At 61.2% G+C, this 56542-nt stretch carries 52 protein-coding genes and 1 tRNA gene (2 of these 53 only partly in view); 29 read left to right on the top strand and 24 right to left on the bottom strand.

From position 1 onward, the window contains the following. Together ACN2XU_RS15590 and ACN2XU_RS15585 are read left to right on the top strand one after the other, a co-directional pair. Positions 1-325, top strand: the 3' end of a protein-coding gene (locus ACN2XU_RS15590) for an XdhC family protein (RefSeq protein WP_419411373.1). It extends 644 nt beyond the left edge of the window; 325 of the gene's 969 nt are visible here — the last part of the coding sequence; its start codon lies off the left edge, out of view; it ends in the stop codon at positions 323-325. Beyond that, the gene (locus ACN2XU_RS15585) at positions 322-1314 is read left to right on the top strand and encodes a molybdopterin-binding protein (RefSeq protein WP_419411372.1); all 993 of its coding nucleotides are present in this window, start codon (positions 322-324) and stop codon (positions 1312-1314) included. The genes ACN2XU_RS15590 and ACN2XU_RS15585 overlap by 4 nt, the downstream gene beginning before the upstream one ends. A 135-nt stretch (positions 1315-1449) precedes the next feature. Here ACN2XU_RS15585 and infC read toward each other — a convergent pair whose 3' ends face one another. Continuing rightward, entirely contained in the window at positions 1450-2064 is a 615-nt protein-coding gene (gene infC, locus ACN2XU_RS15580; RefSeq protein WP_500797240.1) for a translation initiation factor IF-3, read from the bottom strand. Between the two features lie 132 nt (positions 2065-2196). Between infC and ACN2XU_RS15575 the strand changes: the two genes are divergently transcribed. Next, positions 2197-3117 (top strand): hypothetical protein, encoded by a 921-nt coding sequence (locus ACN2XU_RS15575; RefSeq protein ID WP_419411371.1) that lies wholly within the window; start codon positions 2197-2199, stop codon positions 3115-3117. A gap of 77 nt (positions 3118-3194) precedes the next feature. Here ACN2XU_RS15575 and ACN2XU_RS15570 read toward each other — a convergent pair whose 3' ends face one another. From ACN2XU_RS15570 to cobA, 6 genes are all read right to left on the bottom strand, one after another. Then, positions 3195-4058 carry a ferredoxin--NADP reductase gene (locus tag ACN2XU_RS15570; RefSeq protein ID WP_419411370.1) on the bottom strand — a complete coding sequence of 288 codons (864 nt, stop codon included), beginning with the start codon at positions 4056-4058 and terminating at the stop codon, positions 3195-3197. A 124-nt stretch (positions 4059-4182) separates the two neighbouring features. Further along, positions 4183-4545 (bottom strand): DUF934 domain-containing protein, encoded by a 363-nt coding sequence (locus ACN2XU_RS15565; RefSeq protein ID WP_419411369.1) that lies wholly within the window; start codon positions 4543-4545, stop codon positions 4183-4185. Between the two features lie 46 nt (positions 4546-4591). Beyond that, positions 4592-5374 carry a phosphoadenylyl-sulfate reductase gene (locus ACN2XU_RS15560; RefSeq protein WP_419411368.1) on the bottom strand — a complete coding sequence of 261 codons (783 nt, stop codon included), beginning with the start codon at positions 5372-5374 and terminating at the stop codon, positions 4592-4594. 5 nt (positions 5375-5379) lie between these two features. Continuing rightward, positions 5380-7050, bottom strand: coding sequence for a nitrite/sulfite reductase (locus tag ACN2XU_RS15555; protein ID WP_419411367.1), 1671 nt, complete (start codon positions 7048-7050; stop codon positions 5380-5382). 54 nt (positions 7051-7104) lie between these two features. Next, positions 7105-7404: a DUF2849 domain-containing protein gene (locus ACN2XU_RS15550; protein ID WP_419411366.1), complete on the bottom strand. Its 300-nt coding sequence runs from the start codon at positions 7402-7404 to the stop codon at positions 7105-7107. Continuing rightward, positions 7404-8213: a uroporphyrinogen-III C-methyltransferase gene (cobA, locus tag ACN2XU_RS15545; RefSeq protein WP_419411365.1), complete on the bottom strand. Its 810-nt coding sequence runs from the start codon at positions 8211-8213 to the stop codon at positions 7404-7406. The genes ACN2XU_RS15550 and cobA overlap by 1 nt, the downstream gene beginning before the upstream one ends. Before the next feature lie 149 nt (positions 8214-8362). Between cobA and ACN2XU_RS15540 the strand changes: the two genes are divergently transcribed. After that, positions 8363-8818 (top strand): Lrp/AsnC family transcriptional regulator, encoded by a 456-nt coding sequence (locus ACN2XU_RS15540; protein ID WP_419411364.1) that lies wholly within the window; start codon positions 8363-8365, stop codon positions 8816-8818. A gap of 34 nt (positions 8819-8852) precedes the next feature. On the opposite strand, the gene ACN2XU_RS15535 is transcribed toward ACN2XU_RS15540, so the two are convergent. Then, on the bottom strand, positions 8853-10025 hold the full coding sequence (locus ACN2XU_RS15535) for a cytochrome P450 (protein WP_419411414.1): 1173 nt from the start codon (positions 10023-10025) through the stop codon (positions 8853-8855). A gap of 80 nt (positions 10026-10105) precedes the next feature. Between ACN2XU_RS15535 and ACN2XU_RS15530 the strand changes: the two genes are divergently transcribed. The 5 genes from ACN2XU_RS15530 to ACN2XU_RS15510 all read left to right on the top strand — a co-directional run bounded on the left by ACN2XU_RS15530 (position 10106) and on the right by ACN2XU_RS15510 (position 16829). Further along, positions 10106-11842, top strand: a complete 1737-nt coding sequence (locus ACN2XU_RS15530) for a sensor histidine kinase (protein WP_419411363.1) — start codon at positions 10106-10108, stop codon at positions 11840-11842. 121 nt (positions 11843-11963) lie between these two features. Next, the gene (locus ACN2XU_RS15525) at positions 11964-13199 is read left to right on the top strand and encodes a sigma-54-dependent transcriptional regulator (protein WP_419411362.1); all 1236 of its coding nucleotides are present in this window, start codon (positions 11964-11966) and stop codon (positions 13197-13199) included. 303 nt (positions 13200-13502) lie between these two features. Then, entirely contained in the window at positions 13503-14507 is a 1005-nt protein-coding gene (locus tag ACN2XU_RS15520) for a DctP family TRAP transporter solute-binding subunit (protein WP_419411361.1), read from the top strand. 152 nt (positions 14508-14659) lie between these two features. Continuing rightward, positions 14660-15349, top strand: a complete 690-nt coding sequence (locus ACN2XU_RS15515; RefSeq protein ID WP_419411360.1) for a TRAP transporter small permease — start codon at positions 14660-14662, stop codon at positions 15347-15349. A 4-nt stretch (positions 15350-15353) separates the two neighbouring features. After that, a complete protein-coding gene (locus ACN2XU_RS15510; RefSeq protein ID WP_419411359.1) occupies positions 15354-16829 on the top strand; it encodes a TRAP transporter large permease in 1476 nt (491 codons plus the stop codon). A gap of 159 nt (positions 16830-16988) precedes the next feature. Here ACN2XU_RS15510 and tpiA read toward each other — a convergent pair whose 3' ends face one another. Further along, positions 16989-17732, bottom strand: a complete 744-nt coding sequence (tpiA, locus tag ACN2XU_RS15505; RefSeq protein ID WP_419411358.1) for a triose-phosphate isomerase — start codon at positions 17730-17732, stop codon at positions 16989-16991. 116 nt (positions 17733-17848) lie between these two features. Here tpiA and ACN2XU_RS15500 point away from each other — a divergent pair, with 116 nt between their 5' ends. Both ACN2XU_RS15500 and ACN2XU_RS15495 read left to right on the top strand, forming a co-directional pair. Further along, positions 17849-18745, top strand: coding sequence for an isopenicillin N synthase family dioxygenase (locus tag ACN2XU_RS15500; protein WP_419411357.1), 897 nt, complete (start codon positions 17849-17851; stop codon positions 18743-18745). Positions 18746-18805: 60 nt separating this feature from the next. Continuing rightward, positions 18806-19414: a glutathione S-transferase family protein gene (locus tag ACN2XU_RS15495; protein ID WP_419411356.1), complete on the top strand. Its 609-nt coding sequence runs from the start codon at positions 18806-18808 to the stop codon at positions 19412-19414. 1233 nt (positions 19415-20647) lie between these two features. On the opposite strand, the gene ACN2XU_RS15490 is transcribed toward ACN2XU_RS15495, so the two are convergent. From ACN2XU_RS15490 to ACN2XU_RS15455, 8 genes are all read right to left on the bottom strand, one after another. Beyond that, positions 20648-22711 carry a hypothetical protein gene (locus ACN2XU_RS15490; RefSeq protein ID WP_419411355.1) on the bottom strand — a complete coding sequence of 688 codons (2064 nt, stop codon included), beginning with the start codon at positions 22709-22711 and terminating at the stop codon, positions 20648-20650. 1044 nt (positions 22712-23755) lie between these two features. Beyond that, positions 23756-24985 carry a phosphorylase family protein gene (locus ACN2XU_RS15485; protein WP_419411354.1) on the bottom strand — a complete coding sequence of 410 codons (1230 nt, stop codon included), beginning with the start codon at positions 24983-24985 and terminating at the stop codon, positions 23756-23758. After that, positions 24978-25454: a response regulator gene (locus ACN2XU_RS15480; protein WP_419411353.1), complete on the bottom strand. Its 477-nt coding sequence runs from the start codon at positions 25452-25454 to the stop codon at positions 24978-24980. The genes ACN2XU_RS15485 and ACN2XU_RS15480 overlap by 8 nt, the downstream gene beginning before the upstream one ends. Further along, the gene (locus ACN2XU_RS15475) at positions 25451-28915 is read right to left on the bottom strand and encodes a hypothetical protein (protein ID WP_419411352.1); all 3465 of its coding nucleotides are present in this window, start codon (positions 28913-28915) and stop codon (positions 25451-25453) included. Before ACN2XU_RS15475 ends, ACN2XU_RS15480 begins: the two co-directional genes overlap by 4 nt. Before the next feature lie 305 nt (positions 28916-29220). Then, a complete protein-coding gene (locus tag ACN2XU_RS15470) occupies positions 29221-29856 on the bottom strand; it encodes a recombinase family protein (protein ID WP_419411351.1) in 636 nt (211 codons plus the stop codon). A gap of 638 nt (positions 29857-30494) precedes the next feature. Continuing rightward, positions 30495-31001: a BRO-N domain-containing protein gene (locus ACN2XU_RS15465; protein ID WP_419411350.1), complete on the bottom strand. Its 507-nt coding sequence runs from the start codon at positions 30999-31001 to the stop codon at positions 30495-30497. 1156 nt (positions 31002-32157) lie between these two features. Further along, positions 32158-33525, bottom strand: coding sequence for a tyrosine-type recombinase/integrase (locus ACN2XU_RS15460; protein ID WP_419411349.1), 1368 nt, complete (start codon positions 33523-33525; stop codon positions 32158-32160). A 162-nt stretch (positions 33526-33687) separates the two neighbouring features. Further along, positions 33688-33777 (bottom strand) — tRNA-Ser (locus tag ACN2XU_RS15455). A gap of 155 nt (positions 33778-33932) precedes the next feature. On the opposite strand from ACN2XU_RS15455, the gene ACN2XU_RS15450 reads away from it, so the two are divergent. The 9 genes from ACN2XU_RS15450 (at position 33933) to ACN2XU_RS15410 (ending at position 42532) form a co-directional block, all read left to right on the top strand. Next, a complete protein-coding gene (locus ACN2XU_RS15450; protein WP_419411348.1) occupies positions 33933-34751 on the top strand; it encodes a hypothetical protein in 819 nt (272 codons plus the stop codon). A gap of 387 nt (positions 34752-35138) precedes the next feature. Next, entirely contained in the window at positions 35139-36206 is a 1068-nt protein-coding gene (locus ACN2XU_RS15445; RefSeq protein WP_419411347.1) for a calcium-binding protein, read from the top strand. Between the two features lie 316 nt (positions 36207-36522). Further along, positions 36523-37107: a 50S ribosomal protein L21 gene (locus ACN2XU_RS15440; RefSeq protein WP_419411346.1), complete on the top strand. Its 585-nt coding sequence runs from the start codon at positions 36523-36525 to the stop codon at positions 37105-37107. A 21-nt stretch (positions 37108-37128) separates the two neighbouring features. After that, positions 37129-37398 (top strand): 50S ribosomal protein L27, encoded by a 270-nt coding sequence (rpmA, locus tag ACN2XU_RS15435; protein ID WP_348500723.1) that lies wholly within the window; start codon positions 37129-37131, stop codon positions 37396-37398. Between the two features lie 185 nt (positions 37399-37583). Next, positions 37584-38123, top strand: a complete 540-nt coding sequence (locus ACN2XU_RS15430; RefSeq protein ID WP_419411345.1) for a GNAT family N-acetyltransferase — start codon at positions 37584-37586, stop codon at positions 38121-38123. A gap of 268 nt (positions 38124-38391) precedes the next feature. Beyond that, complete coding sequence (locus tag ACN2XU_RS15425; protein ID WP_419411344.1) at positions 38392-38781, top strand: GNAT family N-acetyltransferase; 390 nt, start codon at positions 38392-38394, stop codon at positions 38779-38781. Between the two features lie 275 nt (positions 38782-39056). Further along, positions 39057-40103: a GTPase ObgE gene (gene obgE, locus ACN2XU_RS15420; RefSeq protein ID WP_419411343.1), complete on the top strand. Its 1047-nt coding sequence runs from the start codon at positions 39057-39059 to the stop codon at positions 40101-40103. Further along, positions 40091-41200: a glutamate 5-kinase gene (gene proB, locus ACN2XU_RS15415; protein WP_419411342.1), complete on the top strand. Its 1110-nt coding sequence runs from the start codon at positions 40091-40093 to the stop codon at positions 41198-41200. The genes obgE and proB overlap by 13 nt, the downstream gene beginning before the upstream one ends. A gap of 66 nt (positions 41201-41266) precedes the next feature. Continuing rightward, positions 41267-42532: a glutamate-5-semialdehyde dehydrogenase gene (locus ACN2XU_RS15410; RefSeq protein ID WP_419411341.1), complete on the top strand. Its 1266-nt coding sequence runs from the start codon at positions 41267-41269 to the stop codon at positions 42530-42532. A gap of 84 nt (positions 42533-42616) precedes the next feature. Here the strand turns inward: ACN2XU_RS15410 and ACN2XU_RS15405 are convergent, their stop codons facing one another. Beyond that, positions 42617-43225, bottom strand: coding sequence for a histidine phosphotransferase family protein (locus ACN2XU_RS15405; RefSeq protein WP_419411340.1), 609 nt, complete (start codon positions 43223-43225; stop codon positions 42617-42619). Positions 43226-43254: 29 nt separating this feature from the next. Between ACN2XU_RS15405 and ACN2XU_RS15400 the strand changes: the two genes are divergently transcribed. The 3 genes from ACN2XU_RS15400 to olsA all read left to right on the top strand — a co-directional run bounded on the left by ACN2XU_RS15400 (position 43255) and on the right by olsA (position 45151). Continuing rightward, the gene (locus ACN2XU_RS15400; protein WP_419411339.1) at positions 43255-43440 is read left to right on the top strand and encodes a DUF3553 domain-containing protein; all 186 of its coding nucleotides are present in this window, start codon (positions 43255-43257) and stop codon (positions 43438-43440) included. A 128-nt stretch (positions 43441-43568) separates the two neighbouring features. Next, positions 43569-44330, top strand: coding sequence for an L-ornithine N(alpha)-acyltransferase (gene olsB, locus ACN2XU_RS15395; protein WP_419411338.1), 762 nt, complete (start codon positions 43569-43571; stop codon positions 44328-44330). Then, positions 44327-45151 carry a lyso-ornithine lipid O-acyltransferase gene (gene olsA, locus ACN2XU_RS15390; protein WP_419411337.1) on the top strand — a complete coding sequence of 275 codons (825 nt, stop codon included), beginning with the start codon at positions 44327-44329 and terminating at the stop codon, positions 45149-45151. Before olsB ends, olsA begins: the two co-directional genes overlap by 4 nt. Positions 45152-45161: 10 nt before the next feature. On the opposite strand, the gene ACN2XU_RS15385 is transcribed toward olsA, so the two are convergent. Then, on the bottom strand, positions 45162-45779 hold the full coding sequence (locus ACN2XU_RS15385) for a thiamine phosphate synthase (protein ID WP_419411336.1): 618 nt from the start codon (positions 45777-45779) through the stop codon (positions 45162-45164). A 146-nt stretch (positions 45780-45925) separates the two neighbouring features. Between ACN2XU_RS15385 and ACN2XU_RS15380 the strand changes: the two genes are divergently transcribed. Continuing rightward, positions 45926-46711, top strand: a complete 786-nt coding sequence (locus ACN2XU_RS15380) for an RNA methyltransferase (RefSeq protein ID WP_419411335.1) — start codon at positions 45926-45928, stop codon at positions 46709-46711. Positions 46712-46766: 55 nt separating this feature from the next. Here the strand turns inward: ACN2XU_RS15380 and ACN2XU_RS15375 are convergent, their stop codons facing one another. Beyond that, the gene (locus tag ACN2XU_RS15375) at positions 46767-47084 is read right to left on the bottom strand and encodes an SH3 domain-containing protein (RefSeq protein ID WP_419411334.1); all 318 of its coding nucleotides are present in this window, start codon (positions 47082-47084) and stop codon (positions 46767-46769) included. A gap of 208 nt (positions 47085-47292) precedes the next feature. Between ACN2XU_RS15375 and ctaA the strand changes: the two genes are divergently transcribed. After that, positions 47293-48441 (top strand): heme A synthase, encoded by a 1149-nt coding sequence (ctaA, locus tag ACN2XU_RS15370; protein WP_419411333.1) that lies wholly within the window; start codon positions 47293-47295, stop codon positions 48439-48441. A gap of 3 nt (positions 48442-48444) precedes the next feature. Next, positions 48445-49923 carry a carboxypeptidase M32 gene (locus tag ACN2XU_RS15365; RefSeq protein WP_419411332.1) on the top strand — a complete coding sequence of 493 codons (1479 nt, stop codon included), beginning with the start codon at positions 48445-48447 and terminating at the stop codon, positions 49921-49923. Between the two features lie 42 nt (positions 49924-49965). Here the strand turns inward: ACN2XU_RS15365 and ACN2XU_RS15360 are convergent, their stop codons facing one another. Further along, positions 49966-50316 (bottom strand): DUF6614 family protein, encoded by a 351-nt coding sequence (locus ACN2XU_RS15360; RefSeq protein ID WP_419411331.1) that lies wholly within the window; start codon positions 50314-50316, stop codon positions 49966-49968. 156 nt (positions 50317-50472) lie between these two features. Then, positions 50473-53208 (bottom strand): DNA gyrase subunit A, encoded by a 2736-nt coding sequence (gyrA, locus tag ACN2XU_RS15355; RefSeq protein WP_419411330.1) that lies wholly within the window; start codon positions 53206-53208, stop codon positions 50473-50475. Between the two features lie 197 nt (positions 53209-53405). On the opposite strand from gyrA, the gene ACN2XU_RS15350 reads away from it, so the two are divergent. Next, complete coding sequence (locus ACN2XU_RS15350) at positions 53406-53690, top strand: usg protein (RefSeq protein ID WP_419411329.1); 285 nt, start codon at positions 53406-53408, stop codon at positions 53688-53690. A 58-nt stretch (positions 53691-53748) separates the two neighbouring features. On the opposite strand, the gene ACN2XU_RS15345 is transcribed toward ACN2XU_RS15350, so the two are convergent. Further along, complete coding sequence (locus ACN2XU_RS15345) at positions 53749-54303, bottom strand: lipid-binding SYLF domain-containing protein (RefSeq protein WP_419411328.1); 555 nt, start codon at positions 54301-54303, stop codon at positions 53749-53751. A 185-nt stretch (positions 54304-54488) separates the two neighbouring features. Beyond that, a complete protein-coding gene (gene hemB, locus ACN2XU_RS15340; protein WP_419411327.1) occupies positions 54489-55487 on the bottom strand; it encodes a porphobilinogen synthase in 999 nt (332 codons plus the stop codon). A 110-nt stretch (positions 55488-55597) separates the two neighbouring features. Between hemB and ACN2XU_RS15335 the strand changes: the two genes are divergently transcribed. Both ACN2XU_RS15335 and mfd read left to right on the top strand, forming a co-directional pair. Next, positions 55598-56122: a component of SufBCD complex gene (locus ACN2XU_RS15335; RefSeq protein ID WP_419411326.1), complete on the top strand. Its 525-nt coding sequence runs from the start codon at positions 55598-55600 to the stop codon at positions 56120-56122. Between the two features lie 47 nt (positions 56123-56169). Then, positions 56170-56542, top strand: the start of a protein-coding gene (gene mfd / locus ACN2XU_RS15330; protein WP_419411325.1) for a transcription-repair coupling factor. 3098 nt of this gene lie beyond the right edge of the window; the window shows 373 of its 3471 coding nt (coding positions 1-373); the start codon lies at positions 56170-56172; the stop codon falls past the right edge of the window.

Here is a 56542-nt window from a genome sequence, read left to right as displayed (position 1 = left end):
GCTGATGCACGACTGGCCGGATGAGGCGATGGATGCGCTTGGGCTGGATACACGCACGGCACTGGTTCTGCTGACCCATGATCCGAAACTGGACGATCCGGCGCTGTTCAAGGCGCTGAAATCGGAGTGTTTTTATATCGGCGCCCTGGGATCGACCCGGACCCATGCCAAGCGCGTGGCACGACTTGAGGAGGCGGGATTTTCAGCGGCGGAGATCGCGCGCATTCACGGCCCCATTGGCCTCGATATTGGTGCGGCAGGACCGTCGGAGATTGCGGTTTCGGTGCTGGCCGAGATGACACAGACCCTGCGGAAGGGCGCATGAAATTCGGCGATATTTCCCTCGATGCGGCGCTTGGCAGCGTGCTGGCGCATTCCGTGGCGCTGCCCAAGGGGCGGCTGAAGAAAGGCCGGGTTCTGTCGCTGGACGACATCGCGACGTTGCGGGAGGCCGGGCTGAGGTCGGTGACGGCGGCGACGCTTGAGCCGGGCGATGTGGGCGAAGATGCCGCCGCCGAACGGTTGGCCGCTGCGCTGGTGCCGGATGCGGAGCGGGCCGGACTGCGGCTTGGCCGGGCAGCCACTGGCCGTGTGAACATTCACGCGCAAGGCTCTGGAATCGTTGAGGTTATTTCGGATCGCATTCATGCGCTCAACGCGCTTCACCCGATGATAACCGTGGCCACAGTGCCGCAATGGCAGCGCATCGACGCGGGTGGCATGGTCGCCACGGTCAAGATTATCGCCTATGCGGTGCCCGATGCGGCGCTGGAGGCGGCCTGTCTCGCCGGGCAAGCGGCGCTGCGCCTGCGTCCGGCGGTGTGCCAGACCGTGGACCTGATCCAGACCGCTCTGGAGCCCGGCGAGAGCGGAGAGAAGGGGCAGGCGGTGACCGGCGCGCGGCTGGCGCGGCTTGGCGTGGCGCTTGCGCCCAAGCAGGTGGTGCCGCATGAGTGTGCGCCCTTGGCGGCGGCGATCCGGGCCAGCACCGCCGACGCGATCCTGATCCTGACGGCCTCGGCCACCTCCGATCTGCATGACACAGCCCCCGAGGCGTTGCGACAAGCGGGCGGGACGGTGACCCATTTCGGTATGCCAGTCGATCCCGGCAACCTGCTGTTTTTCGGAGAGCTAGACGCACGGCCCGTGATCGGATTGCCGGGGTGCGCGCGCTCTCCGGCGCTCAATGGGGCGGATTGGGTGATGGAACGGCTGCTCTGCGGCGTACCGTTGCATCCGCGAGACATCGCGGCCATGGGGGTTGGTGGGCTGCTCAAGGAGATTCCCCAACGCGGCCGTTTGCGCGAGGCCTGATTGGTGCGGTGATTCCATCGCGGGCGCGATGTCCCCGGGCGCATGGGGCGTTGCGTGCGGCGATGCGCGGGCAACAAAAAACCCGCCGGATTGCGGCGGGTTCCTGTCGTGTGTCGTGTGACTGGCGCGGCGCGATTATTTCGCCGACGGTCCGATCATCATGACCATCTGGCGGCCTTCCATCTTCGGCATGTTCTCAACCTTGCCGATTTCCTTGACGTCTTCGGCCACCCGTTCGAGCAGCTCACGGCCAAGGTTCTGGTGCGCCATTTCGCGGCCCCGGAAGCGCAGCGTGATCTTCACCTTGTCGCCAGCTTCCAAGAATTTGAAAACGTTACGCATTTTCACTTCGTAGTCGTGGGTGTCCGTATTCGGCCGGAACTTCACCTCTTTGACTTCGATGATCTTCTGCTTTTTGCGGGCCTCGGATTCACGCTTTTGTTGTTCGTATTTGAACTTGCCGAAATCCATGATCTTGCAGACCGGCGGATTCGCGTTGGGCGATATTTCAACCAGGTCCAGACCGGCTTCTTCCGCCATATCCATCGCGCGGGCCGGGGTGACAACGCCGACGTTCTCGCCTTCGGCGCCAATGAGACGGATTTCGGGCGCCCGGATACGTCCGTTGACGCGGGGGCCGGTGTCGCGCGTGGGGGGCGCGTTGTGGGGTCTGCGGGCTATGGGATTGCTCCTGATAATTTCCGTTGGTCGGTAGATGCGCAAGGTAGACTTGCCACGGGCGTGATTCAAGCGGGATTTCGCTGTTTTGCGTCGGGAATGGCCTGTATTCCCCTTGTCGTTGTGCGAGGATTGCCGCACATCAAATTCCGTCAAGGCCTTCGTTGTGAAACGGCGGCTCCCCAAGGGTAAGGAAGAAGAGCCATGAGAAACATAGCAATCGCAGCGATCGTGGCGATCGCGGGAATCGGGGGCTACGTCCTTTATTCGAACCAGCAGGAGGCGGCGCGGGTCGCGGCCGAGCGCGCAGCGGCGGTCGAAGCGCAGGCAGAGGCGGCAGAAGAGGCAGCTGCGGCAGAAGCCGCCGAGGCCGAAGCGAAAGCGGCGGAAGCCGAAGCCGAAGCCGAAGCCGCGGCAGAAGCAGCCCAGGCCGAAGCGGAAGCGGCGGCAGAAGCAGCCCAGGCCGAAGCGGAAGCGGCGGAAGCCGAGCTTGCCGAAGCGGCAGCAGAGGCAGCGGCCGAAGCAGAAGCCGCTGCGCAGGCTGCGGAAGAAACTGCCGCCGAGGTCGCCGCGGCTGTGGAGACCGCCGCAGAAGAGGCCGCTCAGCAGGCAGCACAAGCGGCGGACAGCGTTGCTGAAGGCGCGGAATCTGCGGCGGCGGCGGCGACCGAGGCCGGTCAGGATGCCCTGAATAACGCAGCGGAGACCGCCGGTATGATCACCGAGGGCGCGCAACAAATGCTGACCGACGCTGTCGAGGCCGGGTCCGACACAGCGGATACGGCCAGCGAAACCGCCGGTGCGGCGGCGGAGACGGCGGCAGAAGCGTCCGGTGAGGCCGCTGGCACGGCAGCTGAGGGCGCCGCAGAGGCAACAGCCGAGGCGGCCGAAGCCACGCAGATGGCCACAGACGAGAGCGTGCCGATGGTTGACGGCGTCAAGCTGACCGAGCTGCTGACCGTTGAGGGCTTCGATTACGAGAAGGTCGCGACCTATATCGACGAATCGGACATGACCGCGCTCAAGAAGATCAGTGCCCAGGCCGCGCTTCAGGCGGTTCGGGACTCCGAAGTGACGCAGACGGCGCTGGATCAGGTCAAGGTCTTGCTCGGCCTTGAAGAATAAGGCTTCGATGCCTTGAAACGCAGAAGGGCCGCCCCACCCGGGCGGCCCTTTTTTTTATGTTGGCTCAGGCGGTTGCCTCAGTCGAGGAAGGCCTTTTCGACCACGTAATGCTTGGGGTCGGAGTTGGCACCCTCTTCGAGACCGTAGCCTTCGAGCATCTCCTTGAGTTCAAGGTTGAAGGCGAGGTTTCCGCAGATCATGGCGCGGTCGGTTTCGGCGTTCAGCGGCGCGACGCCGAGATCGGCAAAGGCCTCGCCCGAGCGCATCAGATCGGTGATGCGGCCCATCTTGGCGCTCTCTTCGCGGGTCGTGGTGGGATAATACTTGATCTTCTTCCAGAAACCTTCGCCGATGACCTCACCCAGCAGCTCATCGGTCTTGAGCCCCTCGATCAGGTCGCGACCATAGGTCAGCTCCCCGGCTTCGCGGCAGGTGTGAGTGATGATGATCTCGTCGTAATCCTCATAGGTCTGCGGCTCGCGCAGGAGCGATGCGAAGGGCGCAAAGCCTGTGCCGGTGGCAAAGAACCAAAGACGTTTGCCGGGCAGCAGCGCGTCATGCACCAGCGTGCCGACGGGTTTGGGGCGCAGGATGATCTCGTCCCCCACCTTGATGTGCTGCAGTTTGGAGGTCAGCGGGCCGTCCTGCACCTTGATCGAGTAGAACTCCAGTTCCTCGTCCCACGATGGGGAGGCGATGGAATAGGCGCGCAGCAGCGGCTTGACCTTGCCGGTCTTGGGATCGGGATCGCCCATCAGGCCGATCATCACGAACTCGCCAGAGCGAAAGCGCATGGTCGCAGGGCGGGTGCAGCGGAAGCTGAACAGCCGGTCGGTGTAATGCTTGACCTCGGTCACGGTCTGCGTGTCCGGCATGGCCATTTTCTTCGGCGCGTCGGCCTTGATTGCGGTGGATTCGGTCACGGGCTTCAACTCTGTCATATTGTCCTTTGCCGATATGTCTTAACCGGCACCTCAGATTTAGCTTTGATCCATGTCAGATGAAAGGCGGCATGCGGCCACGGGGGCAGGGTGCCCCATAAATGGCCTGCAGCGCCGCAGCGGTTCAGCCGCGCAGGCGGGATTGGTAGTCGTTTTTCTCCCAATCGGCGCGGAAGACCCACTGGTCCTCCGGCTGGCGCGCGGCGAGGGCTTCGTCGATCTCGACCTCGTCAAAACCGGCGCGGCGGGCCATGGCGTATTGATCAGCAATCACATGCCCACGGGCGCGCAGACGGCCCTGGAAGCCGCGCAGACGCAGCAGGCGGGCGAGTGTGAAGCCGCGCCCGTCCGCAAAGCTTGGAAAATCGATGCGGATCATTTCGGCATTGGAGGCGGTCAGGGTCACCGGATCGGTGTCAGAGGGCAGATCGACGATCTCGCCTGTGTAGGTGTCTTCGGCAAAGCCGCTGTCGGTCACGATGGGCATGTCATGCTCCTGTTTTCTGTCGGGGGGGCGGGGCAACAGCCCCGCCCTACATACTGCTGCGCGCGGCCGCACCGTTCACGAAGTGGATGCCGCATTCGGTCTTGTCCTGATCGCGCCAGCGTCCCGCGCGGGGATCCTCGCCCGGGGCGACCTTCGAGGTGCAGGGCGCGCAGCCGATGGAGGGGTAGCCCTGGGCCACAAGCGGATGCTTGGGCAGGCGGTTTTCCTCCATGTAGGCGCGGGTGTCGTCCGAGCCCCAATGGGCCAGCGGATTGACCTTGATCCGGCCCGTAGCCTCTTCGAGTTCGAAGAAATCCATCCCGGCGCGGGTGCTGGACTGGTAGCGCTTGCGCCCGGTGATCCAGCCGTCATAGCCCTTCAAAGCGTCTTGCAGCGGCTCGGTCTTGCGCAGCGCGCAGCAGGCGTCGGTGTCGGAAAAGCGCAGGGCGCCGTAGGGGTCGCGCCGCTCCAGCGTTTCGGGCGCGGTGCGGATAACCTGTACGTTCTCCAGATGCAGCCGCTCCGCGATCTCCTGCTGATAGGCCAGCGTCTCGGCAAAGAGCAGCCGGGTGTCGATGAACAGCACCGGCGTCTTGCGGTCGACCATGGCGACAAGGTGCAGGAGCGCCACGGATTCCGCCCCGAAGGACGACACCATGGCGATCTGGCCAGCCTCGGGATCGCCAAGTGCGCCTTCCAGAACGGCGGTTGCGCCGTGGTGCCGGTAGCGCGCGTTCAGCGCCGCGACCCGCGCGCGCAGCGCTTCGTGATCCTTGGGGATCGACTCCGCGCCCTCGGCAAGCGTGGTCTGATCGACAGGCAGCGTCATGGCGCTCACTCGGCCGCGACGCGCGCTGGATCACGCTCGTAGAGTGCGGTCTTGAACGGAGCCATGCCGAGGCGGCGATAGGTTTGCAGGAAGGTCTCCGAGGGGTCCTCGCGGTGCTCCATGTAGGCTTCGATCAGCCGCTCGATCGCCGGGACGATTTCGTCATAGCCAAAGCCGGGGCCGGTGCGCTGACCCAGCGCGGCATTTTCGGTGTGATCGCCGCCCAGCGTGATCTGATAGGTTTCCACCCCGGCGCGGTCGAGGCCAAGGATACCGATATGGCCGACATGGTGATGACCGCAGGCGTTGATGCAGCCGGAGATCTTGATCTTCAGATCGCCAATGTCGTTCTCGATTTTCAGCTCGTCAAACCGGGTCGCGATCTGCTGCGCGACCGGGATCGAGCGGGCCGTGGCCAGCGCGCAGTAGTCCATGCCGGGGCAGGCGATTATGTCGGAGATCTTGCCGATATTGGCCGTGGCCAGCCCGTGGGATTTCAGGCGCGCATGAATTTCCGGCAGGTCCGACTTGTGGACATGCGGCAGGATCACGTTCTGCTCGTGGCTGATGCGTAGCTCGTCAAAGCCAAACTCGGAGGCGATATCGGCCATCACGCGCATCTGCGCGGCGGTGGCATCGCCGGGTGTTTGCCCGTGCGCCTTGATCGAGATCTGGGCGATGGCATAGCCCTCGGCCTGATGCTCGGCCAGGTTCGTGTCGGCCCATGCGCGGAAGACCGGGTCGGATTCGTAGGCGCGCTCAAAGGACGAAATTGGGCGTTTCAAGAACGATGGGGCCGAAAACTGGGCTTTGATAGTTTCAAAAAGGTCCAGATCGGCACCATTGAAAGCCTTTTTGGTTTCGGCGAACCGATCTTCGACCAAGGCGCGGATTTCGTCGATGCCGTGTTCGTGAACGGTGATCTTGATCCGGGCCTTGTACTTGTTGTCGCGGCGGCCAAGCAGGTTCCAGACCGAGACCACGGCCTCGACATACGGCAGCAGGTCTTCTTGGCTGACGAAATCATTGACCACCTTGCCGATCATCGGCGTGCGGCCGAGGCCACCGCCGATCAGCACGGCGTAGCCGATCTCGCCGTCCTTTTCGACGATGCGGATGGCAAGGTCATGGGCGGCGGTCACGGCACGGTCGTTCGGGGAGCCGGTTACGGCGATCTTGAACTTGCGCGGCAGGAACTGGAATTCCGGGTGATCAGTGGACCACTGGCGCAGCAATTCGGCCACCGGGCGCGGATCGGCCAGCTCATCGGCGGCGGCCCCGGCAAAGTGGTCGGCGGTCACGTTGCGGATGGTGTTGCCGGAGGTCTGGATCGCGTGCATCTGCACCTCGGCCAGCGCGTCAAGCATGTCCGGGATGTCGGAGAGTTTCGGCCAGTTGTACTGGATGTTCTGGCGCGTGGTGAAGTGGCCATAGCCCTTGTCCCAACGCTCGGCGATGTAGGCGAGCTGCCGCATCTGGGCGCTGTTCAGCGTGCCATAGGGGATGGCAACGCGCAGCATGTAGGCGTGCAGCTGCAGGTAGAGGCCGTTCATCAGGCGCAGCGGCTTGAACTCGTCCTCGGTGAGCGAGCCGTCGAGGCGGCGCGCGACCTGGGCGCGGAACTGGCGGTTGCGGTTGGCGACGAACTCGGCGTCGAATTCGGAATAGCTGTACATGGCGTGTCCTTTCGGAGGGGCGAGGGGGGACGGAATTTCAGTGCGAAATTCGTCTCAGCCTTCGGCTTGCTTGCCGTGGAAGTAGTTGGACGGGCCGGTGCGGCGGAATTCCTCACGGAAATGCGTCGGCTCCGGGCCTGACGCGCCTTTCGCAACATCGGCGAGGTAGACGCCGACCGCCTCCGCATGACGCTGGCTGGCTTCGACAAGGCGCAATTGTGCGTGGGCCTCGTCGGTGAGCACTTCTGCGTTCGACAGATCGCGGGTCCAGGTGTCATTGGCGGCGAGGTAGATCACATCGCCTTCGATCAGTGCGTTGGCGGTGATGACTTTGGGCGTGAAGTCGCGGGGCATCAGGAGACCTCCTGTTTGCGGATTTCAGTCAGGGCGGGTGCGGCAGCGCGCGGCGCGATGCCGAAAAGGGTAAGGGCGGGGCCGGTGAGGTTTGCCTCCGCCAAGTCCTGCGACAGTGTGGCAAGGCTGGAGGCGAGCACCTGCTGATCGGCGCGCGAGGCATTGGCGACCAGCGTGACCGGCGTGTCTGGTGCGGCCCCGTGCATCATCAGGCGGCCCTGAATGTAGCGCGCGGCCTTCTTGCCCATATAGATCGCGGCGACCTCGCCGGGGCGGGCCAGCGCGCGCCAGTCGTGATCGGCGAATCCCTCCATGACGTGGCCGGTGAGGATGCGCAGGCTGGCATTGCGCCCGCGTGAGGTCAGCGACTGGCCGACAGCAGCCACGGCGGCGGAGGCGGCGGTGATGCCGGGCACCACCGACCAGGCAATGCCTTCCAGTTCCAGCGCTTCGACTTCCTCGTCGAGGCGGCCAAAGATCGCCGGATCGCCGCCTTTGAGTCGCACGACGCGCACCCCGGCGTAGGCGTAGAGCACGATCAGGCGGTTGATCTCCTCCTGGGTCATGGAAGGGCCGAAGCCCTCCTTGCCGACGGAAACAAGGCGGGCCTGCGGTCCGGCGAGCGCGAGGATTTCATCACTGACCAGACGGTCGTGCAGGATGACCTCGGCGGACTGGATCGCGCGCAGCGCCTTGATGGTCAGCAACTCCGCATCCCCGGGGCCGGCGCCGACAAAACAGACCGCGCCACAGCGGATCAGGCTGTCGGTGCGGCTCGGGACGGTCTGTGTGCGGATGTCGGTCGACATGGGTGGGCCTTTCAGTGGCGTGTTGCTGTGTAGTATATAGGAAATTATCCCGCATCTGGGCCATAGGCTTGCAAACATAAGAACTCTTGTTCTAATGGCTTCAGAAATGGATGGATTTGTCCCGGTTTGCCGGGAAGATTGGAACAAAGATGAAAATCGACGAAACCGACCGGAAAATTCTTCGTGCGCTGCAACGCGATGCGAGCCAATCGCTGGATGAAATCGCCAAGGATGTGGGCTCGTCGAAGACGCCGGTGTGGAATCGAATCCGCAAGATGCGCGAGGCCGGGGTGATCGGTCAGCAGACGGTGCTGCTCGATGCCGAAGCGCTTGGATTCGAGGCGACTTTCTTTGTTCTGATCCGCACGTCAGAGCATGATGCGAACTGGCAGCAGGCCTTCCTGAAGGCGCTGCGCGAACGGCCGGAAGTGCAGGAGGCGCACCGGCTGGCGGGGGACATTGATTACATCCTGAAGGTGCGGGTGCGCAATGCGCGTGCCTATGATGTCTTCTACCAGGCGCTGATTTCAGAGGTGAAGGTGCACAACGTCACCGCCTTGCTCTCCATGGAAGAGATCAAGGCGACGACCGAGCTACCGCTGTGACGGTCGGGGTATTTTACCAATAAAAAGCAAAAGGTTACGTGCCGACTTTCAAGTGGGTCAGCCCATGGAAGTGGTATAGGTTCGCGTATCGCGTCGGCTCCGCAAGCCGCAGGTCCGGCAGGCGGGCGAAGAGGATCGGCATGGCGATTTGCAGCTCCAACCGGGCGAGCGGCGCGCCGACGCAGAAGTGCAGCCCGCCGCCAAAGGCGGTGTGGCTTGTCGCGGGACGCGCCGGGTCGAAGCTGTTCGGATCGGACCAGACGGCGGGATCGCGGTTCGCCGCGCCAAGCATCAGGGCAACCTGATCGCCGCGCCGGAAGGTATGGCCGAAAACCTCAATCTCCTCATAGGCATAGCGGGTGAACATGTGCAGCGGCGGATCGAAGCGCATAATCTCTTCGGTGACGGCCTCGGCGGTTTCCCCGGTGATCGGCGTGCCGGTTTCCAGCAGCGTCTTGATGCCGTTGCCCATGGTGTGCACCGTCGCCTCGTGCCCGGCATTCAGCAGCAGGATGCAGGTGGTGATCAACTCGTCGGTGGAGAGCTTTTCGCCGTCTTCTTCGGCGGCGATCAGATGGGTGATCAGGTCATCGGCGGGACGCGAGCGACGCTCTTCGACATAACCGCGCATGAAGTCGGAAAAGGCCTGCGCGGCGGCCGCGGCGCGGGTTTCGATGCCGTGGTCACGGCGGGCCTGATAGAGCGCGACCATGTCGTTCGACCACGCCAGAAGCTGCGGCGCCATGTCTTCGGGCACACCGAGCAGGCGGCAAATGACAATGACCGGAAGCGGCTGACAGAAACTGGTGAGCAGGTCGGTCTCGCCCGCTGGCAGGGCGTCAATCAGCGTATGGCTGAGCGCGGCAATCTCGGGGGCGAGGGCCTTGATCCGGCGCGAGGTGAAAGCGCGCAGCACAAGCCCGCGCAGACGGGTGTGACGGGGCGGTTCAAGCTCCAGCATGGAATGCGCCTCGACCGCGTAGAAGGGGCGCAGGTGCGGCGGGATCCGGGGCGCCTGCGCCGGCGGGACCTCGCGACCAAAGCGGCGATCGCGCAGCAGCGCCTGAACGGCGCGAAAGCTGACAGCACAGGGCATGTCGTAATCGGTCCAGAACGCAAGATCGCCAGTCGCGCGCATGCGGTCGTAGAACGGATAGGGGCTCTGGACAAAGTCCGGGTCGGTCGGGGATTGCTGGAAGCTCTGCATGGCTGCATCCATGAAACCGGCGCGCGCGATTGGCAAGAGGGGTATCGCCTCGGGCGTGGTTTCGCCGTAAAAACCGGTGCATGTGGAACGATCCGATCAAACGCGGGGCGGCCTTGTTGCTATCCGGAGCGGCCGTGGCGGGGCTGAGCCTCGGCGTGTGGCATTATGGCTATGGTCAGGCGCTGGATCAGTTGGCGGGCCGGGCGGCATCGGATCTGGCGCTGGCGTCGGACCGGCTGGTGACGGAGTTGCGCCGCTACCAGATGGCGGCGGTGCTTCTGGCGGATCATCCGGCGCTGGCGGCGGTGCATGCGGGCGGTTCGCGCAGCGCGGCGCAGGCGCGGCTTCTGGAGATGGCGGACAAGACCGGGGCGTTGACGGCGGTGTATCTCGATCCGGCGGGCCGGGTGCTGGCCTCGGCTTTTGGCGAGGCGCCCGAGGGGTTGTCGCGCAGTGGCTATTTCCAGCGTGCTTTGCACGGGGCGCTAGGCAGTGCCTACGGCAGCGATCTCGGCTTTGGCCGTCGGGCCTATGTTTATGCGGCGCCCTCGTTTGCGCCGGGCGGGCGGGTGCGCGGCGTTCTTGTCGTGGTGGTCGATATCGACGATCTGGAAGCGGATTGGGGCGGCAGCAATCCGGCGGTTTTCTTCCGCGATCGGGCCGGTGCGGTGTTCATCACCAACCGCTCCGAATTTCTTGGCTGGCGGGTCGAGGCCCAGGGGTTGGCGCCGCCGGGCGAGCCGCCGCGCCCGATCCTGCGCGATTGGACGGCAGGGCATGAAATCTGGCATCAGCGGCTCAGCCCCTATGTGCCGCCGGTGGCGTTGCATCTGGAGCAGGATATTCCGGTGATCGACATGACCGGCGAGGTGTTGCTCGATGCGGCGCCAGCACGGCGTGTGGCGACCTTGCAGGCGGCCTCTGTTGCGGCTCTGTGCCTGTTTTTCGGGGCTTTGCTGAGTTGGGCGACAGCGCGGCGGCGGGCGCTGGCGGAGGCGAATGTGGTTCTGGAGGACAGGGTGCGGGCGCGCACGCAGGATCTGACGCAGGCCAATGCGCTGCTGCGCCGCGAGGTGGCAGAGCGCGAGGAGGCGGAGGCCGCGCTGAAACGGGCGCAGGACGAATTGGTGCAGGCGGGCAAGCTCAGCGCGCTGGGACAGATGTCGGCGGGCATCAGTCACGAGCTGAACCAGCCGCTGATGGCGATCCGGCAGTTCGCGGAGAACGGCGAGGCGTTCCTGGCGCGCGGCAAGCCGGAGAAGGCCAGCGAGAACCTGTCGCGCATCGCGGCGCTGGCGGGACGCGCGGCACGGATCATCCGCAATCTGCGGGCCTTTGCACGGAATGAAAGCGAGCCGATGGGGCGGGTCGACCTCGGCGCGGTGATCGACACGGCGGTGGAATTGACCGAGGCGCGGCTTCAGGCGGATGGCGTTGTGCTCGATTGGCAGCGGCCCGAAACACCGGTTTTTGCGCTTGGCGGGGAGGTTCGGCTTGGGCAGGTGTTCGTGAACCTGATCAACAATGCGGCGGATGCGATGATTGGTCAGGAGAACAAGCTGATCCGGATTGTCGTCAATAGCGGGCCACGGCTGGCGGTGACGGTGCGCGACACCGGGCCGGGCATTGCCGATCCCGAAAAGGTCTTCGAGCCATTTTATTCGACCAAGGAAGTGGGCGGCGGCATGGGGCTTGGCTTGTCGATTTCCTACGGTCTGGTGCAGAGTTTCGGCGGCAATATTCGCGGCACGAACACGGCGAACGGGGCGATCTTCACCGTTGAGTTGGAGTATTGGCGCGAGGAGGCGGTTGCGTGAGGGGGCATTCGCGTGAAAGGGAGGGCAGGATGTCTGAGCGGGGGCGCGCGGCGCGCCATGCCGCGTTTCGCGGCTGCGCCGGTTTGAGTATTTGGAAAGAGAAGAAGCAGGGACGTTGGGCATGATCCGCGAGGTTTTGCTTGTCGATGACGATGCAGCGGTGCGTGAGGCGCTGGGGCAGACGCTTGAATTGGCAGACCACGAGGTGATCACTGCTGGCTCCTTTGTGGAGGCAAAGGACCGGATCGGGCCGGAGTTTGCCGGTGTCATCCTGTCGGACGTGCGCATGCCGGGGCGCGACGGGTTTCATCTGTTGCAATACGCACAGGGGCAGGATGCCGATTTGCCAGTCATTCTGCTGACCGGGGAGGGCGATATTCCCATGGCGGTGCGGGCCATGGGAGAGGGCGCCTTCGGGTTTCTGGAAAAACCCTGTTCGGCGGCGGATTTGACCGCGATCGTCGGCCGGGCGATGGCGGCGCGGGCGCTGGTTCTGGAGGACCGGGCGTTGCGGGCGGCGCGCGAGACCGGCGACCCGGCGGCGCGGATGATTTTCGGGGCATCGCTGGCGGTGGAGGAGCTGCGAGGGCGCGTGCGCGCAGCGGCGCAGGCGGGCACCGATGTGTTGATCCGGGGCGGTCCTGGCTCCGGCGTGTCGAAGGTCGCCGAGGTCATCCATTTGTCCAGTGTCCGGGCCAAGGCACCGTTCGAGAAGCGCGCGGCCTCTGGCTTGACGCGCGAGGCGCTGGAGCCGCTCTGGGAGGCGAGCCATGGCGGCACGCTGTTCCTCGATGAGATCGGCGCGGCATCCGATGATGTGCAACTGGCGCTGCTCGACCGGATGGAGCAGGGCGGGGTCGTGCTCATTGGCGGTGCGACCGAGGATCTGGCCGGACGGGTGGCGGAGGGCAGCTTCCACGCCGATCTCTATTACCGGTTGGAGGTTTGCCGGGTGCGTATCCCGACGGTGGATGAGCGGCCGGAGGATATTCCGGTGCTCTTTACCCATTACGTGGCGCAGGCGGCGGAGCAGGCGGGTGTGCCGGTGCCGGTGGTCACGCCCGATCACATGGCGGCGCTGATGTCGCAGCGCTGGCCTGGCAATGCGCGTTCTCTGATGTCGGCGGCGATGCGCTTTGTGCTCGGCATGCCGGAGGACTTGGCGATTTCGCGCGATCTTGGGCTTGCCGAGCAATTGGCGCAGGTCGAGAAAATGTTGCTGGCCGCGGCACTGGGGCGGCACAACGGCAAGGCGTCCGAGGCGGCCAAGGCGCTGAAACTGCCGCGCAAGACGCTCTATGACAAGCTGGCGAAATATGGGCTGAGACCGGAGGACTACCGCCGGGAACGGGCCTGATCCGTCATGTACGCGGCGCGCAGCTTGTGGCGCTATGCGCGTGGCGAGTCTGTTGCGGGCAGTTGTGCGGATTTTCGCACAATGGGCGCTAACGGATGTGCGGGATTTCGCACACACATTGGGGGGAGGATCGGGCCGCAAAGCCAGGTGATCGTTTCAAATCATTGAAATAAAAGTGCTTTACGAGTATTTTGCGAATCCCCGCAGCACGCTCTTGAACCGAATCCCGGCTCACGGTCTGGTGAGGTCACCCGGGCTCCCGAGGAGGGGTGCCCCAAACTGACCGTATCTGGGAGGATACCCATGAAGAATTTCCTTATGTCCGCCGTGGCGGCAGCCGCGCTGATGACCGGTGCCAATGGCGCAATGGCCGCCTGCGACGATGGTGAGATCGTCATCAAGCTCAGCCACGTGACCAACACCGATCGCCACCCCAAAGGCATCGCCGCTTCCCTGCTTCAGCAGCGCGTCAACGACGAGATGAACGGCAAGGCCTGCATGGAGGTTTTCCCGAACTCCACGCTGTATAACGACGATCAGGTTCTTGAAGCGATGCTGAATGGCGATGTGCAGATGGCCGCGCCGTCGCTGTCGAAGTTCGAGCAGTTCACCAAGGTGTTCCGCATTTTCGACCTGCCGTTCATGTTCAAGAACATCGAGGCCGTGGACGAATTCCAGGCGTCCGAAACCGGTCAGGCAATGAAGGAATCCATGGTGCGTCGCGGTCTGCTCGGCCTTGGGTTCTGGCACAATGGCATGAAGCAGATGTCGGCCAACAAGCCGCTGATGTTGCCCGAGGATGCCAATGGCCTGAAGTTCCGCGTGCAACCGTCCGAAGTGCTCAAGGCACAGTTCGAGGCGCTTGGCGCAAGCCCGCAGCCGATGGCCTTCTCCGAAGTCTATGGCGCGCTGCAAACCGGCGTTGTCGACGGGCAGGAGAACACCTGGTCCAACGTGTACGGCCAGAAGTTCTTTGAAGTGCAGGACGGCACCACCGAGACCAACCACGGGGCGCTCGACTATATGCTCGTGACCTCGATCGACTGGTGGGAGAGCCTGCCGGAGGATGTGCGCACGCAGCTGACGACGATCGTCGATGAGGTGACGCAAGAGCGCAACGCGGCGGTCAGCCAGGTTGACCAGGAAGCGCGTCAAGCGGTTCTGGATGCGGGCGGCGTGATCCGTGAGCTGACCCCGGAGCAGCGTCAGGCATGGCTCGACAAGATGAAGCCGGTCTGGGAGCAGTTCGTGGGCGACGTCGGTCAGGAGAACATCGACGCGGCACAGGCGATCAACGCCAAGCACTAAACTCTTTTCGGCCCGGCCCCGGCGATCCGCGCGGGGCCGGGCCATTCGCTGCGCCGCTGCGCGGCCACACCCATCGGATTTGACCAACCTCGTCACGCCGGGATCTGCCCGGCCCTGTGGCGTTCGATCCGGTGACCTGCGGGAGAGGGGACATGTCTAAAACCGACCACGATCGCTCGCCGTTCGGCCTTTTCATGGACGAACTGGAAGAGAGTGTCATCGCGCTGATCCTGGGTCTGATGACCCTGATCACCTTCGCCAACGTTGTCTTGCGGTACGGATTCAACACCGGCCTGATCTGGGGCTTCGAGGCGACGAATTTCCTGTTTGCCTGGCTGGTGCTGTTCGGGCTTGGCTACACGATCAAGAAGACCGCCAACCTCGGGGTGGATGCGGTGCTCAACATCGTCTCGCCGGGGCTGCGCCGGACGTTTGGCCTGATCGCGGCGGCGGTGTGCATTGCCTATGCCATCTTGCTTTTCAAGGGGGCGTGGGATTACTGGGCGAATTTCGCCAACCTGCCGCAGACCTCAGGGCGCTGGTTTCCGACCGGCTTCGAGGAGATGACACGCACGTCCTACCGGTCGTGGTACGAAGTGGTGGACATTCCGATGCCGCAGTGGCTGCGCTTTATCGAGCCGATGATCAACGAAGGCGAGACCTATGAGAAGATCCCGCGCTTCATCCCGTATTTCATGCTGCCCTTCGGCATGCTGCTTGTCCTCGTGCGTTTCATCCAGGCGGCGATCCGCATCTGGAAGGGCACCGAGGACAGCCTGATCGTCAGCCACGAAGCCGAGGACGAAATTGAAAACGTCGCTCATCTGAACAAGGGGGATTGAGGAAATGGACGTTGTTCTCCTCTTTGTCATGATCATCGGACTGATGCTGATCGGTGTGCCGATTGCCGTCTCACTCGGCTTTTCGTCGATCGTGTTTCTGCTGGTGCTCTCGGATGCCTCGCTGGCTTCCGTCGCACAGAGCTTCTTTCAGGCGATGGCGGGGCACTACACGCTGCTGGCCATTCCGTTCTTCATCCTTGCGTCAAGCTTCATGTCGACGGGCGGCGTGGCCAAGCGGATCATCCGTTTTTCCGTGGCCTGCGTCGGACATCTGCGCGGCGGCCTGGCGATCGCGGGGGTTTTTGCCTGCATGATCTTTGCCGCGCTGTCTGGCTCGTCCCCGGCGACCGTGGTGGCGATCGGCTCGATCGTCATCGCGGCGATGCGGCAGGTCGGCTATACCAAGGACTTCGCCGCAGGGGTCATCGCCAATGCCGGCACGCTCGGCATCCTCATTCCGCCGTCCATCGTGATGGTGGTCTATGCCTCCGCCACGGATGTCTCCGTGGGTCGGATGTTCCTCGCCGGGGTCATTCCGGGGTTGATGGCAGGCAGCATGCTGATGATCACCATCTACATCATGGCGCGGATCAAGAACATGCCCGCAGGCGAATGGCAGGGATGGGGCGAGGTTTGGCACAGCTTTGCAGACGCGTTCTGGGGCCTGATGCTTATCGCGATCATCATGGTCGGGATCTACGGCATTCCCGGTATCACCAGCGCAGTCTTCACGCCGACCGAAGCGGCCGCCGTCGCGTCGATCTATGCCTTCCTCGTGGCGACCTTCGTCTACCGCGACATGGGGCCGCTCAATGAAGAGCGCAATGGGCGCAAGCTGACGCTGATGGACAAACCCGTTGCGCTGATCACCGGCTTCTTCCACCGCGACACGCGCAAGACGCTGTTCGAGGCGGGCAAGCTGACGATCACGCTGATGTTCATCATAGGCAATGCGCTGATCCTGAAGCACGTGCTGACTGATGAGCAGATCCCGCAACAGATCGCGGCGGCCATGCTCGATGCGGGCTTCGGGCCGATCATGTTCCTGATCATCGTCAACGTGATCCTGCTGATCGGAGGGCAGTTCATGGAGCCGTCCGGCTTGCTGGTGATCGTGGCGCCGCTGGTCTTCCCGATTGCGCTGCAGCTCGGGATCGATCCGATCCACCTTGGCATCATCATGGTGGTGAACATGGAAATCGGCATGATCACCCCGCCGGTGGGCCTCAACCTCTTTGTCACGTCCGGCGTGGCCGGGATGCCTATGATGCGCGTGGTCAAGGCGGCGCTGCCCTTCCTTGCCGTGCTCTTCGTCTTCCTGATCATGGTCACCTATATCCCGAAAATCTCGACAGTGCTTCCGAACGCAGTGATGGGAGCGCAGGTGCGCTGTGAAGGGGTCGTGCCCTCCGAGCCTCTTGAGAAAGCCTATTGCGAGGCGGTCATGGGCACGCCGGCACCGGAAGCCGCCTCCGAGTAAGCTTCCGACCATGCAACATAACAGGCGGCGCTCCATCCCGGGCGCCGCCTTTTTCTCTTATGGAGGATGCCTCCGGCGGGGATATTTTTCCAGAGAAGAAGATCAATGCACGGCGCCCTGTTTCTTCTCTGTTCAAATATCCAAAATGCTGACGGTGCCTCAGGCGCTGGCGTTCAGGGCTTCAATGATCGGCACGAAATCTGCGGCCTTCAGCGAGGCACCGCCGACAAGCGCGCCGTCGACGTTGGAGACGGCGAAGATCTCCGTGGCGTTGGCGGGTTTGACCGAGCCGCCATAAAGCAGGCGGACCGAACGGCCGACGCCTTCGCCAAAGCGTTTTTCGAGGCGGGCGCGGATGAAGTCATGGACTTCGCCGATCTGGTCGGTGGTGGGGACCTTGCCGGTGCCGATGGCCCAGATCGGCTCATAGGCGACCACGAGATTGTGGCCGGTGGCGCCGTCCGGGATGGAGCCGGCCAGCTGTCCGCCGATAATGTCGAGCGTGTTTTGTGCCTCGCGTTCAGCCAGGGTTTCGCCGCAGCACAGCACCACCACGAGGCCCGCCTCCCAGGCGGCGCGGGTCTTGGCGCGCACATGGTCGTCGTGTTCATCGTGATCCTCGCGGCGTTCGGAATGGCCGAGGATCACATGGCTCGCGCCCGCGTCCTTGAGCATATCGGCGGAGAGGTCGCCGGTGTGTGCGCCCTTGGCCTCCGCATGGCAGTCCTGTCCGCCGATGGCGACGCCGGTGTTGGCTCCAGCGGCCTCTGCGATCAGGGTGGCGGGCGGGCAGATCAGCACCTCGGCTGCGCCTTTGGCAGCCTCTGCCATTGCTGCGATCTCGCTCAGCGCGGCGCGCGTTCCGTTCATTTTCCAGTTGCCTGCGGCGAGTTTGCGTCTCATGTCGTTTTCCTTTCAAAGGTTTGCCTGCATCATCGCGCGGCGGGACGCGGCGTCAAGGCCGCTTGCGCCCGGCGCGGCGAGATGACAAGGAAAAGCAGAGGTCGAGAGGTGCCGAGATGATACCGAGACTGGATGCCGCCAAGATTGCGATGCGTGATCCGCAGACCCTTGCCGCGTTGCGCGAAGGGGTCGAGGAGATCGGCTTTCTGACCGTTCACAACACCGGCATTGGCGCGGCGCGCATGCGGTTTGTGCTTGCGGCCTATCGTGCATTTTTCGCGCTGCCGCTGGCGGAAAAACAGGCGGTGGACATGGCGCGGACCGGGTCGAACCGGGGATGGGGTGCGGCCGGCTCTGAGCAGGTCGATCCTGAGGCCAACCCCGATTACAAGCAGGTTTTCGACTGCGGGTTCGCGGTGCCGGGGTCGGATCGCGCTGTCTATGCGCCCAACCTCTGGCCGTTGCGGCCCGAGGGGTTTCGCTCCGTGATCGAGGCCTATTACCGCGATGCGTTGGGGGTGGCGATGGGGCTGCTGCGTGGAATTTCCGAGGCGATTGGCGAGGAGCGCGGGTTTTTCGACGATCGTTTTGACCGGCCGATGGCGCTGCTACGGGGGAATTATTACCCGCCGCGTCCGGATTGGGCCGGGGAGAAGGATTTCGGCATTGCCGCCCATACCGACTACGGCTGTCTGACGCTCCTTGGGACCGATGGCGTGGCCGGGTTGGAGGTTTTGGGCCGCGACGGCGCATGGATCGGCATCGAGGCCGGGCCCGGCGAGTTCGTCATCAATTTCGGAGAAATGCTGGAGATGTGGACGGGCGGTCGGGTAAAGGCGACGCTGCACCGGGTGCGTGGCACGGCTGAGGAGCGTATCTCGGTGCCGCTGTTCTTCAATCCCAATTGGGAAACCAATGTCGCGCCGATGGGATCGGGCCGGGTGATCCACGCGGGCGAGCATCTGGAGAAGCGGTTCAACGAGACGTATCTGCACCTCAAGAAACCCTCCTGACGAAAACTGACAGGAGAGCCGGGGTAGGAACAGGTGAACACACCATAAGGAATCCCTCCAATGCTTACCCTGTACCACGCCCCCGCAAGCCGCTCGACACGGATCATTCAACTGCTGGAAGCGCTTGATGCCCGCGACGCGGTCGAGGTCCGCGCTGTCGACGTCAAGCGCGCCGATGGCAGTGGCCGGATCGACCCGGAAAACCCGCATCCGGAGGGCAAGGTGCCCCTTCTGGTGCATGATGGTGTGCCGATCCGCGAGAGTAACGCGATCATGATCCATCTGTGCATGCTGTTTCCGGAGGCGGGCATGGCGCCGGTGCAGGGGACGCCGGATTATGGGCGGTTCCTGTCATGGATGGCCTATTACGGCAACGTGATGGAGCCGGTGATCGTGGCAGCCGTCTCCGGCGATCCGGGGCCGATGCACCAGGTGTCGTTTCGTGGACCGACCGAAATGGCGGCAGTGCTGATTACGGCTTTGGAGGATCAACCCTACCTGATGGGCGAGCGTTTTTCGGCTGCGGATCTGTTGCTGGCGTCGCCGTTCGTGTGGATGCGGCACTTTGCACCAAAGCAGGCCTGTGTTCAGGCGTGGATCGACCGCTGCATGGCGCATCCGTCCTGGCAGGCAGCCGCAGCCTATGACGAAGGGTTGGTCGCGGCCTAAGGGAAGGCGCTTGGCCTTGTGTGGCCATGAAGTCGCTGTGTCGCGGAGCGGGGCGCGTTGTTTCCCTGCGCAAAGACAATGTGGTTTGCGATGAGGCCTCGGATCAGGTCCGGGGCTGCGTCACGCCGCGCGGGGCCGTCCGCGGCACTCACAAATGCCGCAATGCTCCGTGCGCCAGAGCCATGGAGCCTTCGGGATCGCTTAGGATGCGTGGCTTTTCACGGGAGCCACTGGCGGACGGATGTCCGATTCGCTGTCCCCAGGCAGGCGACCATGATGGCACGGTTCGATTTGTCGGATGTTGAACGGGGGCTGATCCAGCCCTTTTGCCGAAGACGCGGCGCGGTGTGGAAAGGGCGGCGTCTGAACGCGATTTTCCGGCTGCACAGGACCGCGTCCCCGTGGCGGGTCCTGCCGGGCGCTACGGTCCCTGCACAACGGTCTGCAAGTGGGCCAAGACGAGCGCTTGAGACCAGACCTTTCAAACGCTTACCAGAAAATCCCGCGACAGGATGGCGTTCATCGACGGTCCGATATCCGGGCACAGCGTAAGGTCACTCCAAAAGGGGGCGGTCCACACCATTGGCCGATCTCGTCGCGGACTGGGCGCCAAGATCAACGCTCGCGGAGTGCCTCTGACGAACACGCAGTCGCCGGGGAAGGCCGCGGTCGCGACACTGCTCGCGGCGAATTCCGCTCCCGGTGATGGCGTCGCGCACCGGGAATATGACGCCCGCGCGATCCTCGATTTGATCGCGGCGGGCGGCGCAGGGTGCCATGTCCCGACGCGGCGAGACGGGAAGGGTCAGCACCCGGTCGATCCCGCCATCGACCGCCAGCGCAACCTGAATGAGCGTTCCTCACACAATATCAAACACTTCTGGAATATCACGACGCGGCAGGAGAAATCCGGCCGACCCGGACTCACCGCCGCTCTGCTCACTTGCGTGCACCTCTGGATGCGGCATTACGCCTGGACAACGGCCCAAGGGCGGCGCTGTTGCGGTCTTGGTGATGTCGGCGTGCGCCCCGGCGTTCTGTGCCGCCGGTCTTGGTTTGCGCACGGCAGCTGTGGAACCACCGATCCTTCGGTTCCGGTTCTGGCCGATGCCCGCGCGGCGCTGCGCGAGGGGACATGCGGACGCTGTGAGCCGGGGAGGGCCGAGCGCTGCCCCCGCAAGTATCTGCCCGGCGCGCCTCGGATGCGCCGGACAGGCTCTGCGCTTTGTGACCTCACTCGCGCGTCACGTAGACCTCGGTCGGCGCGATCCCGGTGAAGAACCGGTATCTCGTGGCATCGAAGCCCGACGTGGCGATTTCAAAGTTGACGCGGCTTGCCAGTTTGACGCGGAGTTCTTCGCCGTCCGAGACTTGAAAGCTCCGGGTTTCCACCGGCGCCATCGTCACCGCACCCGCAGTCGGGCTTGTCGGCTCCTTGCTCACATCCCAGTAGAACCCGTTATATCCCCGGTCGCGGATAAACAGCAGCGAAGTGTGAAGAGAAAACCGGCTTGAGGCAAGTTTGAACACATCCTGTTTGTAGTCGGTGAAGTAATTCAGCGCGCCATTCAGCGGAGCATCCGCGTTGATCTCATCTTCCTGCGCGCCGGGATAGAGCATCCCCGGCGGGGTCGATTTCATATGCACCGTAACCGTGCCCCCGTCCGCGAAAGTCACGTTTCGGATGCGTTTGATCTCACGGTTGCGCTCGACCGAATCTACGCGCGCCGAGGTGTCGCGGACGGACTTCGACGCGTAGACCACCATGCCATCGTGTAGCTGGCTCAACTGCGGGGCTGTGTTGGTGCCTTTTGCATAGGCGGGCGAGTCCTGGCGGCCTACATCCCAGGCTTCGTGCATCATGGCATAAGCGCCGCCGGCGCGCGCAATGGCGAGGAAACTGCCGAACTCGACGACATTTTCCGCCAGCGAGTCGTCTGTCGCGACCCGCCCGGTCGACAGGTCGATACGGCGCACCTCCACCGGACCGTTGACCCAGGGCAGAGCGGTCGTGACCGCATGGCTGCCGAGGGAAAAACTGCTGTCGGCGATGTCATACGTTGTCCAGCTGTCGGTGAAATGCACGGTGTCATATACCACCGCGTTGGCCGGTTTGGTCCACCAGTCGATCTGCTGTGTGGAGCCATTGAGGCGCGGTGGCATGACCGGCTTGCGCGGGTCCTGCTGGCGTGTGGGCTTGCCGGCAGACAGCACCCGGCCACCGATGGTCACCGTGCCGTCAAAGGCGGAGCCAGCGGAAATCACCCGGCCACGAATGCCGAAGCCTTCGCGCAGCTGGATCGCGGTAAACAGATCGGCCGATGCAAACAGAAGCTCGGCGTCATGATGCAGGAAGTTGGCCTCCAGGCTATGCAGATCGCTGCGCGCCAGCACCATGCGCTCGACGAGGCGGTTGAACATCGTCAGCTGTTCCACCCGGTGCCGCAGTGCCGTAACCCGGAATTCTTCGGTCGTGTGGGGCAGATCCCGCGCAGCGGCGCAATCGCCGGTTTCGGCGCAATGTGCCTCCAGGATCGCGGCGGCCCAGGCATACATGATCTCGCCGCGCGCCTGCTCCAGCTGCAGCGACTCCATGATCGAGCTGAACAGAAGATAGGCCGTATCGAGATCCACATCCTCCTTCAGCGCCAGCTTGGCCATCAGGTGGTTGAATTGCTGTTCGATCAGCGGTGGCTTGTCCCCCGCCGCACGCCCGACCAGCGTTTCATTGAGCAACGACAGGCTCTGTGCGATCCGCGATGCAAAGACCAACTCCCTGGCAAAGGCCACCGAGCGCTCGGCATTGAAATCGCGCGAGCCGTTCAGAAACCCTTTGAACTGGTCGCGCCAGGCGGCCCGGATTTTAACCAGATTGCGATGGGCCTCGGTTTCCGCCGGGATTAGGTCCACGGCCATCGCCACCACGCCAATCGCGTCCTGCAAGGCGGCCTGCCCGGCTTTCAGCTCATCGAGCCGTTCTTCGATACGGGCGATCCCGGCATTGAGATTTTCCAGCCCGGCCCGCATGTCGCGGCGGAATTCCTCCTCGCTCTTTCCAAGCGCTGAGCCGACCGCCATGCAGATCAGATCGCCGCCGGCATCCTCGGCCGGTCGGGTGGAGGCGCCATTCCGGCACGAGGAATCGTAGGCGGCGGAGGCCAGCTGCTTGATGCCGAACACGACAACAGCCTTGCCGGCCTCGAGCAGGAATTCTTCCTGTGCATGCGCCGGGGCGGACGCGCCGTTCGTCAAGAGCAGCCCGCATAGGAACGCCGCGAGTCGAGAGGTTTTCTTCATGAATGTCAGAGCCTTTGTAAGTCCCGGTTGTCAAAGGGCCGAAAGACCGTCGACAGCCGCTGTCAGTAAGATGCGCCAACCAAACAATTTATCGGCGCCGCTTATCAACCCGAACGTGTAGCCCGACGTCAAGACTTTCGCCGTATGAAAACTGTCCGCACCGCAGAACCGGACCCACAACCGCCGGTCCAAGGTCCGATCAAACCGCTCGGGTATCGGTTACAAACCGGGCAGCTCAAGCCGCGGAAACAGCACCGACATGCGCTTTGCGAAAGACAGGCGGCGCGATACGCGAAGTCTTCAGAAGGACGCAGGAAATCCCGCGCCTGTAGCTGCGTTTGCACTTGGTGGCTTGATATTTGTGGCGGAGAGACAGGGATTCGATCTCAATTTCATTTTTTCATTCTTTATCATGCGCTTAAGGTGATATTGTGGTCCGTTTTTGTTTGTAGGTCAACATGTACCACAGGATCCCATGGCCGAGCAGGCCGCAGTTGCCGGTTGAAATTGAGACAGAAACTTGCTCGTTTGCTTTTCCGAAGCAAAAACGCATGTTAAATTTTGACTTGCATGGGGTAGGTTGTTGTGGCTGCGGACATCGAACGAGAACAGATTGCATCCAGAAGCGGCTTTTACAGCGCGGTTTCGCTTTCGCATTCACTCTGTTGGTAAAGCAGCAGGTTTTGGACAGGCAAATTAAGTTTTGAGGATTTTGGTAGCTTATGGCCCATAGTTGCCGTTCACCGACACATGTCGCCGCTGCGGTGCGGCCGTCGAACTAGACTTTCGATACAACCAAAGATTTTGACTCAGATGAGCGGTGTGTCAGTTGGATAAAATCCGCAGTTGTCACAGAAAGCTGAATGCCCGTTTCTCCAATTCGCCCAGTTCTCGGGATATTGCTAAAACCACATTGAGTCGCTAGTGAGGGAGACGCCTCCACACCACGGAGATTGTGTGGGAGCGAGATACCGGCGGAAGTCCTTTTATCAAGATTCGCCAAGCAGAAAGGTTTAGGACGGCCTTCCCGAGCCGCCACAAGATTCAGAACAAATCTTCAGCGTAGCTTTCCACATATCGCTTCAAAACTTGCGCACTTGCAAACGATGCAAAGCGCTGCGCTCCATCATGTTTGTCTGGGTCAGCGAAGTCGCAAACACCCTTTATTGCCAAAAATCTTGGCTGCGGCGATGAGGCCTGTTGGGCCGCCGCATATAAACCGTAGATTTCCATCTCAAGCCCAACAACATCACGATTCTGAAATTGTCTTATCTCTTCTATCACGTGGCCGTCAGCCAAAACAGCAGCCCCTGATGCGACAGGACCAATGCGCAGCTTAAAACCGGGAGGCGCATCGGAGCCAAATTCGCCAACAATGTCAGCAACCATTGAAACATCCCCAGTCATCTGCTCCATTCTACCGCGCAAAAAAGCAGAGAGCGGAATGTGGTGCGGGCTGAACTCCATTACTGGCTTTTTCTTCTCAATCTTGAGCTTCCCACTCTGAAAGTCCCAAGCTGGATCGGCGACAATGACGTCTCCTAAGTTGGCCTTTCTTTTGTGAGTTGCACAGATGCCCGTCATAGCCAAGACCCTAGGACGTAGTCTGTCGATCACTTTGCTCGCAAGAACTGCAGAAGATACCATTCCCATTCGAGATGCATGGACGGCAGCCACACTGTATTGCCTCTTCTCAAGCTTGATGGTGCCCTTCCGATAAAATGTGACATCGTCCAGCGGTTGAGAAGCTTCCCAATTCCATGGAAGTCGGACAACTTGTTCGAGTTCCGGTTCTTTAAGGGCGCATACTATTGCGAGGTCACATCCGTATTCACGGCTTAAGCCGCTGTTTCCTTCCGAGCGTTTCAGCAAGTACTTTACGCAGTTATGGATCTTCTTGATCCAAGCATCATCTGTGGGGGAGTATTGTATTACGGTCCATGTGTTCTTTTCGAATTCTTGAAGTGAACCGTCTGCGGCACTGAGGTCCGCCGTTATGCCGACTATATAATCAGGTCTGTGCATTTCAGTTTGGTTTTGGATGGCGAATAAAAGATCGGATGAATTATCTTTGTCCGCGTCTAAGTCTGGCCACTTGGGAATTAGAATATCTAGGACCAGAAGATCATACTTGTTAGATGTCAGCTCGTCCAAAGCTTCACCCGAAGACGAAAGGAACTTTATGTCACTTCGTTCGACACCAATCTCAATAAGACCACTGGTGACCGCTTTGTATCTAGTCGGGTGATCGTCGACGATTAGGATTTTAACCATATTTTCTGCTTCCAAGAATTGAGGAGATACCGTCTCTGAGCGAAACTTTCCAACCTTCAAGTGAAGAACTAAAATGGACTACTTGTCGGACTGTAAGAGGAAATTCGTCCATCATTCGGTTTCGCAAAGTCTCCAGCCCGATAAGTTCGCCAGTTTCATCAGGAAACGCCTCGTATCCAGTCAAGACTATTGTTTGAAGGTTGGTTCCGGACATCTCCAAATGTCGCAAAATCTCAATTCCACCAAATCCCTGCGGGCGTCCCCCTTGTTCTCCCTGTCCAACATCAAACGTGGGCAAAGACATGTCGAGAAGCATGAAGTCAAAGTCTTCGGTTTCGATGGCTTCAAGTGCAGAAGAAACAGAACGCGCATCGACAACGCTAATGTTGGAGAAGCTCTCGCGAACGAACTTCCTTATATGGGCAAGCTTTGGACTTTCATCCTCGACCAACAAAGCAAGAGGGTTCATGTCGCAACCTCCATCACCAAAGAGTACTGCACCTCTAAGAAGAAACGATCTTCCAAGGAAACACCGAAATCAATCTTCCCTCTGCTTGATTGTGCAGCCACGGCAGCCAGCTTGAAAAAGCCAGAGCCTCCCTCCCTGCGAGTTTGAAGCGAAGACTGGCCTTCAGCAATCATTTCTTTGCGCTCATCTGCATCCTGTCGCGCCTTTTCGACGAGGCTTGGCTTGATCTCACTTTCCACTCTAATAGACAGTACACCTTCGCTTGCGTCCGCATATGCGAACATCGAGATTCTGGGCTTCCGCAACCCGGAGTGGTCTTTTGCATTCTGAAGGGCGATCAATATCTGATCGTGCAGATGAACGAGGGAAGGCGCACGTAACCGTGTGTTCGCCTCAATGCTCGGTTGGTCTATTTCTGGCTCGAACCCTGGTAAACAGGACAATGCGAAACTTTGCGCCATCCCGACCGCCTCTTCCAACTCGAAAGACGATTCTGTGAAGTCGAGATTGGTTCGTGCAAACCAACCTGCGCATTCATCCAGCTTTACCTGTACTTCTCTTGAACGCTGCCCAATGTTCGCATCAAACTCAAGAAACTCAGTTGTGGGTCCGATGGCTTCCTTTACCTCCCTGCGAAGCTTATCGATCAGGGCAATAATTTTTTCCTTGAGTTCATCTTTGATATAGCCTCGGATTATTGCCAAAGACGGCTCAAGGCCGATCCAAATGAAAGCGATCGCAGTATCAAGAAAATCCTCGAAATTATAGTCAATTGGGGTTAGAGATTTTGTTAAAGAGACTATGTTTGATGTTAACGGCAAAAACACTAATCCGCCGGGAAACTCTTTGCTGTTGATTTGGAAATATTTGTCTTTTGCCGAAATAAGTTCCGCGTCAAAATCCTCTGAAAATCTCTCGAATGATTTCAGAAGCGCGCTTCTAGATTCGTTATTATGAACCGATAGTCGATTCACCCACTGATAATTTGGCTTGTATTCGCTCTCCTCGTCTGAGCGGTTTGTGATTAGTTCCTCGTGCTCAAGTGGTGCGCGGATTGATCCGATGAACGATTGATGTCGGATTCTTTTGCTCAAAAAGAAATCAAGACCAAACGATGAGTTGGTTAAGAACTCATCACGCAGTCTAGTTAAGATCCCAAACAGTATTATATCTGCTTCACTCTTAGCTGTGAAAGAGGCGCTAACGTCTCTTCTCCCAGTTCGAATTTCTCGCAACAGTTCGTCGAAGGGCTGCGTATCTTCGATGTCAACTCTGGCGAGATCTCGATATCTAGAATAGTCCTCTGCTAGATTAGTTTTGGCCCACTGACGAAGCTGTGGTGTTTCTACGTAGATTCTGCTGCTATCTACTATCAACTGACCTTCGGAGAATGATATTTCCTCCTGCACGGCAGCGTACTCTTCTGCGTAGTAGCGTCGATTTTCAGGATCAATGTCCTGTAGCATTAGGCATATGCCTGCACGCTCAGAGAGCACCTGCCGTGTGCCCCTAAGTTCTGTCAAAATGTCCAACACATCCGGTGTACAGACATAGGCCAAGAAATAAACAAGAATGCTATTGGGCACATCTAGATCACGCCATTCTAACTCAGACGGCAGGTTTGCGGATTCCTGTCGGAAAAAGTCCTTTATAGAGAACCTCAGAACTGACCGTATTCTTGAGTCAAAACTGGCTTCCCAAGCCAAGTGAATTGCAACTGATCGAATGATTGGGTCTGAACACTGACGAAAATCTTCCCAACCGTACCCCCTCAGTACGTTCGAAATTTTGTGTCGAAACGGAGAGTGATAGGCCTCTGAGCAAGCCGAAGCGACAACCTCGAGAACGGCCGCCTTGTCGAAGGCCTCGTCCGCATCTAGCAGAGCGATCACATCCTCAAAGAAGTACCTAGCACCAAGCGTCCTCCGATTTATGTCGGGCGGCTCGCGCCTAGGAATCTCGATTTCTCTTCGTAGAGCTCTACCGAGCGAATAAGAAAGTGACAAAACTCCCATTGGATCCCGCTCTTGCGGAGCTTGTCCAGCAAACGCTCGCCAAACATCGATTGTTGCTGGCTGCGCTTGGTTCGTGCCGCTTGACGTGCTAAGAATTTGTTCTGGGCTCAAATCTTCATAACCAACACGTGGGGAATTCAGGCCAATAATTCGGTAGTCCAAATCCCTTGGAAAGCCTGATCCATTGATGAGTTCTGAGTAGCTGGACAAAGAACGAAAGAACGGGATCTGACCGAAGTTTCGGGAAATCTTTATGATGGCGTCGTGGGGATCGAATAGATCAGTATTAGTGAAAGTGGCCGCTACAAATCGAACGCAGCGGCGGACGATCCTTTTTTCCTTAGGTTCTTTGAATTGCCCTTCCGACGCGGCCCATCCCACATAGATGAAATCCCAGGGGTTTGGCTGTGATCGGTGCTGAGTTGATCTGGTAAATTCCCTAAAAGCATCTCTGGATCGCTCTTGTAGTATCGCATCAAGGATGTTGTTTCCCTGAACTTGAACACCACTTAGAGTAAGAGCTCTGTCAAGCACGAATGCGATTTTCGGCAGGCGAAAATCTTCCAAAATACTGAAAATGCGTAAAAAATCTGCGATTGCTGCCCGGACCTCTTGGGTGACTTGATCCAAGCACAGGGCCTGCAACGTCAAAACCATATCTTCATACAAGTCAAAGAAATGATGGCTTTGTGATACTCGCAGAACTTCTGCCATCCCAGTTAGCGAAGTTGGAAATTCTCCGATAATGACGTGACGCAGGTAAGTTTTTACTTCTTTTGAAAAGCTAGGGTGTTTCGCGATCCTAGTTTCGGTGGTCGCGGTAAATCGAGAAGCCGTAGTCCTCGACTCATTTCTGACACCTATGTGATATGCAATGTATCCTAATAGACCACGATCGAAGACCGCTCGAGCTTCGGCAACCACCGTCTTCTGCGCTTCAAGCCCAGAAGCTTCGTTTGTCAGTGCAATCCGCAACTGCAAGCTCCACAGACTAACGCCCCATTCGTTTTCGATGGCGTTCAAAACGTCGATAGCTTCTGAGAACTCATCCTGAAGAACGTGTGCACCCACCTGGTCCGCTAGCCTACGAAACTCTCTTAAGGGTTCTTTGTGTCGCTCCAGAACTGCAGTTGCCCATCGAAGCTCGGTGTGCAAGTCAACCGGTTTGGAATCTGCAACACCTGCTAGTTGTTCATAACCTTTTGGCAGGCCTCTTATATCGGTTAACAAGGTCGACTCCTGAGAATCCACCCATGTCATGAACTCTTGAAACTTTTCGGAATGCAGTTTTTCCCTCGCGGCAAAGAAAAGGCTTTTCAGAGAAGTCCAGTACTGTCGCGCAAGCTCGTTGCTTTTCTTGACTTCACTGAAGCCAGTGCTCCGCAACGCAGCAACAATTCCACGATACTGATTCTGTAGCGCTGTAAGGTCAGAAGTTCTTGCCATTGAAAAATAGTACCGTATGTGTTGGAACCTACATCATCTAGAAAATACTGCTGCATACTTGAACACTTATGCAAGCTGCATCAAGGTCTAAAGAAAAAACTTCCAGTTGGACCGAATGCCATTCAAAGCCTTCAACTTTATGCTGTTTCGAATACGCTTTGGCTCGCCAAAGTTGTGCGACTGCCCCAGAAGTTACATATTATCGGTCCGAGTTTCCTCGGGAATGACTGCTTCTGACAAATTTCGCTTGTCTATCGCACCCGCAGTAAACTTCCGCTTTACGCCCTTCTTGGATACCACTTCTATTAAGAACTCCACCTTTCCAACGCCGCCTCTGCCGCGACAGGGTCGGCTTTGATCCTCAAGACAGTCTGTCTGGTCAAACCGGTTTCTCGCGCAATAACTGTGGTTCCTGCCCCTTCAGCTGCCATGGTTTGCACTCGATGCAGGGATTCAGCGTCATAGCTGGGCTTCTTCCCCCTGTACTTCTTTGGGTTGCCCTTGTTGGCCTCTATGCCCGCTCTCTGGGCCTCTTTGGTGGCTTCTGCCTGAGCCTGCGCCGTTGCCGCCATGAAGGCGATCAGCGCGTCTCTCACGGCCATCTGAGTGGGGTCTGTGGTCGCCCCGTCGAAGGTCATGTTGTTGATCACTGTGCGGATGACCACGCCTTTGCGAATGAAATGGCGGATCGTGTCGGTTACGTCCTGATAATTGCGGCCCAAGCGATCCACCCAGCGGACCACAAGGACATCTCCGCGCCGGAGTTTGTCGTCGAGCCTCTTGCCCTCGGGGCGATCAAACAAATGGGTGGAAACGCCCGAGACACCGTGATCCGCGACCACTTCGTCTATCTGGAAACCAGCGGCCTCTGCCTGCGTTCTTTGGTGGTCCAAGTTCTGGTCTGATGTGCTCACGCGGGCGTACAAGATGGTCTGGGACATGGTGCCTCCAAAGTGTCCGTTTGATTTGTGTCCGTTAGAATTGCTGTCCGTTGATATAAGTCAACCTTTTCGGACACCTCTGGCCGTGCTGTTAGCCGTGACCGTTCTGGTATACCCTTGCGGACAAACGAATAAATGTCTCGGGTGAGTCAACCTGTCGCAGCGAGATGGCCCGTTTTGCCTGCTACCCCTGAGAGCAAGGCAATCTATGCAAAGTCGCATACCTGAACGCCTTGCGTGTGCCATAGTAGAAGGACACCGCACCAATGTTCAGACACATAATTAGCCTGCGCCTGTTGGGCCGCTTCAGCGTCTTCTGGGACACTGTCACGATCAGTCAATGGAGAGTGGAGCGCTTGACCGCCCCATGTGGATCCGAGCTGCTGCTATACGCTGGGTGCCTGCGCGTCTACCTAACGCCCGCATCAACCCTTCGCCGCGAGGGTCCACCGGACTAGCAACAGGCTGAGGGCTGCTGCTATGTCGACCCTCAACCGCAAGTCCCCCTGCATCCCAAGAGCGAAGGGGGGCATCAACCGCTGCGCCCTGTAGATAGACTACTCAGATATTCGAGAAAAAATTGGTCTGGCGGTGCGGACCACCAGCTCGTCCTTGGACATATCACCGGAGGCAAATTTCTACTCGCCCATGACGTAGCCGCCGTCCTTGCGGATCCCGGGGAGGACAACGCCAGTCACCCAGTCTTGGAAGGCAAGGGCCGGTGGTTTGTTGGGGCGCATGATCAGCGCGTAGACAGCGCTTTCGTAGACGAGCTTGGGCGGCTTGCCGCGCTTGCCGGTGACGTTCCGGCGAATAAACACGTCTTCTCCAAGGTTAAAGGTGGCGCGTGAGATGTTGGCGATCCCGAGGGCCTTGCTTACGTCCACTGCTAAGAACCAAAGGGCACCGTCGATGGTGGCGACAAGCTCGTCTTGGTCGTTGAAGTCGAACACGTGGTTCACCCTGCGGGCCGAGGCATTCGGCAAGATCGATAGGGGAAAACGCTGCGGCTGCCGACATCGTTCGGCTGCTTGGAGTGCGATCTCCCATTGGCCCCACTTGGCCTTCGCTTCAAGCGGCAAGCCGACCAATACCCACGGAAACTCTGGTGACCAAACCGACAACTGACGGGCTAAATGCTCCATGGGCGATCACTTCGCCAGTGTGCGGCTGTTTTACTTTGCGCCGGACCACAGCCGCTACTCCAGCATTCCAAGGTGATGCGCGGCAGTAACGATCCAACGCCTGTGAAATTGTGGGATAAACCTTTGGGCGACGTCGATAGAACATGTGCTTTTTTCGGGGGTCGGGACGAATGAACTTCGGATTGGTCAGTATGCGCCGCAGTCGCGGCTCGTGACCGCTTCTCGCCCGTTGCAGGAGATTCTCAGCGTATCCAAGCCGTTGGTCAGGCGGAAGGCTGAATAGGATTTCGGCAAGGTACCCGGCCAAATCATAGTCTTCTGTCTGAGTGCGCTTCACTGTTGGACTCGATTGGGCATTGGCCGGATTCTCCTTTCGGTTCGATTTCGTGGACGATGCTTTACGACAGTTGGCAGAACAAAACCGTTTGTTGGACCTGAATTTGAATTCGTCGCCACAGTTGGGGCACTGGGTGAAGCTAGGTTGAATAGTCATGGTGCGTGTTCTTTCTTCCGGCATAGGCTCTATGGGGAGCCCGATATCAGGCAATGAACCCCTACCGTGGTCATCGGAAGCGGGAACGGTCGGACTGTACTGTGTGAATGGGGAATGCGACGGGCGGTTGGTCACCGCTCAAAAGCGTCATCAGTATCTTATAGAAGGACTACATGTGCTGAAGCTTGAGCTGGGTTTTGCACAGGCGGGAGCGGATGCCAGAAAGCTCAGCCCGCCATTGTGGATAGCATGAGGTGCAATGCCACCTCCTCCGCAGGAGAGGGTATCATCGCTCATGTGGATTCTGATGCGGTTTGGCAATGCAGCGAGGCCCATACCTTGGACACTAGACCATGGACCTCCACTGTTGGGGCGATCACTATGGCGGTCTGCATCGCTTGCTCAACTTACAAGGCTCCCCTCCTAGTGGTCTTCCCATCAGTGATAGGATGGCCTCCTGACGGAGGTGGCTGGATGTCCCTAATGTGGTTCCAGCTATAGTGGAGGCATTAGTGGTATGGGGCTTGAGTTGCATCCCAGATGCCCCCCCTTACCCCCCATAGCTCGGTCGATAAGGTGGTCTGGAACGCAGCTCATGTCTTGAGTTTGCAGTTGCCCAGAGAGACCCCCCACAGGTTCTACCTGCAATGGTGGAACATAATCTCAAAAGGCGTCTAGGTATCCTGCATCTCTTAGCGAAACCCATACTTCCTGTTGGGCTTTCGTTAGTTGATCTTCCGTCAGTCCATGGTCGTACACTCTCGACGTAGTCTTATCGCCTTCCCATCCCCCGAGTTCGTGGATCCGGTCTTCAGGCACACCACCGCGCCGCGCAATTGTTCGCCATGTGTGCCGGAAAGAGTGCATGACCAATCGGCCATCAGAATTAGCGCCCAAGGTTGCTCTGCGGTATCGCGTGAACCATTGAGACACCGAATTTGCCTTTTGCGTTGACGGCTTCAATGGCCACTCTGGGAACAGGCGCATGGTGTCTTCAGGAGTTCCCGCCTGCTTCGCCGTGGCCTCCCTAATCCTGTTCTTCAGTAGTCTCTGGGCTTCCTCAACAACCGGCACAAACCGGCGGGCATTGTCAGTTTTACCCTTCGCAATGTCGAACCCTGACCCGTCTGACCGGACATGGCGTAAATGGAGCGATCCAATCTCGTCAGCACGGCAGCCAGTCGCCAGTGCCAACCTGACGATGTCTCCTTCTCGTGAGCCCTGTTGGCGTGTGCCCTCGAACAATGCGGTCACTTCTTCGGGCGTAAATGCCGCTCGACTTTCTTCAGGACGAGGGCGGCTGGCTTTGGTCTTCGGTGTTCCTTTCGTGACAATGTTCCAAGGATTGCGGATTGGCCGTCCGCGTTGGCCGCGAAGGAGCTTTTTGTCCTCAATGGCCCATGCCCATAGTCCTCGAAGGAGGGTCATATGCTTGGCAATGGTCTTCGGTCCTACCTTGGCGACCAATGGCAGATACTGCGTCCGAAAGCGGAATGCGACGTCCGCTGTGATGTCGGGCAATATCGGAGTCTCGGTGTCCAGAAACTTGCTCAGGTGCCTGACGGATGTCTTGACGTCCAGGGCGGTCGTGGTCGCCAGTGGGTCAAAGCCGTACGGGTTTCCTTCGCTCCGGTCCTCCAGATACATCTTGAGAGCGTCAGAGAGGGGCACTGCGCCCTTGAAGACCATTTGTCCGAAGGCTGACGCCTCTCTCTCTTTACCTGCCTCTGCGGCGTGTTCCAGCTTGTCTATGAGGATGTGGTCCAAGCCCTCCGGGTTAGACGACTCAGCCCGCATCGCCCGCCACTCTGCGGCGTTCTCAGGCGTTAGGTCGATGATCTTGCCAACCGTCTTCTTGCCCGCTGACGCCTCTGCTTCGGCCTCTAGTTGTCTGATCTGACCAATCCTGATGTCGCGAACACGAACAGCTTCCGCGTGATTGCGGGTGTTGAGGCCAAGTTTGATTTCTTTCCCGAAAGGGCGTGACGTCCATGGGCTCTCGGTGCCGATCAACACTTCGGGAGTGGCCATTCGTAGCGCGTACCCGCGACCTCTGGGTTTTGTGAGGAACTGCATGTCAGGCGCTCGCGGGCCTGAAGGCGTGTCGTGGGGAGAAATGTGGTCCGTCATGTACCACAGGGTAGGGTGTACTACACCCATTTTCAACTAACGATATCAGTATGTTAGTTGATCTGGCGGAGAGACAGGGATTCGAACCCTGGGTCCCCGTGAAGGGACAACGGTTTTCGAGACCGCCCCGTTCGACCACTCCGGCACCTCTCCGCGGGGGTCTGGGTAGGGGGCGTTTAGCGAGGTTCGGTGCGGCGTGCAACAGGGAAATCGCAGCCCATGAGCAGGTTCTTTCTGAACCGTACGAACGGCCCTTGGATTTCCCGCATGGCGGCCATAGATTCAAGGATGAAACCAAGGGAGCCCCCATGCAGCCGATCCGACAGTCCCTGATGGCCAGTCTGGCCATTCTCTGCCTTGCCACGCCGGTCCGCTCCGCCCCCGTGGACGAGCTGATGCGCGCCGTGCACATCGAGGAGATGATCGAGATCATGCGCACCGAAGGGCTCAACTACGGTGAGGTTCTGGCCCGCGACATGCTGGGGGTGCCGGGCAACGCCGCATGGCAAGCCATGCTCACGCGGATCTACGATACCGAGAAGATGGGAAAGGTGGTGCGCGACACCTTCCGCCGCAGTTTTGGCGAGACGCAGGCCGAACCCCTGATCGATTTCTTCGACAGCGCGCGCGGCGATCAGATTGTTCAGCTTGAGCTCGACGCACGCCGGGCCATGGTCGATGAAGACGTCGAAGCCGCCGCCCGCAGCAGCTTTCAGGATCTCGAAGGCAGCGATGACGAACGGCTGGCGCAGGTCCGCGAATTCATCGCCGCAAATGACCTGATCGAAGCCAATGTGACCGGCGCGATGAATGCTTCGTTCCAGTTCTATCGCGGCCTTGTTGATGGCGGCGCTTTTGTCATGTCGGAGCAGGAGATTCTTGCCGATGTCTGGTCGCAGGAGCCGGAAACCCGCGCGGAGACGCGCGAATGGCTCTTTGCCTACATGCTGCTGGCCTATGGTCCGCTCGAAGATCGCGCCATGGAGGCCTATATCGAGATGTCTTCGACGCCAGAGGGCAAAGCCTTGAACCGCGCGCTCTTTGACGGCTTCAACACCATGTACGACGAGATTTCCTATGCGCTCGGCCTCGCCGTGGCGCAGCAGATGAAGGGCGAGGATCTCTGATCCCGTCCATTGCTGCCTGCGTTCGGCGCGCGCCTGATCCCGGACTGATCTTTTGCACGCCAAACAGGCCCGGCACGTCGGTTTTTTCTGCAAGGCGCGCCCGTTTTGTGCGGCTGCCTGCGACAGGAACAAGGATCCTGCGCCGATTCGATTGGCTCTGCGGGGTGGACTGCGGCCCTGGGAAACAATTCCGATCGAGGGGCCGGGTCGTTTCCTGAACCGTGACCAATGCACAGGATGCTTTCCTGTGAAAGCGGCAAATTTGCGGCTAAACTGGCAAAATCCTTGCACATTCCCTGTGATTGCGGCGGTTTCAAGACTTGTGGGGTTTTGCTCGTGGGCCGGGTAGCTGACCGACCATCACGAGCGTGAACAAGGGAAAAGTCCGTGAGCTATTTTTCGTATTCTTCGTGGGGCGGCTGCAACTATGGCAGCTACTCGTATTCCGGTTGGGGCGGCTCGTCCTATTCTTCTTCGTGGAGCAGCTCCTGGTCGGGCTGGGGCAGCTATTCCGGCGGACACAGCGGCTCGTCCTGGGGCAGCTGGGGCAGCAAGCTCTACAACTGGTCGAGCAAGTATTACGACTGGAAGAGCTGCAACTACAGCTGGGGCGACTCCTCGGGCGAAGACACGATCGGCGGTGAGGACACGGTCAGCCAGGACGATTACATCGAAGGCACCTCCGCCAGCGAAGTGCTCGACGGCGGCGATGGCAATGACACGCTGAAGGCGGGTGAGGGCAGTGATACGCTCTATGGCGGCGCGGGCGACGATGAACTCGTGGGCGGCGACGATCCGGATCAGGCCTACGGCGATCTAGGGTCCGACACGCTTTATGGCGAGCAGGGCAATGACACGCTCAACGGCGGCGACGGCGGCGATGCGCTCTATGGCGGCACCGGCAACGATCTCGTGCAGGGCGGTGTCGGCGACGACACGCTCTACGGCAACGAAGACGATGACACACTTATGGGCTGGGACGGCAACGACTACATGGATGGCGGCGCCGGCAACGACTCGCTGACCGGCGGTCAGGACGAGGACGAAATGTACGGCGGCACCGGCAACGACACGCTCGACGGGCAGGAAGCGGACGATCTGCTTTATGGCGGCGCGGGCAATGACGACATCGGTGGCGGCCTTGGCGACGACAGCCTCTATGGCGAGGATGGCGATGACACGCTGAATGGCGGCGAAGGCTTCGATGTGCTCGAAGGCGGCGAAGGCAACGACACCTACGTGCTGGCCAATGACGGCGGTGGCGATCAGATCGTGGGCTTCGAACAGGGCGTCGACGTGATCGACCTGCGCGACACCGGCATAACCTACGAGGACCTGATGATCAGCACCGATGACGACGGCATCGTGCACCTGTCCTATGATGGCGAGGAACTCGCCAGCTTCGACAACGCCGACGAATCCGAATTCGGCGAGGAAGACTTCCTCTTCGCCTGATCGACGCCGGATTGTCGAAGGCCGGACCGCCACATGCGCGGCCCGGCCTTTTCTTTTGCATTGTGGGCCGGAGCCGCAGGCGATAGAGCGGATCACGCGCCCGCCAGCGACGGCCACCAAGCCATCGGCCGGAGCAGGGGCTTTCCGCCTTGACTTATGCCGAACCCCGGCATAAACGCAGGGCCTCTACGACCGCCCCGACTCCGGGGCGGCTTATGTTTTTGACAACCGTCCCCAAAGGGGCGCGCTGTCCGAGGGCACCAAACGCCGGATCAAACCGGGGCCACAGGACGCGGCAACACGAAGGAAGACGCGCATGTTCGCGGTACTCAAGACCGGCGGCAAGCAATACAAGGTCCAGTCGGGCGATATGCTCCGGGTGGAAAAGCTGGCTGCAGACGCGGGTGAAACCGTTCAGTTCAACGACATCCTGATGCTCGGGGGCGACAAGGTCGTCGTCGGCGCACCGCTGATCGAAGGCGCAGGCGTTCAGGCCGAAGTCGTCGACCAGATCAAGGGTGAGAAGCTGATCCACTTCGTCAAGCGCCGCCGTAAGCACAGCTCGCAGCGCACCAAAGGCCACCGCCAGAAGCTGACCCTGATCAAGATCACCGAGATCCTTGAAGCAGGCGCAGACAAGTCCGGCGTCAAGGCCGCCGTGGGTGCAGGCTCTGTGCCCGGCGCCAAGGCAGCCCCGGCCGCGAAAGCCGCCAAGGCAGACGCCCCCGCCGCAGGCGGTGACGATCTGAGCCAGATCACCGGCGTTGGCCCTGCAGCAGTCAAGAAGCTGAACGAAGCGGGTATCACCACTTTCGCCCAGCTGGCAGCCGTGGACCCCGAGACCTTCGAGGCCACCAAGGTGAAGCCCGAGTGGGTCGACCAGGCCAAGACCCTGGCTTGATAGAGATAGGAGAGTAACTCAATGGCACATAAAAAAGCAGGCGGTTCCTCCCGCAACGGTCGCGACTCCGCAGGGCGTCGCCTCGGCGTGAAACTGTATGGCGGTCAGGCCGCGATCCCGGGCAACATCATCGTGCGTCAGCGCGGCACCAAGTTTTGGCCGGGCGCGGGCGTTGGCATGGGCAAGGATCACACGATCTTTGCAACCGTTGACGGCGCCGTGACCTTCCACAAGGGCCTCAAGGGCCGCACCTTTATTTCGGTTCTGCCAGTGGCGGAGGCCGCAGAATAAGCCGTCCTTAAGGTTTGAAAGACACAAAGGGGATCGGCGGGAAAGCCGGTCCCCTTTTTCGTTTCTGGTACTCGCGTTCTGGTGGTCCTGCCTAGGCCGGACACCGCCTTCGTGCACGGCATTGTCCGCACACGGGGCAAGGACACCGAAGCCCGGCCTGCCCATTGCACAGGAGGAGCGTGCAAATGAGTATTGATAGTTTGGAAAAACAGCCGCAGATCACCGCTGATCGGTTCGACCTGCGGCAGGTGCGCCGGTCCGACATGGGCTTGATCGACCACTACGCGGGCGATGAACGCGTGGCCCGAATGACCACGTCGATTCCGCATCCGCTGCCGCCAGGCGCGTCCGAGGCCTTCGTTACCCGCTCGACCGCCGCCGAACGCGACACCATGGTCTGGGCGCTGGATGGCACGCGGGCGGATGGGCCGGAACTGATGGGCATCATGACGCTGAAGATCATGGACAAGGCGCAATCCGAGCTGAGCTACTGGATCGCGCCGCCGTTCTGGAACACCGGCCTTGCCTCCGACGCCGCAAAGGCGCTGGTCGCGGCGAATCCGCTTGGCAACGAGACCCTGTTTGCCTGCTCGTTTCAGGACAACCCGGCCTCGGCGCGGGTTCTGGTGAATTGCGGGTTCGAGTACATCGGCGATGCCGAGGCCTATTCGGTCGCCCGCGCGGCCAAGGTGCCAACCTGGACCTATATCAACCGACTGACCTGACATCGCCTCGCCGGGGTGCGGGGCAGAGCCCCGCCCTACGGCCCCTCCGGCTCTGTGACCGCCCATCGGCACAATCCCTTCCGTGCGTAGGGCGGGGGTATACCCCCGCACCCGCGGCCAAGAGCAGATCCTGCCATGATCCTGACCACACCCCGCCTGACCCTTCGCCCGCTGCACCGTTCGGACGTGATGGCGCTGACCGACGGGCTGGATGATTTCGAGGTCTCGCGCGGGCTGGCGGTCTTTGCGCATCCCGACCGCTCCTGCCATGCGGCGCACTGCACCACGGACACCCGCGCCAACAGCCAACAGCTGCGCGCCACCACGCGCCACGGCGGCGCGGTGCCCGGCACAATCGGCATCAAACGCGGATTTCGGCTTCCGGCTCGCCCGCGCGGCCCGGCGGCAGGGCATCGCGACGGAGGCGGGCGCGGCGCTGTTTGCGCATCACTGCGGCAGCGGCCCGATGCCGCCGCCGCTGCGCACGAGCCATCACGTCGGAAACCCGCGCTCCGCCGGGGTCTTGCGCAAACGCGGCTTCGCGATCACTGGCGAGGGTGGCCCCGTCACGCCGCTGTCGACGGGCAAACCGGTGCCCCTGGTCCTGCTCACATTGAGCCGCGAGGCCTGGGAAAATGCACCGGTTTACGAAATCTGACGCGAGGTCAGCCGCAAACCGGGCGCATCCGGCAGACAGGATCCGAATTTTGTACCAAACTCGGCGAGAATCGTACCAAATGCTGGTTAATGCGTCCGGCAGAATGGTTAACATCCGGAACAGCGTTGTGGTGGCGCGGTGGCGGGCCACAAGACTTGCCCGTTGCGCGACGACCGAACGCGCCATTACCCCTGCGCGCGCCGCGTTAAACAGCGCCGCTTGAGGCCTGCGTTAATCCCGGATACACCGCGCGAAACACTGAGAAAGCCAGTCCCATGAAGTTCCTCGATCTCTGCAAGGTCTACATCCGCTCCGGCGCGGGCGGCAACGGCTGCATCTCCTTCCGCCGTGAAAAATTCATCGAATACGGCGGTCCCGACGGCGGCGACGGCGGCAAGGGCGGCAACGTCTGGGCCGAGGCGGTGGACGGGCTGAATACCCTCATCGACTTTCGCTATCAGCAGCACTGGTTTGCCAAGAACGGGCAGGGCGGCATGGGGCGCAACCGCACCGGCTCCGATGGCGATGACATCGTGCTAAGGGTTCCTGTTGGAACGGAAATCCTCGAAGAGGATGAGGATACCGTGGTCGCGGACCTGACCGAGCTGGGCCAGCGCGTGCTGCTCGCGCGCGGCGGCAATGGCGGCTGGGGCAACCTGCACTTCAAGACCTCCACCAACCAGGCCCCGCGCCGCGCCAACCCCGGTCAGGACGCGGTCGAGCGCACGCTCTGGCTGCGCCTGAAGCTGATCGCGGACGTCGGCCTCGTGGGCCTGCCCAACGCGGGAAAATCCACCTTCCTCGCCGCCACTTCCAACGCCCGGCCGAAGATCGCCGATTATCCCTTCACCACGCTGCATCCGAACCTCGGCGTCGTCGGGGTGGACAACACCGAATTCGTAGTCGCCGACATCCCCGGCCTCATCGAAGGCGCGCATGAGGGCCGTGGCCTGGGGGATATTTTCCTTGGCCATGTCGAGCGCTCGGCGGTGCTTCTGCATCTGATCGACGGCACCTCCGGGACGTTGATCGAAGACTATCAGACCATCGTGGACGAACTTGAAGCCTACGGCGCGGGGCTGGCGGACAAGCCGCGTGTCACCGTCCTCAACAAGATTGATGCGCTGGATGACGAGGAGCGGGTGTTCCTCAAAGATGAGCTTGAAAACGCTGGCGCGTCTGATGTGATGCTGATGTCCGGCGCCTCCAAGGAAGGCGTGACCGAGGTGCTCCGTGCCTTGCGTCCGCATGTCAGCGCGCTGCGCGCGGCAGAGGCCCGCGAGATGCGCGGGGAGGACGAGGACGGAACATGGACGCCCTGAGCGCGGCACGGCGCATCGTCGTCAAGATCGGCTCGGCGCTGCTTGTCGATCGCGAAACGGGCGCGCTCCGCAGTCAATGGCTGCATGCCATGGCGCAGGATGTGGCGGCCCTGAAACAGCGCGGCGCGGATGTGGTTCTGGTCTCGTCCGGCTCCATCGCGCTTGGGCGCGGGGTGCTGCAGTTGCCGCCGACCGCCTTGCCGCTTGAGCAAAGCCAGGCCGCCGCAGCCGTCGGGCAGATCCGCCTTGCCCGAGCTTACGAAGAGGCGCTCGCGCCGCACGGGCTGACTACGGCGCAGGTGCTGCTGACGCTTGAGGATACGGCGGACCGTCGCCGCTATCTCAACGCCCGCGCCACGTTCGATACGTTGCTGGGCTTTGGCGCGGTGCCGATCGTCAATGAGAACGACACCGTCGCGACGGACGAGATCCGCTATGGCGACAATGATCGCCTGGCCGCGCAGATCGCCGTCACGGTTGGGGCCGATGCGCTGATCCTGCTGTCGGATGTCGATGGCCTCTATACCGGCAACCCGTCCACCGATGCCGCCGCCACGCGGTTTGACGAAGTGACGGAAATCACGCCGGAGATCGAGGCGATGGCCGGGGATGCAGGGTCTGGCCTTTCGAAAGGCGGCATGAAGACCAAGCTGATGGCGGCCAAGACGGCCACCGCCTCCGGATGCGCCATGGCGATTTGCCATGGCTTTGAAAACCACCCGTTGAAGCGCCTCGCCGAAGGCGCGCCGGCCACCTGGTTCACCCCGCAGCTCGACCCGCATGCGGCGCGCAAACGCTGGATCGCGGCGATGAAACCGCGCGGCATCGTCGAGGTGGACGAGGGCGCGGCGCGCGCCTTGACCTCGGGCAAATCCCTGCTGCCGGCCGGGCTGCGCGCGGTGGTGGGCGATTTTGGACGTGGCGATCCGGTTTCGATCCGCATTGTCGGTGGCGGGCGCACGCTGGGGCAGGGGCTGAGCCGCTATACCAGCAAAGAGGCCCGTGCCATCGCCGGTCACCACAGCGCCGAAATCGAAGAGTTGCTCGGCTATCCGGGCCGCGCCGTTCTGATCCACCGCGACGACATGGCCCTTTAACGCTGGCCTGAAGCTGTCCGGTTCTCTAATTTACCGATACCCAAACTCGAAAAAGCGAGACACGTCATGAAAGACCTGACCGACATTCCCGCCCTCATGCAGGACATCGGGACGCGCGCCAAGGCCGCGTCACAGGAGCTTGCTTTTGCACCAGCGGCGGCCAGGCAAACGGCGCTGGAGGCGGCTGCGGAGGCCGTCTGGACCCGCCGCGCCGAGATCATCGAGGCCAATGCGAAGGACATGGAATATGGCCGGGACAAGGGGTTGTCGGACGCAATGCTGGATCGTTTGATGCTGGACGAGGCGCGTATCCAGGGCATCGTCGACGGGCTGCGCGCCGTGGCGGCGCAGGACGATCCCGTGGGCGCCATCATCGACGAATGGGACCAGCCCACTGGCCTGCACATCCAGCGCGTGCGCACGCCGCTTGGCGTCATCGGCGTAATCTATGAAAGCCGCCCCAACGTGACGGCCGACGCCGGGGCGCTGTGCCTGAAGGCGGGCAATGCGGTGATCCTGCGCGGTGGCTCTGAGAGCTTTCACAGCTCCGGGGTGATCCATGAGTGCCTCGTGGAAGGTCTGCGCGCCGCGCATCTGCCGGAGGATGCGATCCAGAGGGTGCCGACGCGGGACCGCACCGCGGTGCAGGAAATGCTCAAGATGACCGCCTATATCGACGTGATCGTGCCGCGCGGGGGCAAGGGCCTTGTCGGACTGGTGCAGCGCGAGGCGCGTGTGCCGGTCTTTGCGCACCTCGAAGGCATCGTGCATATCTATGTCGACAAGGAGGCCGACCCGGTCAAATCGCTTGCGGTGGTGATGAATGCCAAGACCCGCCGCACCGGGATCTGTGGCTCGGCGGAATGCCTGCTGATCCACCGCGACGTGCTGGACACCATAGGGCAGGGGCTGATCCGGGCGCTGCTTGAAGCGGGTGTCGAAGTCCGGGGCGACGAGGCGCTGCAAACCATCGAAGGCGTCAAACCGGCGGATGAGAGCGATTGGGGCTGCGAGTATCTCGACATGATCATCGCGGCGAAGGTGGTGGACGACATCGACGCGGCGATCGCTCACATCAACCATTACAGCTCCAGCCATACGGATTGCATCCTGACTGAGGATGACGCGGCAGCCGCCCGCTTCTTCCAGCGGCTCGACAGTGCCATCCTGATGCGCAACGTCTCGACCCAGTTCGCCGATGGGGGCGAGTTCGGCATGGGCGCGGAGATCGGCATCGCCACCGGCAAGATGCACGCGCGCGGTCCGGTCGGTGCGATGCAACTGACCAGTTTCAAGTATCAGGTCTCCGGAGACGGCACGATCCGCAAATAACCGTTTGCCCAATCAATGAAACACCCGGCGCTGCCCCTTTGCGCCGGGTGTCGTGGTGTCTGCCTGTCACCGAACTCGTAACCGTCAGTGCAGGATTTCCAGCCTCAGGCTGTTCTCGCCATGGTGCACGCGCACGGTCCGGCCGGTATCCTGCGTCAGGCAGGCCAGCATGGCGAATTGCACCTTGTCGGCGGTGATTTCCTCTGGTCCCGGTCCGCCGCTGAGATGCGCCCAGAGCGGTGCGACCACGTTCAGACGCGGTCCGGTGGCGCCAATGGACCAACCGACCTCGCCGCGTTCATGGCGCACGTTGCCGCCCTGGGGCAGGGCCGCCTCGCAGCACAGATGCGCAAGGAAGGCGAGCTGCACCTCGGTGCGCAGGATATCCTTGGTGGGGCGCCACTCGGCCTTCACCCGGGCACCGCGCGTCAGATCGTTGAAGATGGCGCGAATCTCCCGCTCTCCCATCATCTGCGTATCGGCGGCGCTGCCGAAGGCGACGCGGAAGAAGCGGATGCGCGCGGCGGCGTTGGCACAGCTGTCGCGGATCAGTTCCAGTTCGGGCATGTCGCTGCTGAACCCCGAAAGATCCAGCAGCTCCAACCCGTTCTGTATGGCCCCGACCGGGCTGATCAGGTCATGGCACAGACGCGACCCTACCAAGGAGGCAAGAGTGGCACTATCTTTGGTCATCAAGAGGCTCCGCTCGAAAGGACTGTTTTATGGACGAGCTCAATTCATTTCTTGAACCCGGCATGCTGGTCACGCACCCTGATGAACCCGACTGGGGCATTGGACAGGTGCAGTCCAATATCAGCGGGAAAGTCACGGTCAACTTCCGAGAGGAAGGCAAGGTCGTGATCGATGGTGGCCAGATCATCTTAATCCCAGTGTATAACGAAAATTAACGATCACAAGTTTAAGAAGTATTAACGTCGATATTGGTCGGTAACCATTGTGACGCGCGGTCATGGCATTGTGATCCGGGCGGACGCTGCCTAGAAGTGCGGCGAAAAGAGCCACGGGAGCCGGATTGATGGCAAACAGTGAGCAGAGCTTTGCGGTGGAACTTGCCGCTGACGAAGCCGCCGTCCGCGAGGCACAGCGCCTGCGCTACGATGTGTTCGTCGAGGAACTCGGCGGCGACGGCGCGTTGGTGGATCATGAGCAGCGGCTCGAACAGGACCGGTTCGATCCTTTTTTTGATCATCTTATGGTGCGGGATCTTGCGCGCGGCAATGCGGTTGTCGGTGTCTATCGCCTGCTGAGGGACGATCAGGCGCATGCGGCCGGACAGTTCTATTCCGAGGATGAATATGACCTGACCCCGCTGCGCGCCTCGAAGCGCAAGTTGTTGGAATTGGGTCGATCTTGCCTGCATCCGGAGTATCGCGGCGGCCCTGCGATGTTCCATCTGTGGCAAGGGCTGGCGGATTATGTCCTTCGGCACGAGATCGAGATTCTCTTTGGCGTGGCGAGCTTTCACGGCACCGATCCAGCCGCGCTCGCCGCGCCCCTATCGCTCTTGCATCACCGCCATCTTGCGCCGCCGGCCCTTCGGGTGCGCGCACGGCAGTTTCAGAACATGGACTTGATCCCCGAGGCCGACCTCGACCGGCGCGCGGCCATGCTTGATATACCGGCCCTGATCAAGGCGTATTTGCGGCTTGGGGGCACCGTGGGCGAGGGCGCGTTTGTCGACCATGCCTTCAACACCACGGACATCTGCCTTGTCATGGACACGGAGCGCATGAACGCGCGGCAGCGCGGTCTTTATGTTCGGGACGGCGGCGCATGAGCACATGGGACGGCCCGCCGCCACCGCCACAGCCGCGGTTCGGCATGAAAAACTGGGCGCTCGTCGTGCTGCGCGGCGTGCCGATGGCGTTTGTCGTGTTTGGCGGCCTGGGGTTGCTCTTGCTGGTCCGGATGATTGAGCGGCCACTTTTTGGCATGGACCGGCCAGTTACTCCCTGGATCACGCTTGGCGTCTGCCGGACTGTTCTGGCGCTCTTGGGTCTGCGCGTGGAAACCCAGGGAACCTTCCTCAGACAGCCGGGCGCAATCGTCGCCAATCATGCGTCATGGCTGGATATCTTCGTTCTGAACAGCCGAAAGTGCGTCTACTTCGTGTCCAAGGCGGAGGTCGCCGGTTGGCCGGGCATCGGCTGGCTGGCGCGGGCGACAGGCACGGTCTTCATCAAGCGCGATCGCCGCGAAGCGCGAAAGCAAACCGAGGTGTTCGAAGAGCGGCTGATGCATGGACACAAGCTGCTGTTCTTTCCCGAGGGAACCTCGACGGACGGGCGCCGGGTGCTGCCCTTCAAGACCACGCTCTTCGCGGCCTTCTTCTCGGATAAGCTGCGGCATGAAATGCACATTCAGGCGGTCAGCGTCCGTTACCGGGCGCCCGAGGGCGCGCCGGAGGCGTTTTACGGCTGGTGGGGGGAGATGGATTTCGGCGGCTCCCTGCTGACCATGCTGGGCACGCCGCGCCACGGCATGGTTCGGTTGATCTATCACACGCCGGTGCGCGTGGACGACTTCCCGAATCGCAAGAGCTTGGCGGCGCAGGTGGAATCGCAGCTACGTCAGGGGTTTGACCTGCCGGACGACTGAGCGCACTGGCTTAGGTCATCGCCGCGCAGAGGGTCTTCAACGTGGTCAGCGGGTCTTCGGTGGACCAGATTTCCTCGCCGATGGCAAAGAAGTCCGTCATCGGGGTGAGTGTGCGGATGCGCGCTTCGGTCAGGCCGCCTTCGGCGACCACGGGCACCTCGACCATCTCCGACCACCAGCCAAAGAGATCGTCATCCGCCGTCCCGCCATCGCCTAGCGTGCCGGAGACGGGCCCGAAGGAGACGTAATCCGCGCCAGCCTCGCCCGCGCTCAGCCCCTCATGCCGCGACTGGCGGCACCATGCGCCAACGATGGCATCGGGGCCAAGCGTCTTGCGGGCGGCGCGCACGGAGCGCGCGCCATCGGTCAGATGAACCCCGTCAAGACCGAGCCGCTGCGAGAGCACAACATGCGTGTCGATGACCAGCGCCACATCAAAGCGGTGCGCCACCTCGCGCACCGCGTCGGCGGCGCGGGTCAGCGTGTCTTCGTCGCGGGTGGCAAGGCTGAGACGCAGGCATGCGATCTCCTGCCCCTCGATCACGCGGGCCAGTTGCCCCGGAAAGCTGCCAAGATCGAACACCGGCGGCGTAACGAGATAGATCTGGGGGGCATCCTCGGCGCTCATGGACTGTCTCCTGTGCTTTGCGTGGTGTTTCGTTTATCGCGGGGCTTCGCCTTTGACCATGGGGTATTGCGCCTTTCCTGCCGGGTGCGGTGGCTTGCGAAATCGCGCCGCTCCGCTTAGGGGAAGCCGGAGAACAGGAGTGACCCATGCCCACCGACACGCCCCAGCCCAACTTTGTCCTTGTCCGTCCGCAGATGGGCGAAAACATCGGCGCGGCGGCGCGGGCGATGTGGAATTTCTCGCTCGACCGGATGCGGCTCGTCGCGCCGCGCGATGGCTGGCCCAACCCGAGCGCCAATGCCATGGCCAGCGGCGCGGGGCGGCTTCTGGACGAGGCGCAGCAGTTCGAGGATATCGCCGGGGCGGTCTCGGACTGCACCTATGTTTTTGCCACAACGGCGCGTTCGCGCGATCTGACCAAACCGGTTTACAGCCCCGAAGAGGCCATGCGCGAGGCCGCGCGGCGCATCGGCGATGGACAGAAAGTCGCCATCCTGTTCGGACCGGAACGAGCCGGGATGGAAAACGAGGACATCGCACAGGCCAATGCGATCATCTCCGTACCGGTCAATCCGCAGTTCGCCTCGCTTAACCTGGCGCAATGCGTGTTGCTCTGTGCCTATGAATGGCAACGGGCAAGCGCCGAGGTCGTGCCCCTGCGCGAGGAACTGGCGGGCACCGACTGGGCCGCGGTGCAGGAGGTCGATCACCTGTCGCGCCATTATGAAGAGCGGCTGGAAGAGGCGGGTTTTTTCTATCCCGCGCACAAGGCGGGCAGCATGAAGCTCAACCTGCGCAACCTGTGGAGCCGCCTGCCGCTCACCCGGGCAGACGTGCAGATGCTGCATGGCATCATGCGCCAGATGGTGCGCTGGAAAGAGCATCAGGCTGTGGCGGCAAAAGACACGTCCAACGACAAGGAGCCGGACTGAACGCAGGGGATCTGCATCCAGTCCGGCACGGCTGACCGTCAGGGAGGCAGAACGGTCAGTATGAGTTGCCGTGGCTGTGGCCGTGTTTTGGCTTCGGCTTGTAGCCCTGGCCGCAGGCGTGATCCTGCAGGTACTTCGCCGAAACCCAATAATACCTTTGGTTGTATGACACCTTCGCCCAGCCGTGTGTGTAGGCCTGTACGTGGACCCGCGTGCAGGGCTGGAACGTGCCGATCACATGGTAATTGGTGCCCGGACCGGAGCGCGCATTGAGCGTCACGCCGCTGTCGATCCAATAGGGCGTGGCAACGGCGGGTGCGGCGCAAAGCGTGGCAGAAACGGCGAGAGCGGCGGCGGTCAGGAAACGGGACATCGGGAAAATCCTTGTGTGATCCGGAGGGGGTAAATCGGGTGCGGTTATCGAAAAGCCATGACCCAAGCCTAGGCCCCGGCTTGCTGCGGCGTAAGTCCGGAATGTCTGACTGCGGTATTCCTGACTTCCCTGCCTGCGTCATGGCGTCCCGGCGCTTGCAGCGGCTCGCTGGCGGCACTACTGTCACCGGCGAATTTGGAGGCAGGACATGGCGGAAAAACGCAAGCTTTTCGAGGAAGTGGGCGGGCAAGCCCCAAAGGAGCGCGCGGCGCCCAAAGGGGGCATGATCGACGCCGGACGGCGTGGTGCCCGTGGGGCCATCCGGCTTTGGCTGATGCTGCTGTTCGCGCTTGTCGTGGTGATGATCGGGGTGGGCGGTCTGACGCGTCTGACCGACAGCGGCCTGTCGATCACCGAATGGAAACCGGTGACCGGGGCGCTGCCGCCGATGGATGCCGCGACATGGGAAGCGGAGTTCGACAAATACCGCCAGATCCCCGAATATCAGTTGCAGAACAAAGGCATGAGCCTTGCCGAGTTCAAGTTCATCTACTGGTGGGAATGGGGCCACCGACAGCTTGGGCGGACCATTGGCCTGGTCTGGGCGATCGGGTTCTTCGGCTTTCTGCTGGCACGTCAGATCCCGACCGGCTGGACCGGACGTCTGCTTGGCCTTGGTGCGCTTGGCGGCTTGCAGGGCGCGGTCGGCTGGTGGATGGTATCCTCCGGGCTTGGCGGTCAGATGCTGGATGTGGCCTCCTACCGGCTGGCCACGCACCTTGGTCTTGCCTTTGTCATCCTGGGGTTCATCGCATGGTACATCTATGCGCTGGACCGCGACGAGCGCGCCTTGATGCAGGCACGCCGCGAGGCGGAGCCAAAGCTCTTCTCGATCTCCACCGGGCTGCTGCATCTCGCGTTCGTGCAAATCCTGCTCGGCGCTTTGGTGGCGGGCATCGACGCGGGCCGCAACTATCCGAGCTGGCCGCTGATGGAAGGGGGGCTCTGGCCGTCCGACATGTTTATCGAAACGCCGGTCTGGCGCAATTTCTTCGAAAACCCTGGGCTGGTTCAGTTCATGCACCGGATGGTCGGCTATCTTCTGCTGGTCTTTGGCGTGGTGGTCTGGCTGCGCGGACGCAAGTCCCCGAATGCGGACACGCGGTTCCGGTTCAACGCGGTCTTTGCCATGCTCCTCGTTCAGGTTGCAATTGGTATCGTTACGGTTGTATACGCCGCTCCGTTGGAGATCGCGCTTCCGCATCAGGTGGGGGCAGTGATCCTCTGGGCATTGATCCTGCGGGCCCGTTTTTCGGCTCGTTATCCGAAGAAACAATCCGTACGGGGAGGCATCTGACCGATGCAGGCATTTGACGAGTTGATGGCGTTTCAGCGCGAAACCGAAGCGCTGAGCCAGGTTGCGGGACGCCTGGGGTGGGACCAGGAAACCATGATGCCCCGCGGCGCGGCCGAGCAGCGCAGCGACGAGATGGCGGCGATGGAAACCGTGCTGCACGCGCGGCGGGAGGCGCCGCAGATCGGCGAATGGCTCGCGGCGATCGACGCCGGTGCGCTTGACGCTGAAAAGCAGGCGCAACTGCGTCACATCCGCCGCGCCCATGAGCGCGCTACCAAGGTGCCCGCGCGGCTTGCGGCCGAGCTGGCACGGATGATCAGCCGTGCGCATGTGACCTGGGCCGAGGCGCGCGCCGATGATGATTACGCGGCCTTTGCGCCGGTGCTATCCGACGTGATCGCACTGCGCCGCGAAGAGGCGCAGGCGCTCGCCGGGGACGGCGACATATATGATGCCTTGCTCGACGATTACGAACCTGGCGCCAAGGGGAGCGATCTGGACTCCATGTTCGGCGCCCTGCGGCCACGGCTTGTGGCGCTGCGCGAGGCGGTGCTTGACCGTCCGGCACCCAAGGGGCTGACCGGGACGTTCGATGAGAGTGGGCAGATGAAGCTGACCCGGCAGGTGGCGCGCGCCTTTGGCTATGACTTCAAGCGCGGCCGCGTTGACAAGGCTGTGCATCCTTTCAGCTCCGGCAGCGGCGACGATGTGCGCATCACCACCCGCACAAATGCGCTTGACCCGTTTGGCTGTCTGTACTCGACGATCCACGAGGTCGGCCACGCCAGCTATGAACAGAACATCAATCCGGGCTACCGCATGACACCGCTGGGCCGGGGCGTCTCAATGGGGGTTCACGAAAGCCAGAGCCGGATTTTCGAGAACCAGATCGGGCGGTCCCGGGCGTTCACCGGATGGCTCTATGCGCGGATGCGCGACACTTTCGGTGATTTTGGCATCGCGGATGAAGATGCGTTTTATGCCGCCGTGAACGAGGTGAAGAACGGCTATATCCGGACCGAGGCGGACGAGGTGCAGTACAACCTTCACGTGCTGCTGCGGTTCGATCTGGAGCGTGCTCTGATCCGGGACGCTCTGGCCGTGGCCGACCTGGAGGCGGCGTGGAATGACCGCTTCAAGGCTGATTTCGGCTTTGCCGTGGACAAGCCGTCGGACGGGGTCTTGCAGGATGTGCATTGGTCAGCGGGGCTGTTTGGCTACTTCCCGACCTATTCACTGGGCAATGTGTATGCCGGATGCCTGAATGAATGCCTGCGCGCGGCGGTGCCGGATCTCGATGACCGGCTTGCCGAGGGCGATACCAAACCGGCGACGGATTGGCTTCGCGAGAACCTGCAGACCCATGGTGGTCTTTATGAGCCGCGCGAGGTCATCACCAAGGCCTGCGGCGGCAAGGCGCCGACCGAAGCGCCGCTTCTGGATTATCTCGAAGCGAAGTTCGGGGCGCTTTACGGCGTTTGACCCTCCGGGACGTGCGGCGCTGGTCTGCGTCGCACGCCGCCCTTACAAGAGCGCCATGCGTTCCGCGCGTTCGGGATCCGGGAAGGGCCGATAAAGGCCGAAATCCGCGTTTGATATCTGATCGTGCACGGCACGGTAGAGTTTGTCGATCTCTTCGTCCTGGCCGCCGAGCGTGCGAAACGCCTGATCCAGCATCGACATGTCCTCCACCGCGATCTGCAGCAGGAAATCGCGATGATTGTCCGACGCAAGGTTCAGTTTGCGCCGGTAAAGCTGCCAGTCGAGAATGACGCCCTTGCCCTTCAGATGACCCATCCAGTCGTCCAGCGCCTTGGCGAACTTCAGTGCGACCCCGTCATTGCGCAGGTCGATCATGCATGTGTAGAGATTCATCCGGCATCCTCCGTTTCACGCGGAGTATCGCGCAGGGAGGTTTAAGATCGGTTTAGCGACGTCTCTGACTTTCGCCAGACGGCCCTTGTCGCACCAAACGCAAACGAGGGCGCCGAAGCGCCCCCGATGACTGACCTGTAGATGTCAAACAGGCGATCATTCCTCGACCGCGCCGTCCTCTTCCTCATCGCCCTGATCGGCGATCCAGGCGACGGAGACGACCTCCTCGTTTTTGCCGGTGTTGAACACCCGTACACCGCCCGCGCTGCGCGAGCGGAAGGAGATGCCATCGACGGGCACCCGGATCGACTGGCCGGTGGAGGTGGCCAGCATGATCTGATCGTCCATTTCGACCGGGAAGGAAGCCACGATGTCGCCGCCGCGCATGGATTTCTCCCAGGCGGTCACACCGAGCCCGCCACGGCCGCGCACCGGGTAATCATGCGAGGACGACAGCTTGCCCAGACCCTTGGCGGTGATCGTCAGGATCAGGTTTTCGGCTGCGGACATCTCCGCGTAGCGCTCCTGCGCCAGCGGCGCGTCGGCGTTGCCGTCCTCGTCGCTGACGGCTTCGGCCTCGTCGGACAGTCCGGCCATGGCACGGCGCATCTTGAGATAGCTTGCCCGCTCATCGCTCTCGGCCTCGAAGTGGCGGATCACCGACATCGAAACGACCTCGTCGCCATTGTTCAGCCGCACGCCGCGCACCCCGGTTGAGTTGCGCGAGTTGAAGACACGCACGTCCGGCACTGGGAAGCGGATAGCGCGGCCCGAGTTGGTGATCAGCATCACGTCATCGTCTTCGGAGCAGATGCGCGCGTCGATCAGGCTCATACCGTCCTCATCGAACTTCATCGCGATCTTGCCGTTCGATTTCACGTTGGTGAAGTCCGACAGACGGTTGCGGCGCACCGATCCCTTGTTGGTAGCGAACACGATCTGCAGATCATCCCATTCGGTCTCGGCCCGGTCCACGGGCATGATCGCCGCCACGGAGACCCCGGTCGGGATCGGCAGGATGTTGACGATTGCCTTGCCTTTCGATGTGCGGCCACCGAGCGGCAAGCGCCAGGTCTTGAGCTTGTAGGCCATGCCATCGGTGGTGAAGAACAACAGCTGCGTATGGGTGTTGGCGACGAACAGGTTCGTCACAACATCGTCATCCTTCATGGTCCCGCCCGAGAGTCCCTTGCCGCCACGCTTCTGCGCACGGAAGTCGGCCAGAGCAGTGCGCTTGATCCAGCCGCCGGCGGTGACGGTCACCACCATGTCTTCGCGCTCGATCAGGTCTTCATCGTCCATGTCACCGGACCAGTCGATAATCTGCGTGCGGCGCGGCACGGCGAAATCATCGCGCACCTGCTTCATCTCGTTGGAGATGATCTCCATGATGCGCTCGCGGCTCGACAGGATGTCGAGGTAGTCCTTGATCTTGGCCGCCAGCTCTTCAAGCTCGTCTGTGACTTCCTTGACGCCCAGCTGCGTGAGGCGCTGCAGCCGCAGATCGAGGATGGCGCGGGCCTGCGTTTCCGACAGGTTATAGGTGCCATCGTCGTTGGCCTTGTGGGTCGGATCGTCGATCAGCGCGATATAGGGCAGGATCTCCTCGGCGGGCCAGCGACGCTCCATCAGCTTTTCGCGCGCTTCGGCGGCGTCGGCAGAGGAACGGATGGTCGCCACCACCTCGTCCACGTTTGCGACAGCCACAGCCAGACCGCACAGAACATGCGAGCGTTCCCGCGCCTTGCGCAGCAGATAAGCGGTGCGGCGGGCGATGACCTCTTCACGGAAGTCGATGAAGGCGGTGAGGAAGGCGCGCAACGTCAGCTGCTCCGGCTTGCCGCCATTCAGCGCCAGCATGTTGCAGCCAAAATAGGTCTGCATCGGGGTAAACCGGTAAAGCTGGTTCAGTACCACCTCGGCGGTGGCATCGCGCTTCAGCTCGATCACCACGCGTACGCCGTCACGGTCGGATTCGTCCTGAACGTGGGCGATCCCTTCGATCTTTTTGTCGCGCGCGGCCTCGGCGATGCGCTCAATCATCGTCGCCTTGTTCACCTGGTAGGGGATCTCGTCGATGATGATCGCCCAGCGATCCTTGCGGATCTCTTCGATCTTGGTCTTGGCCCGGACAATGACGCTGCCGCGGCCTTCAAGATAGGCTTTGCGCGCGCCGGAGCGGCCAAGGATGACGCCCCCGGTGGGGAAATCCGGTGCCGGAATGTATTCGATCAGATCCTCGGACGACAGGTCCGGGTTCTCCATCAGCGCAAGCGTCGCGTCGATCACCTCGCCTAGGTTGTGCGGTGGAATACGCGTCGCCATGCCCACGGCGATGCCCTCGGCCCCATTGACCAGAACGTTCGGATAGCGCGCCGGCAGAACCGTCGGTTCCATGCGTTCGTTGGCATAGTTCGGGACGAAATCGACGGTCTCCTTGTCGATGTCCTCAAGCAGCGCCTCGGCCGACTTTTGCAGGCGGGATTCGGTGTAACGATAGGCGGCGGGCGGATCGCCATCCATGGAGCCGAAGTTGCCCTGACCGTCGATCAGGGGCAGCGACATGGAGAAGTCCTGTGCCATCCGAACCAGAGCGTCGTAGACGGCACTGTCACCGTGGGGGTGGTAGCGGCCCATCACGTCGCCCACGGCCGTCGCGCATTTGCGATAGGGCTTGGCGCGGGTCTGGCCGTTTTCCCACAGCGTATAAAGAATGCGTCTGTGCACAGGTTTTAGCCCGTCGCGCAGATCGGGAATCGCACGGCTTACAATCACGCTCATGGCGTAATCGAGATAGCTGTTCTTCATCTCGTTTTCGATCGAGATCGAAGGTCCGCTGTGCGGAGCGATATTTTTTTCTTCGTTATCAGGGGGTTCGGGCGTGTCGCTCACGGGTGTGGCCTGTCCGTTGGAGTGCTATATCTAGTTGCCATCGGTTATAACCCAGACAAGTTGTAGGGTGCAATGGTAGCGGCCCCTGCGCCATTGGCAGCCACGAGGTTGCCCTGCTAACATCCTGTTTTTATTGAAAAGTAAAGATTCTTTGCGCAGGCTGTTCTTACAGAGCAAAAAACGTCTGAGGAACTGCAATGCAGGAAAGCGAAACCGAGCTGATGCTCAAGGGGTACGGGCTGACCACTGCGGAATTCTTCTACCATATGCCGGACTATGCCCATGTGTTGAACACTTTCGTCTGGCAGGAGTATGATCTCGCCCCGGATCATCCGCGATTGTTCAAATTCATCGAATTTTGGCAGGACGAGATCGAGGGTCCGCTGCACTCCGTCCGCTTTACCCACCGGAAGATGATCTCGCCGGGCGAGTGGCGCAACGTGGTGGGGGAATTCACCTACGGGTCCGGCAAGTTTCACTAAAGGCTGAACACCCCTGTCCGCGCGGCCGCGTGGAGGGGGAGACCCCTCCACCAGGTGGTCAGGGAATGATGCGGGTGTATTTCACGCCTTCCAGCGTCGCGCCAAGGCGCAGTCCGCTCTGGCCAAAAATCACCGCTATGACCGGGGCAAGCGAGGTGGTGGTCTCCGCCGAAAGGGTCTCGCCGCGTTCCGGCGTGGCATAAAGGATATTCGCGCCAGCCGCATAGCCGCCGGACCGTCGGAAGGTCTGCAGCGCGTCATTGGTCATGAAGAACAGCACGTGGCTGTACTGTTGTCCGCCGATCTGCAGCCCGCCGGACGCCTTGGTCAGCGAGTAGTAATCCACCGTCGCGCCGCCCACGCGCAGCGCGCCGCGGCCATAGCCGCCGCCAAAGCCCAGACCGGCCTCGGTGACCAGCGGCATCACCAACATGCCGGTCGACTTCGCCGCGAGATCGCGCGTGGCCGGATAATCCGCGTAAAGCTGGCTCAGGGTGGTGTCCACCCGGGCGTCGATCGTGGCCGGGCCGCGGCCGCCAACACCGTTGCCGCAGGCGGCCAGAAGGGGCAGGGCGCCGAGGCCCAGGATCGTGGTGCGTCTTGAGATTGTCATGTCACTGCTCGTTCTTATTGTGCGAATGGTCTTGCAAAAGCCTCAGATCCGGCTGTTCCGCCGGTTGACACTCTCTATAGGCCTAAAACACGGAGTTGTCACCATAGTGTGTTGGCTTTGGGCGGTATGGCGCCGGGGCCCGAGCCGGGACAAGGCCGCTCCGGGAGGGCCGCCCGGCCGAGTGCTCAGCCTTGCAGAACCCGTGCCGCAGCCGGGGCAAAATAGGTCAGAACGCCGTCACATCCGGCACGTTTGAAGGCCATAAGGCTTTCCATCATCACCCGCTCGCCATCGAGCCAGCCGCGCTCCCCGGCGCCCGCCAGCATCGCGTATTCGCCGGACACCTGATAGGCGAAGGTCGGTGCGCCGAACATGTCCTTGGCGCGGCGGCAGATGTCGAGATAGGGCATGCCCGGCTTGACCATGATCATGTCGGCGCCCTCGCTGAGATCACGGTGGATAAGGCGCATGGCCTCGTCGGAATTGCCGGGATCCTGTTGATAGGTCTTCTTGTCGCCTTGCAAAGCGCCGGATGCGCCGACCGCATCGCGGAAGGGGCCATAAAAGGCGCTGGCATATTTCGCGGCATAGCTCAAAAGCATGACATTTTGATGCCCCGCGCTCTCCAGCGCGCCACGCAGCGCGCCGATGCGTCCGTCCATCATATCGGATGGGCCGATAATGTCGGCTCCGGCGTCGGCCTGCGACAACGCCTGTTTCACAAGCGCCTCAACCGTGCGGTCATTGACGATCTCGCCGTCCTCGACAAATCCATCGTGGCCATTGATGTTGTAGGGATCGAGCGCCACATCGGTCATCACCGCCATGTCCGGCACCGCGGCCTTGATGGCGCGGGTGGCTTGGTTCGACAGATTCTCGGGGTTCCACGCTTCCGCGCAATCCTCTGTTTTCAAAGATGGATCGGTGTAGGGGAACAGGCAGATCGCCGGAATGCCGAGCGCATGGGCCTCCTTCGCCGCTTCCACCACCTTGTCGACCGAGAGCCGGTTCACGCCGGGCATCGAGTGGATCGGTTCGACAATCCCCTCACCGTCGCGCACGAACACCGGCCAGATGAAGTCAGCGGGGCTCAGCGTGGTCTCCTGCACCAGGGCCCGGATGGCGGGTGTGCGGCGCAGGCGCCGCAGACGTGTGGCAGGAAAAGCGGCAATTGTCGGCTTCATGGGGCTCGGTCCTTGTAAACGCGCTCTTTGGGTGGCATGGAAAAGCCGCTCCCACAAGACCCGCGCTGGCAATTTTGCGCCATGCGGCCGCAGCAGAAAGAACGAACAGCTTGGACTGGTACAGCACCGTTTTCGAAGTCATCGACATGCGCTCCTTTTCGAACCTTTGGTTCTGGATCGTTTTGGCGGTGGTCTGGTCCTCCGCGTCGCATTGGGTGCTGGGCGTGCCCTTCGACATGGTGGCGCGGGCGCGGCGGCAAGGCGGTCAAGCTGAAAAGGATCTCGAAGACCTTGTCCGGATCAACACCAACCGCTTGATTTTCATCGCAGAAGAGGCGGGCCTGTGGATCACCGCCATCGGCTCGGCGATGCTGACGGCTTTGATGGTGCTGGGCTTCGTTTATGAAATCGAGATGGCGCAGGCGTTGTTTCTGCTGTCCTTTCCGATGACCTTGGTGGGGCTTTTGAGCCTGTTCTCCTCGCGCCGGATTCAGGGCGGTGAAGGAGCGGGCGAGGCGCTTTGGAGACGGCTGCGCATTCATCGCACCATCGTGCAGTTCATCGGCATGCTGTCGATCTTCTGTACCGCGCTCTGGGGCATGTTCCAGAACATGTCGGCGCATATCCTGCACTGACCGCTTCGGGATTGACGCCGGACGCCCTGCGGGCCATTTCAGGCTGCATGGCACAGAACAGCATCACGATCGGCGGCGCGCCCGAGGGCTTTGACGCAACCCTGCTCCTCAAGGAGATGGCCAAGGCGCAAGGCCCGGTCATCCACGTGGCGCGCGATGACAAACGGCTTGCGGCGATGCGCGATGCGCTGGCGTTTTTTGCGCCTCAGGTGCCTGTGATGGCCTTCCCGGCGTGGGACTGTCTGCCGTATGACCGGGTCTCCCCGAATGCCGATATTTCCGCCGCCCGCATGGCGACGCTGGCGGGGCTCGTGCACGGAATGCCGGGGCAGTACATATTGCTGACGACGCTCTCTGCCGCGTCGCAGTATCTGCCCGCGCGTGAGGTTCTGAAGGAAGCGGCCTTTGCCGCCCGCGTTG

The sequence above is a fragment of the Pacificoceanicola niger genome (genome assembly GCF_048553275.1).
Classification (GTDB): domain Bacteria; phylum Pseudomonadota; class Alphaproteobacteria; order Rhodobacterales; family Rhodobacteraceae; genus Pacificoceanicola.
This window is presented reverse-complemented; position numbering and strand designations above follow the sequence as displayed.

Excerpts from the sequence above, each read along its gene's own strand:
- tpiA (WP_419411358.1), bottom strand. The coding sequence starts at position 17,732 with ATGAGACGCAAACTCGCCGCAGGCAACTGGAAAATGAACGGAACGCGC.
- ACN2XU_RS15440 (WP_419411346.1), top strand. The coding sequence starts at position 36,523 with ATGTTCGCGGTACTCAAGACCGGCGGCAAGCAATACAAGGTCCAGTCG.
- ACN2XU_RS15480 (WP_419411353.1), bottom strand. The coding sequence starts at position 25,454 with ATGAACCCTCTTGCTTTGTTGGTCGAGGATGAAAGTCCAAAGCTTGCC.
- ACN2XU_RS15350 (WP_419411329.1), top strand. The coding sequence starts at position 53,406 with ATGCAGGAAAGCGAAACCGAGCTGATGCTCAAGGGGTACGGGCTGACC.
- ACN2XU_RS15380 (WP_419411335.1), top strand. The coding sequence starts at position 45,926 with ATGCCCACCGACACGCCCCAGCCCAACTTTGTCCTTGTCCGTCCGCAG.
- ACN2XU_RS15430 (WP_419411345.1), top strand. The coding sequence starts at position 37,584 with ATGAGTATTGATAGTTTGGAAAAACAGCCGCAGATCACCGCTGATCGG.
- ACN2XU_RS15385 (WP_419411336.1), bottom strand. The coding sequence starts at position 45,779 with ATGAGCGCCGAGGATGCCCCCCAGATCTATCTCGTTACGCCGCCGGTG.
- ACN2XU_RS15540 (WP_419411364.1), top strand. The coding sequence starts at position 8,363 with ATGAAAATCGACGAAACCGACCGGAAAATTCTTCGTGCGCTGCAACGC.
- ACN2XU_RS15500 (WP_419411357.1), top strand. The coding sequence starts at position 17,849 with ATGATACCGAGACTGGATGCCGCCAAGATTGCGATGCGTGATCCGCAG.
- rpmA (WP_348500723.1), top strand. The coding sequence starts at position 37,129 with ATGGCACATAAAAAAGCAGGCGGTTCCTCCCGCAACGGTCGCGACTCC.
- olsB (WP_419411338.1), top strand. The coding sequence starts at position 43,569 with ATGGCAAACAGTGAGCAGAGCTTTGCGGTGGAACTTGCCGCTGACGAA.
- ACN2XU_RS15410 (WP_419411341.1), top strand. The coding sequence starts at position 41,267 with ATGAAAGACCTGACCGACATTCCCGCCCTCATGCAGGACATCGGGACG.
- ACN2XU_RS15560 (WP_419411368.1), bottom strand. The coding sequence starts at position 5,374 with ATGACGCTGCCTGTCGATCAGACCACGCTTGCCGAGGGCGCGGAGTCG.
- hemB (WP_419411327.1), bottom strand. The coding sequence starts at position 55,487 with ATGAAGCCGACAATTGCCGCTTTTCCTGCCACACGTCTGCGGCGCCTG.
- ACN2XU_RS15530 (WP_419411363.1), top strand. The coding sequence starts at position 10,106 with ATGTGGAACGATCCGATCAAACGCGGGGCGGCCTTGTTGCTATCCGGA.
- ACN2XU_RS15365 (WP_419411332.1), top strand. The coding sequence starts at position 48,445 with ATGCAGGCATTTGACGAGTTGATGGCGTTTCAGCGCGAAACCGAAGCG.
- ACN2XU_RS15345 (WP_419411328.1), bottom strand. The coding sequence starts at position 54,303 with ATGACAATCTCAAGACGCACCACGATCCTGGGCCTCGGCGCCCTGCCC.
- ACN2XU_RS15425 (WP_419411344.1), top strand. The coding sequence starts at position 38,392 with ATGCGGCGCACTGCACCACGGACACCCGCGCCAACAGCCAACAGCTGC.
- ACN2XU_RS15490 (WP_419411355.1), bottom strand. The coding sequence starts at position 22,711 with ATGAAGAAAACCTCTCGACTCGCGGCGTTCCTATGCGGGCTGCTCTTG.
- ACN2XU_RS15550 (WP_419411366.1), bottom strand. The coding sequence starts at position 7,404 with ATGCCCCGCGACTTCACGCCCAAAGTCATCACCGCCAACGCACTGATC.
- olsA (WP_419411337.1), top strand. The coding sequence starts at position 44,327 with ATGAGCACATGGGACGGCCCGCCGCCACCGCCACAGCCGCGGTTCGGC.
- ACN2XU_RS15565 (WP_419411369.1), bottom strand. The coding sequence starts at position 4,545 with ATGCCCATCGTGACCGACAGCGGCTTTGCCGAAGACACCTACACAGGC.
- ACN2XU_RS15405 (WP_419411340.1), bottom strand. The coding sequence starts at position 43,225 with ATGACCAAAGATAGTGCCACTCTTGCCTCCTTGGTAGGGTCGCGTCTG.
- ACN2XU_RS15450 (WP_419411348.1), top strand. The coding sequence starts at position 33,933 with ATGCAGCCGATCCGACAGTCCCTGATGGCCAGTCTGGCCATTCTCTGC.
- ACN2XU_RS15475 (WP_419411352.1), bottom strand. The coding sequence starts at position 28,915 with ATGGCAAGAACTTCTGACCTTACAGCGCTACAGAATCAGTATCGTGGA.
- obgE (WP_419411343.1), top strand. The coding sequence starts at position 39,057 with ATGAAGTTCCTCGATCTCTGCAAGGTCTACATCCGCTCCGGCGCGGGC.
- ACN2XU_RS15515 (WP_419411360.1), top strand. The coding sequence starts at position 14,660 with ATGTCTAAAACCGACCACGATCGCTCGCCGTTCGGCCTTTTCATGGAC.
- ctaA (WP_419411333.1), top strand. The coding sequence starts at position 47,293 with ATGGCGGAAAAACGCAAGCTTTTCGAGGAAGTGGGCGGGCAAGCCCCA.
- ACN2XU_RS15525 (WP_419411362.1), top strand. The coding sequence starts at position 11,964 with ATGATCCGCGAGGTTTTGCTTGTCGATGACGATGCAGCGGTGCGTGAG.
- ACN2XU_RS15510 (WP_419411359.1), top strand. The coding sequence starts at position 15,354 with ATGGACGTTGTTCTCCTCTTTGTCATGATCATCGGACTGATGCTGATC.
- ACN2XU_RS15470 (WP_419411351.1), bottom strand. The coding sequence starts at position 29,856 with ATGTCCCAGACCATCTTGTACGCCCGCGTGAGCACATCAGACCAGAAC.
- ACN2XU_RS15495 (WP_419411356.1), top strand. The coding sequence starts at position 18,806 with ATGCTTACCCTGTACCACGCCCCCGCAAGCCGCTCGACACGGATCATT.
- proB (WP_419411342.1), top strand. The coding sequence starts at position 40,091 with ATGGACGCCCTGAGCGCGGCACGGCGCATCGTCGTCAAGATCGGCTCG.
- ACN2XU_RS15465 (WP_419411350.1), bottom strand. The coding sequence starts at position 31,001 with ATGGAGCATTTAGCCCGTCAGTTGTCGGTTTGGTCACCAGAGTTTCCG.
- ACN2XU_RS15360 (WP_419411331.1), bottom strand. The coding sequence starts at position 50,316 with ATGAATCTCTACACATGCATGATCGACCTGCGCAATGACGGGGTCGCA.
- ACN2XU_RS15535 (WP_419411414.1), bottom strand. The coding sequence starts at position 10,025 with ATGCAGAGCTTCCAGCAATCCCCGACCGACCCGGACTTTGTCCAGAGC.
- ACN2XU_RS15485 (WP_419411354.1), bottom strand. The coding sequence starts at position 24,985 with ATGGTTAAAATCCTAATCGTCGACGATCACCCGACTAGATACAAAGCG.
- ACN2XU_RS15375 (WP_419411334.1), bottom strand. The coding sequence starts at position 47,084 with ATGTCCCGTTTCCTGACCGCCGCCGCTCTCGCCGTTTCTGCCACGCTT.
- ACN2XU_RS15575 (WP_419411371.1), top strand. The coding sequence starts at position 2,197 with ATGAGAAACATAGCAATCGCAGCGATCGTGGCGATCGCGGGAATCGGG.
- ACN2XU_RS15460 (WP_419411349.1), bottom strand. The coding sequence starts at position 33,525 with ATGGCCACTCCCGAAGTGTTGATCGGCACCGAGAGCCCATGGACGTCA.
- cobA (WP_419411365.1), bottom strand. The coding sequence starts at position 8,213 with ATGTCGACCGACATCCGCACACAGACCGTCCCGAGCCGCACCGACAGC.
- ACN2XU_RS15400 (WP_419411339.1), top strand. The coding sequence starts at position 43,255 with ATGGACGAGCTCAATTCATTTCTTGAACCCGGCATGCTGGTCACGCAC.
- ACN2XU_RS15570 (WP_419411370.1), bottom strand. The coding sequence starts at position 4,058 with ATGACAGAGTTGAAGCCCGTGACCGAATCCACCGCAATCAAGGCCGAC.
- ACN2XU_RS15520 (WP_419411361.1), top strand. The coding sequence starts at position 13,503 with ATGAAGAATTTCCTTATGTCCGCCGTGGCGGCAGCCGCGCTGATGACC.
- ACN2XU_RS15585 (WP_419411372.1), top strand. The coding sequence starts at position 322 with ATGAAATTCGGCGATATTTCCCTCGATGCGGCGCTTGGCAGCGTGCTG.
- ACN2XU_RS15555 (WP_419411367.1), bottom strand. The coding sequence starts at position 7,050 with ATGTACAGCTATTCCGAATTCGACGCCGAGTTCGTCGCCAACCGCAAC.